The 57,671-nt window shown below is 47.6% G+C and carries 40 protein-coding genes and 1 tRNA gene (1 of these 41 running past the window's edge); 10 read left to right on the top strand and 31 right to left on the bottom strand.

Features of this window, described 5'->3' with window-relative positions:
- The 3 genes from R0I52_RS03895 to R0I52_RS03885 form a co-directional block, all read right to left on the bottom strand.
- A protein-coding gene (locus tag R0I52_RS03895) for a YecA family protein (protein ID WP_075100354.1) crosses the window boundary here: on the bottom strand, window positions 1-552 show its 5' portion. The gene continues 6 nt to the left of window position 1, outside the view; 552 of the gene's 558 nt are visible here — the first part of the coding sequence; it begins with the start codon at window positions 550-552; its stop codon lies off the left edge, out of view.
- Between the two features lie 268 nt (window positions 553-820).
- Complete coding sequence (locus tag R0I52_RS03890; RefSeq protein ID WP_075100353.1) at window positions 821-1,057, bottom strand: PA3496 family putative envelope integrity protein; 237 nt, start codon at window positions 1,055-1,057, stop codon at window positions 821-823.
- Window positions 1,058-1,261: 204 nt separating this feature from the next.
- Window positions 1,262-2,782, bottom strand: coding sequence for a hypothetical protein (locus tag R0I52_RS03885; protein WP_317053244.1), 1,521 nt, complete (start codon window positions 2,780-2,782; stop codon window positions 1,262-1,264).
- 349 nt (window positions 2,783-3,131) lie between these two features.
- Here R0I52_RS03885 and serB point away from each other — a divergent pair, with 349 nt between their 5' ends.
- The 6 genes from serB (at window position 3,132) to hemJ (ending at window position 8,793) form a co-directional block, all read left to right on the top strand.
- Entirely contained in the window at window positions 3,132-4,322 is a 1,191-nt protein-coding gene (serB, locus tag R0I52_RS03880) for a phosphoserine phosphatase SerB (RefSeq protein ID WP_317053243.1), read from the top strand.
- 308 nt (window positions 4,323-4,630) lie between these two features.
- The gene (locus R0I52_RS03875) at window positions 4,631-5,587 is read left to right on the top strand and encodes a DUF368 domain-containing protein (RefSeq protein WP_317053242.1); all 957 of its coding nucleotides are present in this window, start codon (window positions 4,631-4,633) and stop codon (window positions 5,585-5,587) included.
- A gap of 165 nt (window positions 5,588-5,752) precedes the next feature.
- Window positions 5,753-6,145: an AciT family ciprofloxacin tolerance protein gene (gene aciT, locus R0I52_RS03870; RefSeq protein WP_317053241.1), complete on the top strand. Its 393-nt coding sequence runs from the start codon at window positions 5,753-5,755 to the stop codon at window positions 6,143-6,145.
- 148 nt (window positions 6,146-6,293) lie between these two features.
- Window positions 6,294-6,803 (top strand): SCP2 sterol-binding domain-containing protein, encoded by a 510-nt coding sequence (locus R0I52_RS03865; protein ID WP_227697328.1) that lies wholly within the window; start codon window positions 6,294-6,296, stop codon window positions 6,801-6,803.
- Between the two features lie 254 nt (window positions 6,804-7,057).
- Complete coding sequence (gene bioB / locus R0I52_RS03860; protein WP_317053240.1) at window positions 7,058-8,206, top strand: biotin synthase BioB; 1,149 nt, start codon at window positions 7,058-7,060, stop codon at window positions 8,204-8,206.
- A gap of 152 nt (window positions 8,207-8,358) precedes the next feature.
- Complete coding sequence (gene hemJ / locus R0I52_RS03855; RefSeq protein ID WP_317053239.1) at window positions 8,359-8,793, top strand: protoporphyrinogen oxidase HemJ; 435 nt, start codon at window positions 8,359-8,361, stop codon at window positions 8,791-8,793.
- 168 nt (window positions 8,794-8,961) lie between these two features.
- Here hemJ and R0I52_RS03850 read toward each other — a convergent pair whose 3' ends face one another.
- From R0I52_RS03850 to R0I52_RS03830, 5 genes are all read right to left on the bottom strand, one after another.
- A complete protein-coding gene (locus tag R0I52_RS03850; RefSeq protein ID WP_317053238.1) occupies window positions 8,962-9,738 on the bottom strand; it encodes a hypothetical protein in 777 nt (258 codons plus the stop codon).
- Window positions 9,739-9,957: 219 nt separating this feature from the next.
- Window positions 9,958-10,461 carry a hypothetical protein gene (locus R0I52_RS03845; protein WP_317053237.1) on the bottom strand — a complete coding sequence of 168 codons (504 nt, stop codon included), beginning with the start codon at window positions 10,459-10,461 and terminating at the stop codon, window positions 9,958-9,960.
- 76 nt (window positions 10,462-10,537) lie between these two features.
- The gene (rph, locus tag R0I52_RS03840) at window positions 10,538-11,254 is read right to left on the bottom strand and encodes a ribonuclease PH (RefSeq protein ID WP_100750069.1); all 717 of its coding nucleotides are present in this window, start codon (window positions 11,252-11,254) and stop codon (window positions 10,538-10,540) included.
- 203 nt (window positions 11,255-11,457) lie between these two features.
- Window positions 11,458-13,248 (bottom strand): AMP-binding protein, encoded by a 1,791-nt coding sequence (locus R0I52_RS03835; protein WP_317053236.1) that lies wholly within the window; start codon window positions 13,246-13,248, stop codon window positions 11,458-11,460.
- A 590-nt stretch (window positions 13,249-13,838) separates the two neighbouring features.
- Window positions 13,839-15,566: an AMP-binding protein gene (locus R0I52_RS03830; RefSeq protein WP_317053235.1), complete on the bottom strand. Its 1,728-nt coding sequence runs from the start codon at window positions 15,564-15,566 to the stop codon at window positions 13,839-13,841.
- A 594-nt stretch (window positions 15,567-16,160) separates the two neighbouring features.
- Between R0I52_RS03830 and parC the strand changes: the two genes are divergently transcribed.
- On the top strand, window positions 16,161-18,467 hold the full coding sequence (parC, locus tag R0I52_RS03825; protein ID WP_317053234.1) for a DNA topoisomerase IV subunit A: 2,307 nt from the start codon (window positions 16,161-16,163) through the stop codon (window positions 18,465-18,467).
- A 165-nt stretch (window positions 18,468-18,632) separates the two neighbouring features.
- The gene (locus tag R0I52_RS03820) at window positions 18,633-19,463 is read left to right on the top strand and encodes an HAD family hydrolase (protein WP_317053233.1); all 831 of its coding nucleotides are present in this window, start codon (window positions 18,633-18,635) and stop codon (window positions 19,461-19,463) included.
- A 239-nt stretch (window positions 19,464-19,702) separates the two neighbouring features.
- On the opposite strand, the gene R0I52_RS03815 is transcribed toward R0I52_RS03820, so the two are convergent.
- Both R0I52_RS03815 and R0I52_RS03810 read right to left on the bottom strand, forming a co-directional pair.
- The gene (locus tag R0I52_RS03815; RefSeq protein WP_317053232.1) at window positions 19,703-21,322 is read right to left on the bottom strand and encodes an AbgT family transporter; all 1,620 of its coding nucleotides are present in this window, start codon (window positions 21,320-21,322) and stop codon (window positions 19,703-19,705) included.
- Between the two features lie 413 nt (window positions 21,323-21,735).
- Window positions 21,736-21,999, bottom strand: coding sequence for a hypothetical protein (locus R0I52_RS03810; protein ID WP_317053231.1), 264 nt, complete (start codon window positions 21,997-21,999; stop codon window positions 21,736-21,738).
- A gap of 266 nt (window positions 22,000-22,265) precedes the next feature.
- On the opposite strand from R0I52_RS03810, the gene R0I52_RS03805 reads away from it, so the two are divergent.
- The gene (locus R0I52_RS03805) at window positions 22,266-23,426 is read left to right on the top strand and encodes a PotD/PotF family extracellular solute-binding protein (protein WP_317053230.1); all 1,161 of its coding nucleotides are present in this window, start codon (window positions 22,266-22,268) and stop codon (window positions 23,424-23,426) included.
- 38 nt (window positions 23,427-23,464) lie between these two features.
- Here the strand turns inward: R0I52_RS03805 and R0I52_RS03800 are convergent, their stop codons facing one another.
- From R0I52_RS03800 to R0I52_RS03750, 11 genes are all read right to left on the bottom strand, one after another.
- Window positions 23,465-24,700: an FUSC family protein gene (locus tag R0I52_RS03800; RefSeq protein ID WP_317053229.1), complete on the bottom strand. Its 1,236-nt coding sequence runs from the start codon at window positions 24,698-24,700 to the stop codon at window positions 23,465-23,467.
- A gap of 216 nt (window positions 24,701-24,916) precedes the next feature.
- Window positions 24,917-26,338, bottom strand: coding sequence for an FAD-dependent oxidoreductase (locus R0I52_RS03795; RefSeq protein ID WP_317053228.1), 1,422 nt, complete (start codon window positions 26,336-26,338; stop codon window positions 24,917-24,919).
- 144 nt (window positions 26,339-26,482) lie between these two features.
- Window positions 26,483-30,946 carry a glutamate synthase large subunit gene (gene gltB, locus R0I52_RS03790; protein ID WP_317053227.1) on the bottom strand — a complete coding sequence of 1,488 codons (4,464 nt, stop codon included), beginning with the start codon at window positions 30,944-30,946 and terminating at the stop codon, window positions 26,483-26,485.
- A 906-nt stretch (window positions 30,947-31,852) separates the two neighbouring features.
- Complete coding sequence (locus R0I52_RS03785) at window positions 31,853-33,037, bottom strand: hypothetical protein (protein WP_317053226.1); 1,185 nt, start codon at window positions 33,035-33,037, stop codon at window positions 31,853-31,855.
- A gap of 131 nt (window positions 33,038-33,168) precedes the next feature.
- Window positions 33,169-34,275, bottom strand: a complete 1,107-nt coding sequence (gene aroB / locus R0I52_RS03780; protein ID WP_317053225.1) for a 3-dehydroquinate synthase — start codon at window positions 34,273-34,275, stop codon at window positions 33,169-33,171.
- 72 nt (window positions 34,276-34,347) lie between these two features.
- Window positions 34,348-34,905 carry a shikimate kinase AroK gene (gene aroK, locus R0I52_RS03775; RefSeq protein ID WP_317053224.1) on the bottom strand — a complete coding sequence of 186 codons (558 nt, stop codon included), beginning with the start codon at window positions 34,903-34,905 and terminating at the stop codon, window positions 34,348-34,350.
- Window positions 34,906-35,063: 158 nt separating this feature from the next.
- Window positions 35,064-37,448, bottom strand: coding sequence for a type IV pilus secretin PilQ (gene pilQ, locus R0I52_RS03770; protein ID WP_317053223.1), 2,385 nt, complete (start codon window positions 37,446-37,448; stop codon window positions 35,064-35,066).
- Between the two features lie 27 nt (window positions 37,449-37,475).
- Window positions 37,476-38,009: a pilus assembly protein PilP gene (locus R0I52_RS03765; RefSeq protein ID WP_317053222.1), complete on the bottom strand. Its 534-nt coding sequence runs from the start codon at window positions 38,007-38,009 to the stop codon at window positions 37,476-37,478.
- Entirely contained in the window at window positions 38,006-38,713 is a 708-nt protein-coding gene (locus R0I52_RS03760; RefSeq protein WP_317053221.1) for a type 4a pilus biogenesis protein PilO, read from the bottom strand. The genes R0I52_RS03765 and R0I52_RS03760 overlap by 4 nt, the downstream gene beginning before the upstream one ends.
- Window positions 38,710-39,360 carry a PilN domain-containing protein gene (locus R0I52_RS03755; RefSeq protein WP_317053220.1) on the bottom strand — a complete coding sequence of 217 codons (651 nt, stop codon included), beginning with the start codon at window positions 39,358-39,360 and terminating at the stop codon, window positions 38,710-38,712. The genes R0I52_RS03760 and R0I52_RS03755 overlap by 4 nt, the downstream gene beginning before the upstream one ends.
- On the bottom strand, window positions 39,360-40,415 hold the full coding sequence (locus tag R0I52_RS03750) for a pilus assembly protein PilM (protein WP_317053219.1): 1,056 nt from the start codon (window positions 40,413-40,415) through the stop codon (window positions 39,360-39,362). Before R0I52_RS03750 ends, R0I52_RS03755 begins: the two co-directional genes overlap by 1 nt.
- 194 nt (window positions 40,416-40,609) lie before the next feature.
- On the opposite strand from R0I52_RS03750, the gene R0I52_RS03745 reads away from it, so the two are divergent.
- A complete protein-coding gene (locus R0I52_RS03745; protein ID WP_317053218.1) occupies window positions 40,610-43,228 on the top strand; it encodes a PBP1A family penicillin-binding protein in 2,619 nt (872 codons plus the stop codon).
- Window positions 43,229-43,489: 261 nt separating this feature from the next.
- Here the strand turns inward: R0I52_RS03745 and R0I52_RS03740 are convergent, their stop codons facing one another.
- The 10 genes from R0I52_RS03740 to R0I52_RS03695 all read right to left on the bottom strand — a co-directional run bounded on the left by R0I52_RS03740 (window position 43,490) and on the right by R0I52_RS03695 (window position 57,206).
- The gene (locus tag R0I52_RS03740) at window positions 43,490-44,023 is read right to left on the bottom strand and encodes a DUF6586 family protein (RefSeq protein ID WP_317053217.1); all 534 of its coding nucleotides are present in this window, start codon (window positions 44,021-44,023) and stop codon (window positions 43,490-43,492) included.
- Between the two features lie 157 nt (window positions 44,024-44,180).
- Entirely contained in the window at window positions 44,181-48,398 is a 4,218-nt protein-coding gene (gene rpoC, locus R0I52_RS03735) for a DNA-directed RNA polymerase subunit beta' (RefSeq protein ID WP_317053216.1), read from the bottom strand.
- Window positions 48,399-48,564: 166 nt separating this feature from the next.
- Complete coding sequence (gene rpoB, locus R0I52_RS03730) at window positions 48,565-52,683, bottom strand: DNA-directed RNA polymerase subunit beta (RefSeq protein WP_317053215.1); 4,119 nt, start codon at window positions 52,681-52,683, stop codon at window positions 48,565-48,567.
- Window positions 52,684-53,311: 628 nt separating this feature from the next.
- Window positions 53,312-53,686, bottom strand: coding sequence for a 50S ribosomal protein L7/L12 (gene rplL, locus R0I52_RS03725; protein ID WP_105244189.1), 375 nt, complete (start codon window positions 53,684-53,686; stop codon window positions 53,312-53,314).
- Window positions 53,687-53,812: 126 nt separating this feature from the next.
- A complete protein-coding gene (gene rplJ, locus R0I52_RS03720) occupies window positions 53,813-54,340 on the bottom strand; it encodes a 50S ribosomal protein L10 (protein ID WP_075100325.1) in 528 nt (175 codons plus the stop codon).
- Window positions 54,341-54,768: 428 nt separating this feature from the next.
- Window positions 54,769-55,470, bottom strand: coding sequence for a 50S ribosomal protein L1 (rplA, locus tag R0I52_RS03715; RefSeq protein ID WP_317053214.1), 702 nt, complete (start codon window positions 55,468-55,470; stop codon window positions 54,769-54,771).
- Window positions 55,471-55,902 carry a 50S ribosomal protein L11 gene (gene rplK / locus R0I52_RS03710; protein WP_075100323.1) on the bottom strand — a complete coding sequence of 144 codons (432 nt, stop codon included), beginning with the start codon at window positions 55,900-55,902 and terminating at the stop codon, window positions 55,471-55,473.
- 88 nt (window positions 55,903-55,990) lie between these two features.
- Window positions 55,991-56,521 carry a transcription termination/antitermination protein NusG gene (gene nusG / locus R0I52_RS03705; RefSeq protein ID WP_075100322.1) on the bottom strand — a complete coding sequence of 177 codons (531 nt, stop codon included), beginning with the start codon at window positions 56,519-56,521 and terminating at the stop codon, window positions 55,991-55,993.
- 69 nt (window positions 56,522-56,590) lie between these two features.
- Window positions 56,591-57,079, bottom strand: coding sequence for a preprotein translocase subunit SecE (gene secE / locus R0I52_RS03700; protein ID WP_317053213.1), 489 nt, complete (start codon window positions 57,077-57,079; stop codon window positions 56,591-56,593).
- Window positions 57,080-57,130: 51 nt separating this feature from the next.
- A tRNA-Trp gene (locus tag R0I52_RS03695) sits at window positions 57,131-57,206 on the bottom strand.
- Window positions 57,207-57,671: the final 465 nt, after the last annotated feature.

Below are 57,671 nucleotides of genomic sequence, written 5' to 3'. Positions count from 1 at the left end.
GTTGGTATGAAACAACAAAAACAGCTCGGTCAGATTGCCTTCGATACTATTGGCCATCTGTGCCAGCTTGTCTTCATCACGGCGCATGGCGGCCAGCTCAGGATCTTCATCATCGATACCACTGAGCACAATCATCGGTAGCGTCAACACCGCCACATCCTCGCTGGTTTCTTCATCTTCAAACCAATCACTGGCTTCCTCGCCATACATCGCATCGACAAAACCGATCGACCAAGCGACGATGTCTGACTCGTCGGAGAAATCTACCGCCACTTCCTCATCACCAGCGTCTTCGTTGAAAGGCAACTCAATGGGTGTCTCGTTTTTTAGCTCAGCCATGATAGCGGCACGCCAGCGCTTGATACCATCGACGACGTTTTCTGGAATCTCGCTCACATGACCTTCAAAAAACGCATCCAACCAATTAGGCAGCGGGCGACCGATGACGGTAGCGGTCAAAAAACCATGGGCGGCGACACTATCGAGGACGTAGGGGTTTTCTTGGGTATCTAAGTAGTCTAGTAATTCGTCAAAGCTTAATGGGTCACTCATGAGTTAAAATCCTTAAATGAAGGGTGTCAATCGCAAAACGATCGAAGATAGGCATGATGATGGAGGGGACAAGAAAGCGACTATTAAAAGTCACGTATCCAAACCGTCATGATAAAAAATAAAAGCAGGCAACGCCAAATCTCAATAGAGGGATGAAGCGCTGCTGTAGAGCGGTCATTAAAAGGCTTTAGTTGACAAACATACGGCGCTAGAGCGACAGACGAATGCTGCTGACAGAAAAAAAATGCCGGCACTATGACGTAGCCGCTCAGATATCGTCGTCGTCCCAATCATCGTCGTCTTCATCGAAATCGTCGAGATCATCAAGATCATCTTTTAGCTCTCTTGCTAAACGCTTTTCTTCGAGCAAGTTATCGATCAATCGACGCTTTTCAAGGCTACTTAAGCGTGTGCGCACACTTGTTTCAGCCTCTTCTACCATCTTTGCGTCATCATCATCGACAAAGTCATCATCAAAATCGTCGTCAATATCAGCGTCACTCATGACAAACTCCTATCAGTTTTAGCAAAGGTATAAAAAATACATCAATATATATATGCCTTATAAAGTCTCTGTTGAGAGTTGTCAATCCTTTTTGTCAATATGGCATATTTCCCAATCGCGGCCAAACCTCTTTGCCAAGCAGTATTATAGGCAATTGTACAGACTACTTCGGTACAAAACAGCGCTCCTGATGAGCACTTATGCTTAAGAAGCCTCTTGATTGTCGACCATCAACACCGCATTACGCACATCCGCCAACCGCTGAATCATCGCATCATTGCCCCCATCAAATATCGCACACTCACGCTCATAGACTGTCGTTGGGCGCATGATGCTCTGTACCTGGACATGATTGCTGATTTGTTTAAGACCTGCATTGGGCAATAAGATCAGCATTTGCTCTTTTTTGCCGATACCGTGCAGCAGATGCGTCATGGCTTCACTTTGCGCATCATCACTGACACCTGCTTTGGCAGGCAGCGCAAAACGTGACAGCTCGATATGCTTATCATGGATGATTTTGTTGAGCATCAAATATAGCTTGCCTAGCATTACACCTGCCAGCGCTACTTTGGCGTGGCTGTTGTCAGCTTTGAGCAGCACGCTGGCTCCTTTATCATCAAAACTTGGCTCATTTATCCTGCTAACACCGAGCAGTAGCGGCTGTTTTAGTAGCTCGGTCGTCGCTTGGTTGAGCAGCTGTGTGCATAGCGCCAGATATGGTAGGCGCTGGGCGGGCGCTAGACGCTCAAGCATATTAAACTCATCATGAAAGACGATTTGTACCCTGACACTATCAAACGTACGCGTGGCTGATAGGCGCGCGCTGCCACGAGCCGCTTTGCCGATGCTTTGGTCATGGCCTGTTTCTGATGGCTTATCCTCTGTATGATGGACTGAGTCTGCTTTGGATGTCGCATCAACATCGTCCTTTATACCATTACTTATATCCAAGTCATGCTCGGTATCAATCCGAGTGTCAGCATCTGCAGACGTTGCGCCTTGCTGCCCTCTGATATAGCTATTGACCGCGCCATGGATATTTAGTGTACGTACCGCAGCACTGGTATCGGTATTGGTTGTATTGTCAGCTGTACTCTGTGTCGTCTCAATGTCTGCGGCGCGGCGGTCGCCCTCATAGTCGCTACGTTGATAATCACGCTCAGAGCCTCGTTGATCGAGCTGTCTAAACTGCTCGCGGTGTAGCTCTGAGATATCACGGCTGATGGCGTTGATTTGCTCTTTGGTCGGGCGCGCAAGATAACCATAAATCAGCCACAGTAAGAGATGCAGAAGCAGCATACCAATGACAAACGGCCACTGCATGGCGATAATCTCGCCCTTGCTGATATCTTTTAGCGTCAGCGCCACACTACCGATAACCGCATCGCCTTTGGTAGCGATTTGACGGATGGTATCGCCTTGCTGCATCGGTGCGTTGCCCACTGGTACCAAGATATCATCGTTGTTGTCTTTGATCAAAATACGCGTCACGTCCTGCTCACTGGTGTAGCGATTGGCGATGACACTGAGACTGACACGGTCTTTGTTTTCTAGCGATAGCCTCGCTTCATCTATCAGTTGTGCGACCATCTGTTCGCCTTTTAACGCACGACTTTTGCTCAACTGCTGATCAGTACTGATGACCAATAGCAGTGTCTGCAAACAAAAACTAACCAGAAGAATAATGGCAAACAACCCTTGCCGCGGCGCTAAATACGTCATGATATGGTAAACTTTTTTGGATAAATGAAATTAAAAAACGAGACTGTCGCTCATTTTTTGGCTAATTTTGAAAAATCGTCGGTCTTGTCTATTGTGCTTGCTATCATACTTACACACAGCTGTGCTTACATACCGCTATCGCTCTTATCACACAGACCAAGCGGGCGCGCTTATCATAGCTACTATAGCACCATAATAAACCTTATAGCGTTCGCAGTTTTAGAAATTTATGTGGGCAACGCAGCCGTTTTTTGCAGACCATAATACTTTGCGCGCTATCTATAGGCGCTGACCTGTAAAACTGTTATTATTCCTAATCTTATATGAGCATACAAGGGACAATTGAGTCATGCCAAAAAATACCTCTTATTCGTTACCAAAAGACAGCAAAGCATGGCAACAAGCCGTGGATTCTGTTGCATCGCTACTACCCAACAATACGAATTTGCAAGATTTTGACGCATTGCAGTCCCTTCCTGTTTTTGCCCTCATCGTCGTCCTGCCAACTCACGTATCAGCACTGGACATTCATCAGTATGTACAGTCTTGGGTCGATGAGCAGCCCAACTGGCACTTGGTCACCGTAGCAGAAGACGCCGATGCCAGCTTTGTCAATATCACGGTGTCTGATACCGAGCCTACAGCAGGTGATGCGCAGCGCTTGCCATTTACCCCCGTGCAGGTTTATCGCTATTTGTTGGTGCCTGTGACCGACACCTTGATGCACCCTGCCAAAAAGACGGCAGCCGCCCACATCATCGACGATCAACTTACCACCCGCTTACGTCACGACTTGACCAAAGCCTATAACAATACAAGCCATACAGGCAGTGGTGAGCAGCTAGATGTGGTCGATTGTCATATCCTCTCCATCGGTCATATGCTACGTACGCACAAGCTTGCCTGCTTTGATATGGACTCGACGTTGATCGAACAAGAAGTTATCGTCGAGCTGGCCAAAACCGCTGGTATCGGCGAAAAAGTCGAAGCCATCACCGAGGCGGCGATGCGCGGAGAGATCGATTTTGATGAGTCTTTTGCTCAGCGCGTGGCGCTACTCAAAGGCATCTCGACCGATGTCCTCGATGATATCTGCCGCCGTTTGACCTTATCGACAGGCGCGCGCACCACGATCAGTGCGCTCAAAGCACTGGGCTATCATACGGTACTGGTATCAGGGGGCTTTACCTATTTTGCCAACTATATCGCCGAACAGCTAGGTATCGATGAAGTACACGCCAACGCCTTAGATATTGACGAAGGTGAAGTGACCGGTCATGTGCAGCTACCTATCGTCAATGGTGCCAAAAAAGCCGCCATCGCCGAGCAGACCGCCGAGCGCTTAGGTATTGATATGTCACAAGTGGTCTGTGTCGGCGACGGTGCCAATGACTTACCGATGATGGCCGTTGCTGACTTGGGCGTCGCTTACCGCGCCAAACCCATCGTTCAAGCGCGTGCCGACTCTGCCATCAATGTCACAGGACTTGAGGGCGCGCTTTATGCCTTGGGTTATCCAGCGCTCGCCCCGACCAAGTAATGGTAAAAAACACTATAGCCAATCCCCCATAAAATTGGCCTGCAAGATACTTTGTGCTACTGGATGCCACGTGCTACTGGTATTTATTTTGTGCAGCATCTATCGGCGTAGGTACGGCACGCAAGGAGCATAAATACCAGTCGCGCCGTACCTGTTCTAAAGTGGAGTCACTATACGCTCACAAAAGCTAGGTTGATAGCTTGTCATCGACCTAGCTTTTATGTTTATCTCATTGCATTTTTTCTTTATTAGCTTTGTTTCGCTCGATGTTTTATCCCATCACGTATTTTTGTATAAAGGATGTACCCATGACGGCACCTCAATCACCGCGGCCAAGCGAGTCGTCAGCAGCAGATAACCAACCAAAATCGCTGGCAGCCACTTATATCAAGGGCATGGCGATGGGCGCCGCTGATATTGTCCCTGGTGTCTCTGGCGGCACTATTGCTTTGATTGCCGGCATCTATGAGCGCCTGATCAATGCGCTTGGCAGTATTGGCCCCAGCTTGTGGCAGGTGTTTCGCGCAGAGGGTGGTTTGCGAGGTTTGCTTGCGGTCTGGCGACAAGTCGATGCCACGTTTTTGTTGTTTTTGTTACTGGGTATTGCCAGTAGTTTTGCCACATTAGCAGGTATGATCAAGCACCTTTTAGACCATCAACCGCTCATGATTTGGTCGTTCTTTTTTGGTCTGGTCGTTGCCACGGTATTTTTATTACTGACAGAGATTAAACGCTGGAATATCGGCCGCATACTACTATTTTTGGCAGGGCTTATCAGCGCTGTGGTGATTAGCAGCCTACCAATCATGACCACCACGCCAAGCTTGCCTTATTTGTTTTTTGCAGGGGCAGTGGCTATTTGTGCGATGATATTGCCTGGGGTATCAGGGTCTTTTATTTTACTGTTATTGGGCGCTTATGACGCTGTGTTAGAAGCGGTCGATACCATGAACTTTAGTATCCTTTTGACCGTGATCGCTGGTATGGCAACGGGGCTGTTGTTATTCACGCGGGCGCTCAAATGGTTACTAGCGCACTATTACCAAGCCACGCTTGCCCTACTGACCGGCTTTATCGCCGGCTCCTTGGTCAAAGTCTGGCCGTGGAAGGTCGATGCGTTGGGGACGCTCGACAGCGACGCCATTTATAACGTCATGCCATGGCAGTATCCGGCAGGCGCGCAGTGGGCGACCACGATAGGGCTGATGCTACTTGGTGCTGTGTTGGTGTCCTTGCTCTCATGGTGGGGCAACCGCCACGCTTGAGGCCGCTTGTCGGCTTTGTGATTGGCGCGTGTCATTCTAAAAAACCAAACGTCAACGGTTGTCGCAAAGTCGCCTCTACCCTCTTTAGCTTTACTCAGCAAGCTTTCATAATAGTCGCATTGTTATAAGAAATTCACCTTATCAATAGCGAGATGAATGATGTTAATGACTGTTTTTTCCTTTATCGGTATAGATAGCTTGAGTGGTACGGCACTGTTTGCGTTTGGGCTACTAGCAGGCTTGGTGCTGGCGTTGGCGTTTTCATCACAGCGCTGGCTGCTATGGTATCTGTTTGGCGGTATGGCCTATTGGCTAGCAGTCGAGGCCGTCCAAAGCCTATTGATCAGTCGGCCGGCCCTGCTAGCGCTATCAGAATGGCATAGCTATGTCATCGCCATGGGTATCAGCTGGTTGCCGTTGGCAGGCTGGGTGCTGTATCGAGCCATGCGCTACGATGATGTCAGTCAGTCGGTGCAGCAGCAGCGCGAGTTGCAAGCAGCGCGCTATATCGAACATACGCCAGTGTATGACGACGACTATCAGCCGCGTTTTCATTGATGATGGATAATGTTACAAGATACTAAACGCTCTCTACTTAACTACTAAAGAATTGATGGTATTTGATGGTTTATACTCTAATTATATATTTGTCGCAAAAATTCATATAAAGTACGCTATATTTTTTGTCTTATTCTTTAGGAGTTTTATGATGTTTACGCTACCTGTATTAGATATCAAGTCTGACCCGTTAGATGTATTGCTAGCAGTGATTGGCTATCGCCTCTCTATGCTGGCCGATAGTGATAATGAAGACGTACAAAAGCTGCTTGCGGATCGTGATGTAACCATCGAGCTTGCCAGCACTGAGTCTGGTATTGCGCGTTATTATCGCTTTGATAATGGTCAGTTTAGTCAGCAAAGTGGCCATGCAACAGAAGCCGATTTGACCATTACTTTTAAAGACTCGATGACGGGCGTAAAGCTGCTAACCAAAGGCGATTTGCCAAGCTTTATGACGGCGGTACAAGAAGGCAACTTGAGCATCGAGGGTGACTACAGCTTGATGATGTGGTTCAATAAACTTGCCAAGCACATCGTGCCCGCCATCCCAGAAGAATACAAACCTTATATCCAAAAGGCAAAGCCTTACGCTTATAAAGCGCAGCAGTTTGCCAATCATTGGATCGGCGTTGCCAAGCACAAACTGGGTAAGTAATCACCTACTTACCAAAGTGTCCTTTATAATTCTATAGCTCTTTATAGCTCTTTATAGCTCTATAGTCCTTTATAATTCTATAAAGGCTAGACTTATAAAGTCGTTGTCATTGGTATGTTGATGGTATCGACTGTCGATACGCTTTGGCAGCATTCTGACTTTCTAAAAAGGTTGCGGTATACTATATCGCAGCCTTTTTTATCATATAAAATCACAACCTACCTTCTTTATCGTATTATAAAAGGATTTATCTTATGGCAGGATTGCTTAATATCTCAGAGCCCAGCAGCCAGCAAAACACAAAAGACAACGGCTTGGAGCCTGATTTTTTGACCGACATAAAGGCCGAAGCAGCGGCGCAGCCTACCTCTCATAGCAGCTATAGCCGTGATGATATCGCGCGGTTGTTTGACTTGCCATTGATGGACTTGCTGATGCAAGCACAGACTGTGCATCGTCAGCATTTTACAGCCAACGAAGTACAGATTAGCACCTTATTGTCTATCAAAACTGGCAACTGCCCTGAAGACTGTGGCTACTGCTCACAATCAGGCCACCACCGCGACACCACCAAACTGCAAGCAGAAAAGCGTATCGAAGTCGATAAGGTCATCGCCGCCGCCAAGCGTGCCAAAGCCACGGGTTCGTCGCGCTTTTGTATGGGTGCGGCTTGGAAACACCCCAGCGCCAAAGACATGCCTTATGTGGTCGAGCTAATCAAAGAAGTCAAAGCATTGGGGCTTGAGACCTGCATGACCCTAGGTATGCTAGATGACCAGCAGGCCGCGCAGCTGGCTGATGCAGGACTTGATTATTACAATCATAATCTAGATACCTCGCGGCGCTACTACGAGCAAGTGGTCAGCACCCGCAGTTATGACGAGCGCCTAGATACTCTCGCTCATGTTCGTAACTCTGGTATCAATGTCTGTAGCGGCAATATCGTGGGGATGGGCGAGAGTCGTGACGACCGTATCGACTGGGTACACGAGCTGCTAAAAATGCCCAAAGCGCCTGAGTCTATTCCGGTCAATCTATTGGTGCCCATTCAAGGCACACCGATCGGTGATAAAGTCTTAGCAGAAGGCCAGCTTTCTGTGCTGGAGTGGATACGTACCATTGCGGTGACGCGTATCTGTTGTCCGACCAGCTACGTGCGCTTGTCTGCTGGCCGCGAGAGCCTCTCTGATGCAGAGCAAGCTTTGGCCTTTATGGCAGGTGCCAACTCGTTTTTTTATGGTGACAAACTATTGACCACAGGTAACGCCAGTCAATCGAGTGATAATAGACTGATGCGTGAGCTCGGCCTCACTGCTCAGTTTGCCGCCCCTCGTGCGCCAAAGCAGGTGCCTGTGCTGGATGCGATGAGTGGCCATCAATCACAGGTCGTGTTGGCGCAGTAGCCCTTTGTATGCCATTGATTGATAGTCACGTTGGTAGTTGCGTTGACAGTCATATTGGTAGTCACACTGGTAGTTGCGCTACTAGTGGGCAATATGTGCTAAGCTTGCCGACATGATAGAGCCTACCCGACCAAACAGTAAGAGAGAGGATAATGGCAGAGTATTTTAATTGGATCAAAGCGGCGCATATTATTTCTATGGTTTGCTGGTTTGCTGCGATATTTTATTTACCGCGCTTGTTCGTCTATCATGCGATGAGTGAGGACAGCATCAGTCACGAGCGTTTTGCTATCATGGAGCGCAAGCTGTATCGCGGCATCATGACGCCATCGATGATAGCGACATGGGTATTTGGCTTATGGATGTTGGGACTGGGCTGGGAGGTTTACAAAACCCAAGGCTGGTTACATGCCAAGCTACTGCTGGTGATACTGCTCTCGGCCTACCACGGTGCTTGCGGTTTTTATCGCAAAAAGCTGATCGACAACCCACATTACAAAACCCATAAGTTTTGGCGCTGGTTTAATGAGATACCTGTTTTTGCCTTGATATTTATCGTGATTTTGGTGGTGGTCAAACCGTTTTAAAGACTGCGACACGAGCTAGACTGATCAAACCAAAACGCCCATCATCTCTTTAGATAATGGGCGTTTTTTGTAAAGCATGTAAGGTTGCTGTGCCTATGCCGCTTGCTGCTGCGCAAAACTCATCTTCGTCTCGCTGTAGTGTTTTTATCCTGAGCCTATTTATCACGCTTAAACACTTGGGCGCATGATTTGATAGACATTGCTCAAATCATAGACTCGGTAACGCGCAGGCTCTCGGCGGTTTTCGCCTGCATAGCTGAGAATCAGTGCTTGCTTGGCACGCTCATCGACCCAGCCGACAAACAAGCCGCTATGCTCGACGCCATTGTAGCCGTGATTGATATAGTACAGCCAGTCACCTGCTTCTATCTGACTGCTATGAGCATAAGGCCCTTGGCGGTATGTGCCTTTGTGTACTGTATCGCGCGTCACCCCTGCTCGCTTAAACACTGCATCTAAATAATCCCAGCAGCCGCCTTGAATGATTGTACGCTCATTGAGCGCCATTTTACGTGCTGTACTAATGACTTCACGCGCCGCCATACTGCTTTGGCGCTCTGCGCTACTCAGTATCGGTAAATATTCACTATCAATATTGTCATAGCTACCAGACAAAAACGCTGGCAGCACAGATGGCGCTTGATAGCCGCGCTCAGGATAGCGATATGCCGTGCTCTCCGCTGGCGCGGTAACTGCCGTGTCGGCGCGGTAACTATCGGCGCGCTGAATACGAGAGCGCGTACTGATCTTAGCAGAAGGGACGGCTGAGTATGAGGGGGTATAACGGGCGCTCAGATCTGACTGAGCTGATTTTTGCGCGATAAGCGCACTCATACTATCGGCATGAGAGGGTGTCATGCTACCTACAAGTAGCAATAACACGCCACACGACGCTGTAATCGGGGACGATACAGACAGTGACATAGACGATGACAAACGCGACATGACTGACTCCTTGTCAAAGGTACCATTGACAACAAAAAAGCAAAATACCAGTTTTCAGTCTTACTTATAAACCATTTGGGCGCAAATCTGCAAGCACTATAGTTCATTCACTATAAACACGATACCGGGTAACTGGTATGAGCGTATCGATTTTATTTCGAATTGGCTATAGTGTCGCTTAAAGAAATGAAATAAGGTTTAAAAAAGTAGATAGAAAGACTAAGAGGGAGGCAGGTTGTCATTCATCTTAATATTGACATGGCGTTTGCCAAATGTCTGGCCTTGTAAGATCGCTTGGGCGGCTTTGGCCTCTTGTACACTCTCAAAGCCACTGAGCTGGCACTTACAGCTACCATCGACATCCGTGATCTGTAGCTGCTCACCCATCAGTGTGACATTGTCACTATCGATAAGGGTGATATGCTGACGCTTACCTTGATGGTCATGCACCAGCTCACCACTACGCACCCACAGCACACCACTACTGATATTTTTGCTCAAAGCTTGTTTTTGCTGCTGGCGTTTTTTATTAAAAATAAAACTACCAACGATGAGCAAAGCCAGCGCGCCAATAGCAAGGCGCTCAGGCAACAAACTCATGGCCATCGCGACCGCCACGGCACCCACGAGCAAGGCGGTACCAAACCAAAACATACCATTGTCAGCCGCTGGCGCTTGATTTTGTAAGGTGATTTTGGCGCCGTCATCGGTCAGCTTGAGCATGTATCGTTACCTATTGCCGAGTATTTACTGCAAGAATGATGCGTCTTTAGAGGACGATAAGACCAAAAAACGTCGCTTACCAGCCCAGCGCCGTCTGCTGCATGGTAATCAGCTCCGCAATGCCTTTTTCGGCCAGCGCTAGCATATCGTCTGCTTGGGCGCGAGTAAATGGCTTTTCTTCGGCAGTGCCTTGTAGCTCAATGAACTCACCTTTTTGGGTCATGACGACGTTTAGATCGGTATCACAGCTGGCGTCTTCTTCGTAGTTGAGGTCCAAATACGCTTTGCCGTCTTTCATGCCCACAGAGACCGCCGCCACTAGGCCAATCAATGGATCGGCTTTGAGCTTTTTGGTTTTTTGTAGGCTCTCTAACGCATCGATCAGCGCGATGGCCGCTCCTGTGATACTGGCGGTGCGCGTACCACCATCAGCTTGGAGTACATCACAATCAAGATAAATGGTGTTTTCACCAAGCTTGCTCAAATCAATCATAGCACGCAGGCTACGACCGATGAGGCGCTGAATCTCTTGCGTACGACCTGACTGCTTACCGCGCGCCGCTTCGCGTTGGTTACGGGTGTTGGTCGCGCGTGGCAACATACCGTATTCGGCCGTGATCCACCCTTTACCCTTACCCTTTAGCCAGCGCGGTACACCAGACTCAACACTAGCGGTACACAGGACTTTGGTATCGCCAAAGCTGACTAACACTGAGCCTTCAGCATGCTTAGTATAATGGCGCTCAAAGCTGATCGAGCGAAGTTGGTCAAGCTCACGATTGTCAATACGCATAAAAATTCCTAGTACTTGTTTTAAAGCAGTGTTGTAAAATAAGTGTTGTCAATAAAAGGTAGCACGCGCAAAGCGCCATGAACCACAAACTCTCAGTCAGCCAATGTCTAAGCTGATGCCCGTATGACGATATCCTAACGTGGCAGCGGCGCAATAGCAAGATTCACTCCAGCCATTACGCCGCTACAAAAAAGACGCTGGTGTTATTCTAGACCTTCCATCTTACGCAATTCTTTACGCAAAATCTTACCGACGTTTGACTTTGGTAATTCATCAACAAACTGTATATGACGCGGACGCTTATAGCCTGTCAGTTGTTTTTTACCAAAATCAAGCAGCTCTTGCTCGGTGACCTCGCCTTTTTTGACCACAAACAGCTTAGGCTCTTCGCCGCGCTGCTCATTTGGCACACCAATAGCGCCGCACTCCACCACGGCTGGATGCTCGCTCATGGCTTCTTCGATTTCATTTGGATAGACATTAAACCCTGACACCAAAATCATGTCTTTTTTGCGATCAACGATTTTGATAAAGCCTTTTTCGTCCATGATACCGATGTCGCCTGTTTTTAGGTATCCATTGCTGGTAAAGGTCTCGGCGGTTTCTTTTGGACGGTTTTGATAGCCGATCATCACCTGTGGGCCTTTGACGCAAATCTCGCCGCGATCGCCTAATGCCACTTCGTTTTCGTCCTCATCGATGAGTATCACATCGGTGCTCGAAGCTGGAATACCAATCTTGCCAGTAAACTCAGAGATGGTCATTGGGTTAAAGGCCACCACAGGCGAGGTCTCAGACAGACCATAGCCTTCAACGATAGGCAACCCTGTGATTTTATGCCACTCTTTTGCCACGTTTGGCAACACCGACATCCCGCCGCCGATAGAGGCTTTTAGATTAGAAAAGTCCAAGTCGGCAAAGCTTTCTTTGTGTACCAAACCATTAAACAAGGTATTGACCGCTGGGATAAACGAGGGCTTGTATTTGCCCATCTCTTTAATCAAACCATCCAAATCGCGTGGGTTTGGAATCAGCAGCCCTGCATAGCCTTGATACATGCCGTACATACCACAGACCATAAAGGAGAAGACATGATACAGCGGTAGTGCTGTCAAGATAACATCATTGGCATCGACATCATCATCAAAGGCACTATTCATCAAGGCGCTGATCTGTAGCATATTGGCGACTAGGTTGCCGTGAGAGAGCATGGCACCCTTGGCCACGCCTGTGGTGCCGCCGGTATACTGGAGCAGCGCCACATCGCTGAGGTTCATATCTGGACGCTGGTACTTGCTGGCTGATACAGCGTTTAGCGCCTGTTTAAAGCTCACACTGTCTGGCAAGCTATAGGCTGGAATCATTTTTTTGACATGGCGAGCCACAAGATTGACCACCGCGCCTTTGAGCGTGCCCAGCATATCGCCGATTTTGCACAAGATCACATGCTCGACCTGACCTTTGTCTTCGGCATCTTGATAAGTCTTAGCAAAGTTTTCGACGATAAACAGCGCTTTGGCACCGCTATCATGCAGCTGATGCGACAGCTCGCGGCTGGTATAGAGGGGATTGACATTGACCAGCACCATCCCTGCGCGAATGATACCCAAGGCCACAACAGGATACTGCAAGATATTGGGCATCATCACCCCAACCTTATCACCCTTGACCAGTCCTAGTGACTGCAAGTAGCTGGCGATTTGGCGACTGTACAAATCCAATTGCTTAAAGCTAACCGAAGCGCCCATGCAGATATAGGCAGGCTTTTGCCCATAACGACTAAAATTACGCTCAAACACATCAAGTAAAGAGGTATTGTCCTCCGGCATATCGATAGTTGCTGCGATGCCATAACGCTCATAAGCACTCAACCACGGACTGTCGCTGTCTATCGTCGGCATATCGGGAAAGGCGTTGTCTTGATATGCCTGCCTAGCGGTATGGCCCGTGGCAGCTTGATCCTCTGTCGTCTCTTTATTGATACTGTCGGTCATAATTTTCCCTAAATGTTGCCGTTAAAAACATAAAATAATCAAAAGCACGTCATCATTTCTCGCCCTTTAGCGATGCCTTGATTAAAAGCAGTGCATCAATTAAAAGCAGTGCATCGATTCAATGAAAGACATGCCCCAATAAAGCACCCTTATCTATCGCAGCAAATCTGTGGCTACAAAAGCTTATGAATAAAAAAACAAGGCAACACCATTGGGTTTATCATTCATAAGCTTTGCAAGTCACAAAGCCATACCACGTCATCGATAAGTGATACCATGCCTTAGCCACACGCTAAGGTATACCTTACTGTCATTATGATGGTTTTGCCAAACCGCTCAAGCCAAACCAACAGATATATACAAAAATAGGTCGGTGGGCACTATAGCAGTTTTATGCAAAATTCTCTATCTATGGCCATGATGTTGTACAGACAAAAATAGCAGAAAAGACAAAAAATGATAAAGCAGCAGCCAGCGGCCTTATCATTTTTGTGTACGATGACATCTCGAGCAAAACCCACTCAGACTATAGAATCATAGCCCTAGTGAGTCGTGATTAGATAATCAGCTTAGCTCAAGCAAGCAGAAGATTAACAGTGGTTTTTTTCTTCAAGCTCTCGCAAGTCTTTGCGTAAGATTTTACCTACGTTTGACTTTGGTAGCTCGTCGATAAACTCCACATAACGCGGACGCTTATAACCCGTTAGATTCTCTTTGCCATAAGCGATGACTTCTTCTTCTGTCAAGCTGTCGTCACTACGTACCACATAAATCTTTGGCACCTCACCGCTTTTTTCATCATCGATACCGATGACACCGCACTCTAAGATCTTTGGATGACCTGACATGGCGTCTTCTACTTCGTTTGGATAAACGTTGAAGCCTGACACCAAGATCATGTCTTTTTTGCGATCGACAATCTTAAAGTAGCCTTCTTCATCCATCACACCGATGTCACCGGTGCGGAAATAACCATCCGCCGTCATCACCTCGCTCGTGGCATCATCGCGTTTCCAGTACCCTTTCATTACCTGCGGCCCGCGCACACTAATCTCGCCGCGCTCACCAATCTCAACCTCATTACCCGCCTCATCCAAGATGGCCATATCCGTGGCTGGCATTGGCAGACCGATGTTGCCTGAGAACTCGCCTGTCCCTTGTGGGTTTGCTGAGGCAACGGGCGAGGTCTCTGATAGACCATAGCCCTGTACAATGATATTGCCCGTGATTTGCTGCCATTTTGCCGCTGTATCCTTTAGCACAGCCATACCGCCGCCCATCGACATCTCAAGCTTGCTATGATCGAGCGCTTTGAACACCTCACTATTGGCAAGCGCATTAAATAAGGTATTTACCGCTGGGAAAAACGCAGGTGGATAATCTTTGTAGGCTTTGATTAAGCTTGCGCCATCGCGTGGGTTAGGTACCAAGAGCCCAATACAGCCGCGATAGAGGCCATACATACCACAAACGGTAAATGAGAAAATATGATACAGCGGTAGTGCCGTCATAATCACTGGCTGCTCATTCATTTTTTCAAACTTATCAAAAGCATCGCCTAAGTACGTGTCACACTGAATCAAGTTGGCAACCAAATTACCGTGCGTGAGCATCGCGCCTTTGGCCACGCCTGTGGTACCACCGGTATACTGTAGTACCGCGACATCATCCAAACCGATGTCATTGGGGCGCTGATAGCTGGCAGCCGAAAAGCGATTAAGCGCTTTTTTGAATTTGACGCTACCATTGATGTGATAGGCTGGCACCATTTTTTTGACATGGCGCACCACAGCATTGACGATGAAGCCTTTCAGCGGGCTCATCAAGTCGCCCATCGATGTCACTACCACATGATCGACCATCTCCTTGCCGATATCTTCATAGGTTTTAGCGAAGTTTTCTAATAAAATCAGCGCTTTGGCATCAGAATCTTCTAATTGATGGGCAAGCTCTTTGGTGGTATAAAGGGGGTTGACATTGACCAGCGTCAGACCTGCCCGCAGTACGCCCAAGACAGCAACGGGCAACTGCAGGATGTTTGGCATCATTACCGCGACTTTATCGCCTTTTTTTAGGCCGAGGGACTGTAGGTAGGCGGCGACCTGCTTACTATAACGGTCTAATTCTTCGTACGAGAGTTTGACATCCATACAGACAAACGCGGTTTTGCCAGCGTGTTTGATGAAGTTTTGCTCAAGTATCTCGATCAACGAGGTATCGGCGGGCGGCATATCGATATCGTACTGCATGCCCAGTTTTTCGTAAGTTTTGACCCATACTTTGTCGTTACGACGAATCAAGTTACCGTGATTTTCCATAATCTTTTCTCTCCTAGTAATAGTACGCTACCGTCCACTCATACAAATCACAGCGTGACAAACACACAAAGTCTCAAAGCGCTGGCAAACCATGATGATGGCCGTCAGGCACCGACCTTGCTGTATGGTGACAAGCAAACCCTATAGCGGTAAATAGCCCTTTGTTCATTAACATACACACTTTATAAAGACTACTCAATATAAAAGATTGCTACTTGCGTTCGCAAAGCCACTTGACGTTCATTAATATCATTATTATCAAACAGTTAAGTAATAAATGACTCGCCATTTCATAGATTTTCATTTTCTTATTTATTACTGGACAATATTTTATTTTTATATCAAACCATCCTCACTGATGCGGTTATTGCTAGAGTGTGACGAAAACGCTGGCTTTTATAGCACGTGAAGCGAGTTGCATTATTTTACCTTGCTTGCCTGAACAGGCACGTCACACCTTGTCGTCTATTCTGAGTTATCTCTTTTTAATTTTGCCGATATCCTTTACGATAGCACTATCTTATTTTGGCGCTGATGCGCATTATTCATACCCATTACCTATACCTATTAAAACTGATAAGTGAACCTTACTTTATGTCCGATGTTATTGACCATATCGCCCCTGCCGCTCCTTCTCATGAGCCGATGGACACCCGCTCGGTAGCGGAATTCACCGAGCAGGCTTATCTCAACTACGCCATGTACGTCATCATGGATCGGGCGCTGCCAAATATCGCCGATGGCCTAAAGCCCGTCCAGCGTCGTATCGTCTATGCCATGAGTGAGCTTGGCCTAAAATCCTCTGCTAAAGCCAAAAAGTCTGCTCGTACCGTCGGTGATGTACTGGGTAAATACCACCCGCATGGCGACAGTGCTTGTTATGAGGCCATGGTACTGATGGCGCAGCCGTTTAGCTATCGCTATCCGCTGATCACCGGTCAAGGCAACTGGGGCAGCCCTGATGATCCCAAATCCTTTGCCGCCATGCGCTATACCGAGGCCAAAATGTCTGCCTATGCCAACACCTTGCTGGCAGAGCTCGGCCAAGGCACGGTCGATTGGCAAGATAACTTTGATGGTACCTTACAAGAGCCTGTTACCTTGCCTGCGCGCCTGCCCAATATCTTGTTAAACGGCACGACAGGGATCGCCGTCGGTATGGCCACCGACATCCCGCCGCACAACCTAAATGAAGTGGTACGCGCCGCCATTCGCTTACTAAAAAATCCTGAGCTATCGGTAAAGCAGCTCACTCAGTCGATACCTGCGCCTGATTTGCCCACGCCAGCTGAGATCATCACCAGCAAAAAAGACTTGCAGGCGATGTACGAAAGCGGCCGCGGCAGCTATAAAATGCGTGCGACCTACCATATTGATCCCAAAGAAAAAAACCTCGTCATCATCGACGCGCTGCCCTATCAAGTCTCAGGCAATAAAGTGCAAGAGCAAATCGCCAAACTCATGCTGGACAAAAAACTGCCATGGGTGACCGACATCCATGACGAGTCTGATCACGAAAACGCCTGCCGTATCGTGCTTGAGCTGCGCTCTACCCGCGTCGATGTCGAGCGCGTGATGAGTCACCTGTTTGCCAGTACTGACCTTGAGAGTAATTATCGCGTCAATATGAATATGATTGGCCTAAACGGTAAACCGCAGGTCAAAAACCTCAAAGAAATCCTTGAAGAGTGGCTCATCTGTCGCCGCTCGGTGGTCACGCGGCGCTTGCAGTATCGCCTCGATAAAATCGATAAACGCTTACATATCTTGGCAGGGTTACTGATCGCTTATCTACATATCGATGAGGTCATTCGTATCATTCGCGAGGAAGACGAGCCAAAGTCAGCATTGATGGAGGGTTATGATCTGACCGACATCCAAGCCAATGCCATCTTAGACATACGCTTGCGTCAGCTGGCAAGGCTTGAAGAGATTGAGCTACGCCGCGAGCAAGATGCGCTAGACGCTGAGCGCGCCACCATTCAAGAGCACTTGGAAAATCCAGACAGCCTGACCAATCTGATGATTGAAGAGCTGAGCGCCGATATGAAAGAGCACGGCAACGAGCGCATGTCACCACTAGCAGAGCGCGAAGAAGCGCAGGCGCTAAAAGAGTCGGATCTGGTACCAAGCGAGCCTATCACCGCAATACTCTCAAAAGCAGGCTGGATTCGCGCTGCGAAAGGTCATGACGTCGATGCCGCTGGTATGAGCTATCGCTCAGGGGACAGTTATCAAGCGCACGCACGCGGTAAGTCCAACGAGAGAATCTACGTACTCGATAGCACAGGGCGTAGCTATAGTGTCGACGCGCATAGCCTAGCCTCGGCGCGTGGTCAAGGCGATCCGCTGACCAGCGTACTCAAGCCGCCAGCAGGTGCCAGCTTTGAGCAGCTATTAACTGGTCGCGACGATCAGCGCATCATCCTCGCCAGCTCTAACGGCTATGGCTTTATCAACTCCCTTGGCAACCTCGATAGTAATCAAAAAGCCGGTAAAAAAATCATCAATCTAGCGGCCGATAGTCGTCTGCTCCCTGTCGTGCGTATCGATGGGCCAGCGGAAGTGGCGGCCCATGCTGACGGTGCAAGCAGCAACGAAAATGTGGCACCTAACCATGTCGCTGTGGTGACCAATGCAGGGTATTTATTGGTATTTGCCCTTGATGACTTGCCCGAGCAAGCACGTGGTAAAGGTAATAAGCTGATTAAATTAAAAGACGATGAAGAAGTACTTGCTATCACGCCACTAAGCTTGCAAGACAGCCTAGTCATCACCGCCGGCAAACGTCATGTGACACTAAAGCCCAATGATCTGGCCAACTATACGGGCAGTCGTGGTAATCGCGGTGGACAGTTGCCAAGGGGTTTCCAGAATGTGAGCTCGGTTGCGGTTGGGTGATTGGGTTTTTGAAAATCATAACGCTAATCTAGAACCTTAGTTTAAAGTTACTATTATAGGTATTTATAAAAAAGGCATCTTAGGATGCCTTATAAGTACTTGCCCCACTCTGACCCATTAACTTAAAAGACTTACACGGTTGTTTTTTAAACATAAAGGATGCTCATGTTTATAGTAGATAAGGCTGCGACAGCCAGTATGCCCCGCAAGCTGCCTATGCCAAAAGTGATATTTTTTGATATCGACGATACGCTGAGTCGCAACGGTATTATCGCCGAACACAACAAGGCTACCCTTGAGGCGCTCGCTCAAACCGACATTAAGCTGGTGATCTCTACAGGGCGCTCTAAAGCGATATTGCCAGCTGATATTTTGGCCTTGCTCGAGGCTGATGTGCTTGATGCCATTATCTGTATGAACGGACAGTACAGCTTTGATAATCAGGGCTTAATCAGTCATTATCCGTTGTCTGCTGAGCAAGCAGACAAAATCGTGCAGTTATGCCAGACCAGTCAGCTGATTCATAAGTTTGACTCAGCGACTCATATCGCTTGGTCGGGGGAAAATGAGCGTCTGCGTGAATTCAATGTCAAAACCCCCAACTCCATCGTCGATCCCCTCTATTATCTATCGAACCCTGTTTATCAGTGCTCGGTGTTTTTTAATAATCAATTCGATAAAATGCAGGATATCGACTTTGCGCGGGACGATTTAAAGCTGGTGCATTGGCATCAAATTGGCGCGGACATTTTGCCTGCCAACGCCTCAAAAGCTCGCGGCATCCTAGACGTTTGTGACTATTATGGCGTAAATGCCAGTGAATGTATGGCGTTCGGCGATGGTATGAATGATTTGGAGATGTTTGATTTGGTCGGCTATGCGGTCGCGATGGGCGATGCCCAGCCTGCACTGATCGAGCGCGCAGATTTTGTCACAGGTACCATTGAAGAACATGGGATTCAAAAGGTGCTTGAGCAATTTAAGGTGGCGTCATAAATAGAATATAGTGAGTTCAGTATAAAAACGATACAGTGGGACTGGGATAAATTTTTCGCAGCCTCTGTCGGCGCAGGCACAGCACGCAAGGAAAATTTATACCAGTTCCACGTTGACATATAATGTATCTGTTTTATTTAGAATTGACTATAGTCTTAAGCAAAACCCTTGCCAATCGCTGACAAGGGTTTTTATTTTTTATATCAGCTAAATAGTATTAGCGATTATTCAAATAACAACTACTGAGCAGGATAATAGGTCTCTGCGCCAGGGCCGACTGGCAGACCCAGCACAAACACCCAGACAGAAAATAATATCGTCCAACCGATCAAAAAAGCCATGGAGTATGGCAGCATCATCGCCATCAAGGTTCCCACCCCAGTGTCTTTTTTGTAGCGCATTGCCACTGCCAAGATAAGACCAAAATAGCTCATCATCGGCGTGATGATATTGGTGGTCGAGTCGCCAATACGGTAGGCCGCCTGAATCATCTCTGGCGCATAACCTGTAAGCATGAGCATCGGCACAAAGATCGGCGCAGTCACCGCCCACTGAGCAGACGCCGAACCGAGCATCAGGTTGACCAGACCACAAATGATAATAAAGCCTACCAGCAGTAAAGGACCTGTCATACCAACATCACTTAAGAAGGTCGCGCCAGACACCGCCATCACCGAACCAAGGTTTGACCACTTAAAAAACGCGGTAAACTGTGCGGCAAAAAACACCAGCACAATATAAATACTCAAGGAGCTCATGGCGTTACTCATGGCATCGACCACGTCTTGATTGCTCTTGATGCTGCCGGTAATCTTGCCGTAGATATAGCCTGGTAGGGCAAAGAACACAAAGATAAAGACCACGATGCCTTTTAAGAATGGTGAGCCTGACACCAGACCGGTTTCTGCATTACGCAAGATGCCATCTGCAGGCACCACGGTCCACGCCAGCAATAAGCAAAATATGAGCATACTGATACCTGCCCATAACAGTCCCTTTTTCTCAACTGACGATACTTTTTCGATTTGCGTGTCTAGTACAGAGGCATCATCAGCATCGTTCGGATTGTATTTGCCCAAGCTTGGCTCAACGATTTTTTCGGTGACAAAATAACCCAAGCCACTGATCAAAAAGGTACTGGCGATCATAAAATACCAGTTGGCTTCTGCGCCAACGGTGTAGGTAGGATCGATGATACGCGCCGCTTCTTGGGTAATCCCCGAAAGCAGTGGATCTACGGTTCCTAATAATAGATTGGCACTATAACCACCTGACACCCCAGCAAACGCCGCAGCCAGACCGGCTAGCGGATGCCTACCAAGTGAGTGAAAGATAACTGCCGCCAGTGGTATCAATACCACATAACCAAGCTCGGCTGCGGTGTTTGACATGATACCAGCGAACACAATGGTAAAGGTCACCATTTTTTTGGGCGCATTCATGACCAGACCACGCAGGGCAGCTGATATCATGCCAGAGTGCTCAGCAATACCGACACCGAGCAATGCCACCAGCACCGTACCAAGCGGCACAAAGCCGGTAAAGTTGGTGACTAAATTTTCAACAATGCGCGCCAAGCCCTCGCCGTTCAATAGGTTAACGACTTCGATCATGCCATCGGCACTACGTCCGCTGGTGCCCTCAGGGCGCGGATCTATCACCGACACCCCAAAATAAGACATCACAGCTGAGAGTATCAACAGCAGCACGGACATCCAAACAAACAAAATGACCGGATGCGGCAGTAGATTACCGAGCCACTCAACCCCTTGTAAAAACCGCTGCATACGAGAGCTTTTCGCTGCGGTATCAAAGTTATTGTTTGGTGGACTGCCATTTGGCGAATTACTTCCTTGCATAGCCACTGCTCCATTTAGAACTTAAATAAATTAATAGGTTTCAAACATATGAAAACGTTGATAAAAGATAGCGATTGAAACATAGTTGGGAAGCAGAAACAAATACTTTTGGCTTATAAAACCAAATGTTTGCAATTTTAAACAATCTATAAATGATAAGGAGCCTATATAGTCCAGTTGAAAACAAAACTGTCATAAGTTCCACAGCGCTACTGGGATGAATTTTGCGCAGCCTCTGTCGGCGCAGGCACAGCACGCAAGGAAAACTTATACCAGCAGCGCTATAACATTTTTTAAATTGAATTTACTATATTCACCAGCACAATCATCAATACAAGTAAACCAAAAACAAAAAGCGAGAAATTAGAATATCTCTAATCTCTCGCTTTTGTAGCAGTACAGCGGTACTATCATTAACGCGTGCGCGCTAGCAGACCATAAATCCAGCCGCCTATTTTATAAAGCCCAATCACCAGTAAAATCAACACCAGCGCCGCCAGTACATAGGCCAGCCAATTCGGCACGCTGCTCAGCCAGCCAATGGTAAAGGCCATCCCCATGTAGGTTTCTACCGGCCAATTGATGATAGGCGTTGGTGAGCCTGAGTTAAACATCGCCATAAAAACGATGATACCAATGATGGCAGCAATCACGCCGGCACGGTTACGATTATTCATGTTTTCTCCTAATCTGACACATATATTTAGTTTTTTTAGTGACTTGCTCAGTAACATATCTCGAAACGACAGCATCATCTTAGTTATTTTGTTGTACTTTTTATGGTGATGGTAGGCGCGGCCAAAATCTCTTTACGCCGACCCTTTAAATCAGTAACACTAATGGTCATAATAGTATCGATCACCGTATGCAGCGTTTAGCACTTTGTATGCGCCCGTTTTTATGCCGTTTTATCGATTTGCCTTTATTATTTAGGAGAGATATTTTGACACACGTATCATCATCCCAAGCGCCTGCCCGCTCTGTGGCGGGCATCGGTCGCCTATTGCCTACGGCCATGACAAAGACTGCGCCAAAAGCCTTGCTTGCCATGGCAGTCGGTTTGGTACTTGCCAGCTGTAGTAACTCTGACAATGCAGCAGCGGATGGCAGTGCTGGCGCAAGCAATGAGACGCTAAACTTATATAACTGGTCAGAGTATATGCCTCAAGAGATTCTTGATGGTTTTGAAGAAGAGACCGGTATCGCCGTCAATTACACCACTTTTGACTCCAACGAAGCGATGTACGCCAAGCTCAAGCTACTCGATGACTCTAGCCAATACGATTTGGCGATTCCATCGACGTACTATGTCGAAAAAATGGCCAAAGAAGGGTTGTTACAAGAGCTCGATAAATCGAAATTAAGCAACTTTAACAACCTTGATACGTCATTTACTAATACCAAGGTCGATCCAGACAATAAGTACTCAATTCCTTATATGTGGGGCAGTACAGGTCTTGCCATCAATGGTGACAGCGTCGACCCTGCGACCGTCAATAGTTGGAATGACCTGTGGGACCCGAAATACAGAGGTCAAGTGATGCTGACCAATGACGTGCGCGAAGTCTTTGGTATGGCACTACTAACCCTCGGCTACTCAGGTAACAGCAGCAACCCTGAGGAAATAGAAGCCGCTTATGACAAGCTCACCACATTGATGCCAAATGTCAAAACCTTTAACTCAGATGCCACGCGCATGCCCTATATCGAAGGGGAGACGACGCTTGGTATGACGTGGAACGGCGAAGCGGTCATGGCCAATGATGAAGGCTTGACCAGCTTGGTTTATAAATACCCATCTGAGGGCGCGATATTGTGGATGGACAACTTTGTCATTCCAAAAAATGCCAAGCAAGTGGATGCCGCACACAAGTTTATCGACTACCTGCTTCGCCCCGAAAACGCCAAAATCGTCAGTGAAGAGATTGGCTATGCGTCGCCAAACTTAGCCGCACGCGAGATGATGGACGAATCAGTGCGCAATAATCCGGCGATTTATCCTTCTAAAGAAGTACTGGCAAAAGCAGAGTTCCAAGAGGATGTGGGTGATGAAGCCTTGCAAATATATCAGCAGTATTGGGATAAGCTAAAAACAGGTCGTTAATCTTTGGTTATTGGTCTTTGAAAAACGATAGAGATGGATTATAAATGCAAATCCGTCTCGCCGCCTTTGTCCTCGATGCGGCGTTGCTCGCGGCGCTGATAGCGTAGGCCTGAGGCTGCAAACCACTGCGGCTTGGTCTTTTGTAATAAGTCGCTGAGGCGCTGAAGCTGCACTTGTAGCGTCTGAGTCAACCAAAAATAGCCCTGCCATTCAAAGCCTAGGTTTTCTACACTGGGGTATTCAGAGACCGCAATACGGGTGATCGGCCGAAACACCTCATCGCTCGGACTGCGTAGCACCGCCGCCATATGCAGCATGGCTTGGGTCAGCTCATGCTGGTAGTGTATCAGCAAAATGTGGTTTTCGTCGTCGATCTCGATATTGGCCAAGCGCGGCGCTGCACTGAGCAGCAAATCAATCGTCCCAATGATGTTACGGTGGGTGCGCTGGATGGTTTCTAGGGTTTCTTTGTCGATGCCTGACTCGCTGGCGGTCGCTGCAATATGTGGACGCACAGCCAGCAGGCGTTTATTGATTTTTTGTAGCGCTTTGACCAGCGACTTGTTGACTGGCGTATCAGGGACAGAGCTGCTTTTGGGATAAACGATACTCGCTGAGCTGGTGGCTTTGGTATGCTTAAACGGCTTTGGTACTAAGACCTCAGCATCGATATGATTGCCAACGCCTGCGTATAGGTTGCTACAAGTCTCCAGATTATTGGCCAATAAAAACCGCCACATCAAGGTTGATTTTAATGGCAAAATCATCGTCGCGCCGACCGCCACCCCAGCGCCAATCAAGATATTAAATGCACGGTACAGACCATCTTGACCGACATTGCTGTGATCAGGGCTCGAGACAATCATCAGCATAGTGATGCCGGTGAGCAACCCGATATAGCCCAATTGTTTGACCGCCACATAACCGATGATGCCGCTAATCAACCCAATCAGCGCATAATATAGCCACATCCAGCCGCCGATGTCTTGACTCACCCACAAAAACCCCAATCCCACCGCCACACCAAGTATCGTGCCAAGTATCCGCTCTTTGGCTTTGGTATAAATCGCGCCTTGATACTGCAGCAGTCCCAAAATGACAAACACGGTAATGGTCGTCCACTCCCCGTTTGGAAAGTGTGTAAACTCATTTAATAATAAAGCGGCGAGCACCGCCACCCCCAAACGGATGGCGTGCAGGACATCCGCATGCTGGTAGCGCGCATAAGGCTCAATGAACGGTGCGCTAAATCGCTGCCAAAGTTTTGGTTTCACGCAAGGTCACTCTTATTAGATGAATAAAAAAACAGTCGCTTGGCGCACGTTTTAGTAGGCTCAAACCCTCATGCGCCACTGTCTATCAAGTAGCTTAAACACTTCACCGACATTTATCAAAAAAATAACGCCTTCTATCTATCGACAGATAAAAGGCGTCTATCAGGCAGCGCCCTGACAAGCTGGCGCAAGCCTTGACGGTCATTAGGGCAAGCCTTACACCTCTAAGAAGTCCAAGATGCCTTCTGCGGCTTCACGGCCTTCCCAGATGGCGGTCACGACCAAATCAGAGCCGCGCACCATATCGCCGCCTGCAAAGATTTTAGGATTGCTGGTTTGAAATTTAAATGTCTGCTGCTCGAGAGCCAATACGCGGCCCGAGCTATCCATACTCACTTGCTGACTCTCAAACCAGTCGGCAGGACTGGGACGAAAACCAAAAGCCATAATCACCGCATCACACTCTATGATTTCTTCTGAATCTGGAATCGGCTCAGGACGACGGCGGCCACGATTGTCTGGCGCGCCCAGTTGTGTGGTGACGACCTTGACGCCATTGACCTTACCATTTAGACCAATGATTCCGGTCGGCTGACGGTTGAATAAAAACTCCACCCCTTCCTCGCGCGCATTGACCACCTCGCGGCGTGAGCCTGGCATATTTTCTTCATCACGGCGATAGGCACAGACGACTTGCTCAGCGCCTTGGCGAATGCTGGTACGGTTGCAGTCCATCGCCGTATCGCCGCCGCCCAGCACCACCACGCGCTTGCCTTTTAGGTCGATGTACTCTTCGGCATCTTTTTCCCAGTCATTGCAGCGATTGACGTTGGCAATCAGATAATCTAGAGCGTCATAGACGCCGTCAAGCTCTTCGCCTACAAAGCCGCCGCGCATATAGGTATAAGTACCCATTCCCATAAACACCGCGTCGTACTCGCTCAACAGCTCATCGATAGTGACGTCTGTACCGATTTCGGTCTCGAGGCGAAACTCAATACCCATGCCTTCAAAGATCACGCGGCGATTGCGCATGACGTCTTTTTCCATCTTAAACTCTGGGATACCAAAGGTCAGTAGGCCGCCAATCTCAGGACGCTTGTCAAAGACCACAGGCTTGACGCCATTTCTTACCAAGATATCAGCGCAGCCAAGACCTGCCGGCCCAGCGCCAATGATGGCAACTTTTTTGTCTGTCCAAACCACATCCGACATATCAGGTCGCCAGCCTAAGGCAAAAGCGGTATCGTTGATATATTTTTCGACATTACCGATGGTCACCGCGCCAAAACCATCATTTAGCGTACAAGCGCCTTCGCACAAGCGGTCTTGAGGGCAAACGCGGCCACATACTTCAGGCAAAGTATTGGTACGGTGGCACAGCTCTGCTGCCTGAAATATTTGGCCTTCGGTGGCCAGCTTGAGCCAATTAGGGATGTAATTGTGAACTGGACATTTCCACTCACAATAAGGGTTGCCGCACTCAAGACAACGATGGGCTTGCTGCGCCACCGCCTCGCTCTCAAACGGCTTATAAATCTCAACAAACTCTGTCGAGCGGGTGGCAATGTCTTTTTTGGCAGGATCAAACCGTGGTACATCTAAAAACTGAAAACTATTTTCTAAGCGTTTTGCCATGATAACTGTCTCTTCTCTAGGTGGCTTTTATCGTGGGTGGGGAGCCGCTGCGACACACTGTCAGTCCATCTGATATATGTCACTGCGGGCACCGACCTGCGAAAAAACCAATGTATTAAAACGTCTCTTATACCCTATACCCGACTACTGTGGATCAGCCATGGTGGTTTTTAGGAGACTGGCAATATTCGCCGCTTTGGGCTTGACCAAGTAAAATTTGCGCACATAGTGCTCAAAGTCAGCCAATATCGTCTGGCCCCAAGCGCTGCCTGTTGTATCTACGTGGTTTTCTATCACTTGCTGCAAATAAATGCGGTGCTCTTCGGTTTGCTCGCTGGAGATACGGTTTAAATCAATCAGCTCGTGATTGCAGCGATCAAAAAAGTCGCCATCCATGTCGAGCACGTAAGCAAAGCCACCGGTCATCCCTGCGCCAAAGTTCAGCCCTGTCCGCCCAAGGATGGTCACCACGCCGCCGGTCATATATTCACAGCAGTGATCGCCTGTGCCCTCTATCACCGCGTGCGCGCCTGAGTTACGTACGCCAAAGCGCTCGCCTGCGGTGCCTGCCGCATACAATTTGCCGCCTGTCGCACCATAAAGGCAAGTATTACCGATAATGGCGGTCTCTTGGGTACTAAAACTGGCACCCTTTGGCGGATAGATAACGATCTCGCCACCAGCCATACCTTTACCGACATAGTCATTGGCATCGCCTTCTAGCTCGATATTTAGGCCGCCTGCATTCCACACACCCAAGCTCTGCCCTGCTGTGCCCGTTAGATGCAGCTTGATTGGCATATCACTCATACCAAGATTGCCCCAGACTTGAGCGATCTCACCGGAGATACGCGCGCCGATTGAGCGATCGCAGTTGCCGATTGCATAGCTATAATCGCCGCCTGTACCTTGACGAATATTAAGGAGCATATCACTGACCATCTGCTCAGCGAGCAAGCCCTTATCAAATGGCTCATTACGCTCTACCTGACACGTTTGCGCGTTGCCAACGCTGGCTGGATGACTAAACAAGAGTGGCGTTAAGTCGAGGTGACGCTGCTTTGCAGTATTGCCTTCTAACACCTCGAGCAAGTCAGTACGTCCGACCAGCTCTTCCATACTACGTACGCCAAGGGCAGCAAGCCACTCACGTGTCTCCGTCGCCACAAACTTAAAGAAGTTGATGAGCATCTCCGCTTCACCGATGAAGTGCTCGTCACGCAACTTGGATTTTTGGGTAGCAACGCCTGTCGGGCAGTTGTTTAGATGGCAGATACGCAAGTATTTACAGCCCACCGCAATCATCGGCGTGGTACCAAAACCAAAGCTTTCTGCACCAAGGATAGCGGCTTTTACCACATCAAGGCCTGTCTTGAGTCCGCCGTCCGTTTGTACCCGCACTTTATCGCGCAGGCCATTGACGCGTAGCGACTGATGCGTCTCTGCCAAGCCCAGCTCCCACGGCGAGCCTGCATGATGGATAGAAGACAGTGGTGACGCTGCCGTACCGCCATCATAGCCTGAGATGGTGATTAAGTCGGCATAGGCCTTGGCCACGCCTGTCGCGATGGTGCCAACGCCTGGACGTGAGACCAGCTTCACCGAGACCAAAGCATCGGGATTGACTTGTTTTAAGTCAAAAATCAGCTGAGCAAGATCTTCGATAGAATAAATATCATGATGCGGCGGCGGTGAGATGAGTGTCACCCCTGGTACAGAGTAACGCAGGCGCGCGATCAGCGCATTGACCTTACCACCTGGCAGCTGTCCACCCTCCCCTGGTTTTGCACCCTGAGCGACCTTGATCTGCATGACTTCAGCTGAGCGCAAGTACGCAGGCGTGACACCAAAACGACCAGAAGCCACTTGTTTGATTTTTGAATTGCGCAGCGTGCCATAGCGTACCGGATCTTCGCCGCCCTCTCCTGAGTTTGAGCGTCCACCGATGGTATTCATCGCCATGGCGATCGCTTCATGTGCTTCTGGTGATAGAGCGCCAAGCGACATGCCCGCCGAATCAAAGCGTGTCAAGATAGCCGAAATGTCTTCGACCTCATTTACGTCAATCGAGTTATCTGTCTTTAATTGCAACAAATCCCGCAAGGTTGCTACAGGGCGACTGTTCACCAAGTCGGCATACTGACGATAATTGTCATAATCGCCTGTCCGTACAGCGGTGTGCAGGCTGTTAATCACATCAGGATTAAAGGCGTGATACTCTTTGTTAAAGACAAACTTGAGCAAACCACCTTGATCAAGGGGTGCACGGCGCTTAAAGGCGTTGGCCGCGAGTATGGCCTGATCTGCTGCCAGATCGGCAAAGGTGGCGCCTTTGATACGGCTTTGCACACCTTTAAAGCATAGGTTTACCACTTCTTCTGAGAGACCAACCGCTTCAAACAGCTGGGCACCGCGATAAGAGACGATGGTTGAAATACCCATTTTTGATAAGATTTTTAGCAAACCTTTATCCAAGCCTTTACGGAAATTGACCCGCGCCTGAATCGGATCGCCAAGCAGCTCACCACTGGCCACCAAGTCATCAATGACATCATAAGCCAAATATGGATAGACGCAGGTAGCGCCAAAGCCAATTAATACCGCCACCTGATGCGAATCACGCGCCAGCCCCGTCTCGATGATAAGATTGGCATCAGTGCGGATACCTTGGGCGATCAGATAATGATGCACTGCCCCTGTCACCATGATGGCATTGGCAGGGACTTTGTCGGCGACGATGTTTTTGTCAGACAACACAATCAGCGTATGGCCTGCGCGAATACTGCTTGCCACTTGCTCACAGATAGCAGTGATGGCTTCTGACAGCTCAAGGGTGCGATCATAATTTAAATCAATACGCGCCATCTGAAACGCTGGGTCATCTAAGCGCTCAAGCTGCTGCATTTTGCTGGCTGACAATACCGGTGAGGATAAGATAATACGGTGTGCATCGCGCGCGGATGGTGCAAACACATTGGTTTCAGCGCCGAGGCACGTCTGTAGTGACATCACGATTGACTCACGTAATGGGTCAATCGGTGGGTTGGTCACCTGCGCGAACTGCTGACGAAAAAAATCGCCGACATGACGAATTTGCTGCGACAGCACTGCCATTGGTGTGTCATCGCCCATCGAGCCCACTGGCTCTTGACCATTTTCGGCATTAGGACGGATGATTTCGGTGCGCTCTTCATTGGTGATGTGATACATCTTTTGTAGGGCCTTGAGTGGCTCGCCGCGGCAGGCCTGCGCCGCCAGCTGCTCTTCTAGACGCTCATCATCACGGACACGAGTCGCTTCTTCGCGCAGCCATTTGCGATACGGGTGCGCTTTTTTTAGTAAGGTCGCTATGGCTTTGGTGTCTAAAATCTGGCCAGTCATGGTATCGATGACCAGCATTTGACCGGGACCAACGCGGCCTTTTGCCAGTACATCTTTTGGTGCGTAATCCCAAACACCTACCTCAGAGGCGACCGTAATGTAGCCATTCTTCGTCGTCACCCAGCGCGATGGGCGCAAGCCGTTGCGATCAAGCATACACACCGCATAGCGCCCGTCTTGAATCACCAGACCCGCTGGCCCATCCCATGCCTCCATATGCTGCGAATAAAACTCATAAAACGCGCGCAAATCCATGTCCATGCCATCGACATTTTGCCAAGCAGGTGGCACAAGTATCGACATGGCATGAAACAGACTCATGCCGCCAGACATCAGCACCTCAAGCATATTATCCAAACTCGAGGAATCCGATCCTGTACGATTGACCAGTGGCGTCAGCTCATTTAGGTTGGGCAGTTTGTCCGATTTGAGTTTTGGGGTGCGTGCCTCCGACCAGTTACGGTTGCCCGTGATGGTATTTAGCTCACCATTGTGCGCCAGATAGCGAAATGGCTGTGCAAGCGGCCAGCGCGGTAAGGTATTGGTAGAAAAACGCTGGTGGAATACCACGATATGTGAGGCCAAGCGCTCATCTTGCAGATCCAAAAAGAACGCAGGCAAGTCAGACGGCATCACCAACCCTTTATAGATAATCGTCTGGGCGCTCAACGAGCACACATAAAACAGCTCATCGTCTGCCAAACGTTGCTCGGCTTTTTTGCGCGCGACAAACAGCTTACGATTGAAATCATCTGCTGATAAATCATCAGGCGCATTGACAAACACTTGCTTAAAATCAGGCAATGTCTCACGGCCTATGTCACCGACAATCGTCAAATCAAGTGGCACATTACGCCAGCCCGCCACATCCAAGCCTTGTGCAGTAATCTCTTCAGAGAGTATTTGCTGGCTGTGGTTTGCTTTAGCAGCGTCGAGATTGACAAAGACCATGCCCACCGCAAAATTATCAGTGATATCAAATTGCAGCTCGGCGGCAATTTTTTGAAAAAACTTGGTCGGCGTTGCCAACAATAGACCACAGCCGTCACCCGTCTTGCCATCAGCAGCAACGCCGCCACGGTGCGTCATACAGCTTAAGCTATGAATGGCTGTTTTTACCAAATCATGGCTGGCCTCACCCTCAATGTGAGCGATCAAACCAAAACCACAGTTATCAGAGAAATCATCTGGCGTGGCCAAATGCGTATGGGAGGAAATCATTGACATGGCTAGTCCTTTTAAGTGAACGGGTCGCTTATCATCCAATGCGGAGCATAAACGGCTATCCGTAGGCAGAACGGGCTAATAAATAATATTCGCATATCCGAATTAATAATTGATGTGACGTTCTTATTCATCATACTCTGAGAATCAGGTTAGCACCTTGACCCTCCTAGTCATTAATGATGTCTGAACAGATAATTAATGTATGAATAGACAGTAAGTAATAGATCTTGGCAATCAGATAAAAATCGTTTTATCTGCCAATTACTCAGTTCTCAATCACATGCTATTGTTAACTGGAGTATCGTTTGTCACCGTGTATTACCGAACGCTATGATTATATTGGCTAGGTAGTGTAACGGTGCGATGATTTATATTGAATATTTGACGCTCTGTATTTAAGCGCTTTATTCACTCTAAAAAGAGCGACCGTAAGGGAGGCTGCGCCATTTATTAGCGTATAAATGCAAATAAAAATGGCGGCGCTTGGGACAACAAACAGTAGCAAAGCGTCTTATAAATTTGATGCAATCACTCACCGAATGTTCAATAAATAGTTATTTACGATAACTATACAGAACGTCGCCCACCGTTATATTAGTTAATGATTGACAAAAAATCTAGTCTTTTCTATCGATTCATCACCCATATTTTGTAAGAGAACGTATTACTAATGGTTATATAATAATGAAAAACAGCAGATAAAAATGCATGTAAAGGCAGGTTTTAGCTCTCATTTAAGCCATGGTTTATGCAACTATAATCAATTTGAAATAAAATCGATACGCTCATATGAACGTACAACTGCTATACAAAAATACTTGCCAAAAAAAGCCCACCAGCATCTTTGCTAATGGGCTTTATGACTATCGCTACGGCTACGGCTCTGATCAAATCATCAGATGCAACTTAATTGCTTTTTTCTTCAATCAGCTCTTTAATACTGTCGCCGTTATTTTTGGTCGCATTGTCACTTTTTGTAGAGTCGTCATTTTTGGCAGCGTTATTGTTTTTAGCTACGCCTTGGTTGGTGCTTTTATTGTCCGTGCCGGTATTGCTATTTTTATTGGGGTTACTGTTTTTATTGCTGGCGTTATTGACACCGCTATTTGCCGCGCTGTTTGCGCCTGCATTTGCCCCACTGCTACTACTTGGCGGCTTCGGCGTTGGCACGACTGGTGGCTTCTTATTGCTACTACCACCGCCTGCCGCTACCGGTTTTTGATTGTCCGCAGGTTTGTTGCTCGACTCTTCGTTGCCTGCGGTCACAGGCGACTGCTCTTCACCGCCTACGATACGCTCCTCAGTGACAGATAAGGTCTCAGAGGTGTCGATAGACTGGCGAATACTGGTCTCACTGCTGCTCGGTGCGCGCCGTGTTTCATCGACGTCGTTGTTATCGGTTTCGGCAGGTTGACGCACTGGCACTTCGCGCTTGGTCGGGCGCAAATCAACCGCGCGCACTCGCCTATTGCTCAGATCTTTTATGGGATCGGGGCGCTCATAATTATCGATAATACTGATATAACGATTGATTTCTTCTGGCAGCACGCGGACATCGGCCGGTAGTTTAAAGTCCACCAGTTTTGAGGCGCCAACCGCTTCTTGCGGACTGCTCATCAGCCCATAAGTCAGCATATAACGCACTTGGTTTTCGTCATCTAAATAGCGAAAATACGCAAACTTTTTGCGATCATCACGGCTTTCTAGATAGCTGACGATGACGTCGTTTTCGGCGACATTCATCACCTGCACTGTCCATTTGCCCTTGTTTGCTAGCAAATAGCGCTTGTCTTTGAACTCATCAGGATAGCTGCGCAAATCGCGAATGGTCGCATCAAAGCTGAGCGGCTGCACATCCGTATCCAGCTCATGCAAGGATTCTATGGTGAGCGGCTGCTCAAGCTCAGCACTAAGCGGCTGGGGCGCGGTTATCGGTGCGTTTTCGATTTTGGCACCCATCGCTGGGGTCTGACTAAACATCCAAACCAAAGCGGTAACCACGCCAAGTAGCAACGTCGCTACCAGCCACATCAATGCTTGGCGGCGATATGCTTGGCTTGCGCTACGCGTCGTCGATCTTGGTGCTGCCATGGGAGTATCCTTGGTGAAAATAGAGTTAAAAACGCAACATAAAGACTCGTTGAAAGTAAATGCCAGCGGTCACGTTAGGCGCCAAACGCACGTTGTCTTTACCAAACGCTTATAACTGTAAAACCAACATCTTACGTACTGTGTGCGGCCAGCACGTCGGTTAATAGCGTGGCATCAAAGTCATTGGTCAATACCGCCTCACCCAGTGATTTTAACAAAACCAGGCGGATTTGTCCGTGTTTCACTTTTTTATCATGGCCCATCAGATCAAGCGCAGTGTCCACTGCGATCGCAGGCGGATGGATGGGCAGATTTGCTAAGGTCAACACATGCTTGACACGCGCCACCTCCTCATTACTTAGCCAGCCCATTTTTTGTGAAAGCTCGGCGGCCTGTACCATACCAGCTGCCACAGCCTCGCCGTGTAGCCAGTTGCCGTAGCCTTGATGCGTCTCGATCACATGACCAAAAGTATGGCCAAAATTAAGCAAGGCACGCACACCTGACTCGCGCTCGTCTTGGGCCACGATATCGGCTTTATATTGACAGCAGCGCTTTACTGCCTCACCAAGCACAGCCAAATCCAGCGCCATCATGGCAGGCAGATTTCTCTCCAGCCACTGCAAAAAACCGACATCCATGATAAGGGCATACTTGATGACCTCTGCCAGCCCTGCTGAGAGCTCACGAGCGGGCAAGGTTTTGAGTGTACTCATATCAGCCAGTACCATTTGCGGTTGCCAAAAAGCACCAATCATGTTTTTGCCTTGTGCATGATTGATGCCTGTTTTGCCGCCGACACTAGAGTCTACTTGTGACAGCAGTGTCGTTGGTATCTGGATAAAATTTACGCCGCGCATAAAACTTGCTGCCGCAAAGCCTGTCATATCGCCAATGACGCCGCCACCTAGGGCGATGAGCGTCACGTCACGGTTAAAGTGGGCATCCATCAGTGCATCATAAATCTGATTGATACTGTCTTGGTTTTTATACTGCTCACCATCTGGCAGCACGCAGACTCTCACAGTAAAGTGCGCGGCCAGCGCTTGTTCAAATGCGGAGAGGTATAAAGGCGCAACCGTGTCATTGGTGACGATTAAAACCTGACGGCCCGTGATATAAGGCGCCACTTGCTGTGCCATACTGCCATTTTTGGCCGCATCTTCAGTGATAATAATGGGATAATCATGGCTTTGTGTCTGAACGGTTAAACCCTCAAAAAACAATGGCGTGGCCATGAAATACTCCTTAAATAGTGGTCATAAGCGATAAGCAGCTGACTGTCCGTCATCCGTATAGTATCTATACAGTTAGCTTTGATTATTAGGGGCGGTAATAGCAGACATGTCAAACGACGCCAGCTGCTGCAAGAGTTGATTGACCATATGACGCGGATAAGTATGGCCGGTTGGCATGATGATATGCGCCACTTGCCGGTATAGCGGATCACGGGTGCTGTAGAGATCCTGCAATATCTGCTTGGGGTTGGGCTGCTGTAGCAATGGTCGCGACTTGTCTTTTGCCGTACGCGCCATTTGTACATCAACGGGGGCATTGAGATATACGACGATGCCACGCTGGTGCAAAAACGCACGATTTGCGGCAGACATGACCGCACCGCCACCAGTCGCCAATACGATTTGCGGTTTTTGGGTCAACTCATCGATAGCGCGTGTCTCACGCTCGCGAAAGCCCGCTTCACCTTCTTTGGCAAATATCCACGCAATATCGGCACCTGTTTGCGACTCGATGTACCAGTCACTATCCAAAAACTCACGTCCTAGCTGCTTAGCCAGCAGTTTACCGATTGTCGTTTTCCCTGCTCCCATCGGCCCCACTAAAAACACCGACGGCAATTCCTCCACCATAGTACTTACTCAGCTAAATTAGCTATGATACAACGTCATTGATATTCTGGCTAGTAACGAGCCGCGATAATTGTCCGCAAAATCTCATTCATCTTTTGACTGACTCATAAAAAAAGCAAGCACTCAGGCTCGCTTTTTTAAAGTAGGTCATCCTATGATTAATTCAAGCGGCTGGTACCATCATTGATGAGTTTTGGTGTGACAAAGATCAATAGCTCTTCTTTGGCATTACTACGCACATCTTTGCGGAAGGCGCGGCCAATATACGGCAAATCCCCTAAGAAAGGCACTTTATCCACGCCGTTACTGGTACGGTTTTTGAACACGCCACCTAAGACCACAGTCTGGCCATCTTCGATAATGACGTTGGTTGAGATTGAGTCTTCAGCGATGGCGACCTGATTGTTGATGATGGTCGGTGTGCCATTGGTGATGAGGAGTTGTAAGCCAATCTTACCATCGGGGGTAATGTTTGGCGTGGCCTCCAAGCTCAGCGCCGCTTCTTTAAAGCTGGTAGTGGTCGCGCCACTGGCTGAGGCTTCTTGATACGGAATCTGAGTCCCAGATGACACCTTTGCAGTTTGTTTATCCGCGGTCAAAATTTTTGGCGTCGAGATGACTTCACCGCGGTTGTCCGCTTGCAGCGCTGATAGCTCAAGGTCCAGCATCACATCTGACATACTGAGCAAACCAAAGGCAATACTACCCGCTGGGTTGGCCACACCCAAATCGACGTTTAGGTTATCAGGGCGCGTGATGTCATAAGAGGGATACGAGACCGTCTGGCCGTTGACGGTGGTGGTCTCTACATCAAAGTCTTTTAAATCCCACAATGTCTGGTTACTGCCGCCTACCAATAAGTTACGGTTATTGGCCGCACCATTTGACAAGATACCCCAACGAACACCGATCTCTTTACTAAAGCTGTCGGTCGCACTGACAATACGCGCCTCGATCATCACCTGACGCACCGGAATATCGATTTTGCTGATCAGTTTATGAATGTTTTCAATACTGTCTGCCACATCTTTGACAATCAAGGTATTGGTACGCTCATCTACAGTGACGGTACCGCGATTTGACAACAAAGAGTTATTGTCGTCGGCACGGTTTGAGCGACCACCAGAAGAGCCGCTGCCTTGAGAGATCAATGTCAGCACATCTTGTGCTTTAGCATAGCTTAAGCGGATGTACTCTGTACGTAACGGTGCAAAAGATTCAACCGCTTGCTGCGCTTCAAGCTCACGTGCTTCTTGCTCTGCAAGCTCTGTCGCTGGCGCGACCAAAATCACATTGCCGTTTTCACGTTTGCCCAGATTTTTACTCTTTAAAATAATATCAAGCGCTTGATCCCAAGGCACGTTGATCAGGCGCAACGTGATGTTACCTGCGACCGAATCACTTGCCACGATATTCATCTCGGTAAACTGCGCCAAAATATCTAAGACGCTGCGGATTTCGACATCTTGGAATTCCATAGACAGTGGCTCACCGCTATAGACTCTTTCTTCGAGCGTCGGCTCACGCAGTAGCTCAGGCTTACTGATGCTGATATTTAGCTGATTGCCTGACTGGTAGGCTTGATACTCATAGTCGTCGTTCATATTGATGGTGACGACACCATTTTGACCTTGGTTTTTGGTATCAATACTACTGACCAGACCGCTATTGATATTTAGACGGCGCAGCAAGTTTCTAGGCACCGTACTGCCTGTCAAACGGACGACCAGCTTATTGCCTTGACGTTGTACATCTACTGGAATGGCTTCATTGGCCAAAGCGATACTGATATTACCACCACCATCGTTACCTGCAGTAAAATTGACGGCAGTTAGACCATCATAACTATACTGTTTACTCACTTGTGAGGCGGCAAGCTGTGGATCCAATAGCGGATTGACCCGAACCACCATCGTATCGGCTGGCACTTGGTTGTTAACCGCCGGAGTATCGGTGCTATTGACCGCCGCAACAGGAACGCTATTGGTTTCTACAATGGGGGTGACAACAGCTGTGGTTGTCATGCCACTACTGTTATTCAGCACGTCTTGCACAGGATCATTGGTGACTATTTGATTAACGACCGGTTGATTAACAGGTTGATTAACTACGGGGCGGCTAGGGTCAGTGATGGTCAGCAGCAAATCATTACCATCGACCGCTGTGGTATAGTTACCAGCTTGCTTGAGACCCACAATGAGACGCGTGGTGCTGTCACTGCTTAGTGTCGTGACATCATTGACCATACCGATGTTGTATTCGTTAAATCGGCTAGCCAGCCCATTTTGCACTTGTTCAAAATCTAGTACCAAACGGCTTGGATCATCTAGCTGATAGGCGGCAGGCAATACTGGCGCACCGGCAAAGCTCAAGCGCATTTGCGTCACGGCTGGCGCAGTTTGTACCACAGAGACGTTATTGATACGCTGGCCAGCTTGGGCATGGGTGCTCACTGCTACCATGCTGACTGCCAATGCTGAAACGGCAAAAGCAGAAGATACGCGGTTACTCATCGTCATTACCTTGTTGTTGCGTACTGTCATTATTTATTCCTCAAAAAATCTGCCGACTTAGCTTATAGGAGAGACCAGCGACTGGGGTTTTTCGATAAACCCTGCGCGGCTGTCTGGCACAATTTCAATCAAGTTAATCTGGGTCGGCGTGATTTCAACAATACGGCCGTCATTCAATCCAAGATAATCACCTACTTTCACACTCGCAACGGAGCCATCAGGACGTTGTACCAATGCATATCGCTGACCTTCAGGCGAAATAACGACACCGCGAAAGACCAGCTGTGATAGCTCGTACTGCTCAAGAGGCCCTTTGACTCTGGTAATATCGGGGCGTACACCATCGATAGGCGTCGTCGGCCCTTGTACATTGACTAAGCTTGGAGGCAAAAACGGGCTGCGCTGTGTGCTTGCGCTGTATACAAAATCCTCTACCAGCTCCGCTTTAGGTGGGGGCTCAATCGGCTGCGCTGGCTGGTTACGTATATCATTCATCGACTGCTGTGCCATCCCTATGCGATCGCTACAGCCTGTCATCGACAACACAGCTATACTTAACGCCAGTAGCGTGGGCAGTTTATTTATCATCATTGACTGTCTCCTGCAGCAGCGGCATCACCTTCAGGATTTGCTTCTTTTGAACGATAGGTTTTGGTCTGTAGTACCAGATTCAGCTCTGGCAATACATCCAAACTAGGCTGCGGGTTACTCACCTCAAAATCATGCATCGTGATGATACGAGGTAGGGCAGCCAGTCCACTGATAAAGCTGCCAAACTGATGATACTCACCCAATGCGGCAATACGTATCGGCTGCTCAATAAAAAACTCGTTTTCAATTTCAGGCTCGACCGAGATATCCTGAAAACGAATATTGCTGCCCACACCAGTCATGTTGATGCCCTCGACCAGCTCTGACACCCGTGTATCTTTTGGTAGTTGATCCAGTAACGATTTAAACTCAGCTTCCATCTGCACCACTTGCGCTTTATACGCTTCTAAGTGACGGGCGCGTGATTCTTTTTCACGATAGCTATCGAGCAAGGTTTGCTGCTGGCTTTCGGCGGCATTGATTTCATCGATTTTACTACTGATCGGCAGTGCCCATGACAATGCGGCGATAAAAACAATAATGAGCCCTATCACCGTTACTTTGACGGACAATGGCCAGCTACCATAGTTTTCGGAATCTAATGATTCAAAACTGCGACGAAACTCTTGTAAGTCAAACTGCTTTTTTGGCTTTAGGTCTGTTTTTTTGATTTTGATTAGGCTTTTTTTGCGGCTCAGTTTCATAACGCACCTCCAAGCCCAGTACCCTCTTCAGGTGTGGCCGTCTCTGACTGCACCTTTGTGGTTACCACAAACTGTACATAACTGTCTTCTGGATAAACAGGGCGCGTCTGCTCACCTGTATTTATGGTATTATTTAGCGTAGGCGCTGCCTGATAAGCACTGATGTTTTGTTGAATATTGCTGACAGCAGAGTTACCCATCCATTTACTACTATCAAGATTACGAATCAGATTAGACACCACATTTGGGTTGTCTGCCAGGCCGGTCAAGGTAATGACATCCCCTTCACGCTTGAGGTTATTGAGATAAAGCGCCGGCGGCATTGCTTTAGCCAAATCGTCCCATAGACGTACAGGAACAGGGCGGCGACCTTGCAAGTCTTGAATCACTTGCATACGTGAGATAATATCTTCACGGCGCTGCTCTAAGCTATCAATTTCGCTCAACACGGTGTCTAAGCGCGCGTTTTCTTGTTCAATCAAGGCATTGGCATCGAGCTGTTCTTCAAGCTCATTATTAAAATAGCTCCACGTAGCAAACGCGGCCAACAACGTCAGTAGTGTCACAGCTACCACAAGCGTGATAAACTCTTTATTGCGGCGTTCGCGCTCTTCGGCGCGCCAGGGTAAGAGGTTAATACGAGCCATTAGTCAAAGCTCCTTAACGCAAGACCACATGCGGCCATGAGGCTTGGGGCATCGATCGCCAGTTGCTCATTATCGATATGTGGCGCGATGGTCATATTGGTAAATGGATTGGCGATACTGACAGTCACGCCCAGTTTTTGTTGCGCCATGCCAGCCAGACCGGGAATCGAGCTACTACCCCCCGCGAGGACCACGTGATCGATATTGCTGTATTGGCTCGAAGAAAAATAGAACTGCAAAGAGCGAGTGATTTGCTGAATGGTGTTTTCGATAAACGGCGTCAATATCTCAGGATAGTAATCGTCAGGCAAAGTGCGCTCACGCTTACTCAGCGCCGCTTCCTCAGACGATAAACCATAGCGATTTTGTATTGCCTCTGTAAGCTGAGCACCGCCAAATAGCTGTTCGCGGCTATAGATAAATTCGCCATTTTTGGCGACATATAAGGTGGTTTGATTGTGACCAATATCTACCAAAGCGACTAATTCTGGTAGCCCTGGTAAATTATCTACCATCAAACCAAAAGCACGCTCAATGGCGTGCGACTCAATATCCATGACCTTGGTTTGCATGCCGCCAAAGGTTAAGGCATCGACGCGTTGGTCGACATTCTCCGAGCGGGAGGCGGCAAGTAACACCTGCACCATCTCGTCACTGACCAAAGAAGGGCCTAAGACCTCAAAGTCCAGGTTGACGTCTTCAAGAGGATAAGGCACGTATTGATCGGCATCGAGACGTATCTGCGCTTCGCGCTCGACATCGCTGAGTGCCATGTCCATATCGATGATCTTGGTAATCACCGCTGACCCTGATACGGCTGTCGCTGCATGGGCACCAGCCACTTGACAGCGTCTGGCCAAACTGGCAATCGTATCGCCAACGGCTTCAGTATCCACGATGAGTTTATCGACGACTACGCCTTCCGGTAGTCTTTCAATGCCATAAGATTTTAAGTGGAACATGCCTTGTTGGCGCTGTATGTCAACCAACTTTACTGAGGTGGCACAGATATCCACTCCAATCAAATGTCGACTTTTGGAAGTAAATAGCCTCACAAACTCTATACCTTATATTAAGTGTACAATCTGATAGTTATTTGTAATAATTGAATACAATACTTTACTTAATAGATAGATTCAAGCATTTAAATTATATATTAAGGCTAACTTACACATTTATTATGACCTCCCTATTTCGTTCAAGGTATAATGCACTACCTGTTGCAAATCATTAATTAATAAGTCTTATTATGGCCAAAAAAAATGCTACTGCTCACATTATTCACTTTTTGGTAGGGCTATTTATCGCTTGTTTAGCCTTGGCGGTCATCTTGGCAATGGCAGTTCCTATTGGCTTTTATGGCATGGCCATGTATTTATCGCCTACCCTGCCAAGTACGCAAGAGATAAAAACCGCGACGCTAGAAATGCCATTGCAGATATATAGTAGTGATGACAAACTCATCGGTCAATACGGCAATCGTTTATCATTACCGATCACTTTTGAGGAAATCCCTGAAGATTTGACTCATGCTTTTTTGGCCGCAGAAGATGCGTCTTTTTTCCAGCACAGTGGTATCAGCATTAAAGGTCTAGGTCGCGCGGTCACCGAAGTGGTGACCGATGATGATAGTCAAACAGGTGGCTCAACCATCACCATGCAGGTGGCCAAAAACTACTTTTTAAGCCCAGAGCGTACCTTAAACCGTAAACTAACTGAGCTGTTTTTAGCCCGTAAAATAGAAGACGAGCTCAGTAAAAACGACATTTTGACCCTTTATGTCAATAAGATTTATTTGGGTGAAGGCGCTTACGGCATCCGTGCGGCCGCCAAAAAATACTATAGTAAGTCACTAGACAACCTCACCATTGCAGAGATGGCAATGCTGGCAGGTCTGCCAAAAGCCCCTTCTAAGTACAATCCTGTTGCCAATCCTGAGCGCGCCCTGACCCGCCGCAACTGGATCATTGGTCGTATGCATGAGCTGGGTTATATCAGTCAAGCGCAGCATGATGAGGCAGTCAACTCTCCCATCGGTATCAAGCTCTATCAAGAAAAACTCGATGTTAATATGCCTTATTTGGCAGAGATGGCACGCTCTACCTTAGTAAATCGCTACGGCGAGCAGGTCATGCATGGTGGCTGGCGCGTACGTCTGACCGTCGATAGCAAAGCACAAACCGATGCAGAGGCCGCCGTACTCAAAGGTCTCATTGCTTATGAGCACCGCCATGGTTGGCGCGGCGCTGAAGCACATGATGAGCCATTAGAGAACTTTCGCCGGTATAGCAACCTATCACCTGCCAAAGTGACTAAAGTAAATGCTCGTAGTTTTGAGGCCACTATCCCCTCAGGTGAAACAGTAACGGTTAACTGGTCTGGTATGAGCTGGGCGCGCAAATACATTTCTGCCGATCGTGTCGGTTATTACCCCAGTAATGCCAGCCAAGTCGTCAGTAAAAACGATATTGTGCGCCTGATTCCGACAGCAAGCAATAATTGGCAGCTGGCACAAATTCCTGATATACAAGGCAGTCTGGTTTCGTTAAACCCAGAAACAGGTGCGCTTAACGCCTTAGTCGGTGGTTTTGATTTTAATCACAGTAAGTTTAACCGTGCGCTGCAAGGCTGGCGGCAACCTGGCTCTACTATCAAACCTCTAGTCTATACCGCAGCACTAGAAAAAGGCTACCGCCCTGATAGTATCGTCTCAGACCGCCCCATCCAAGTTGGTGACTGGAAACCCAAAAACTCTGACGGGCGTTTTTTAGGAGACATCACCTTACGTCGCGGTTTATATCTATCGCGCAACCTTGTCTCCATTCGTCTGTTACAGGCTATCGGTATCTCTGACACTCGTACATTATTAGATGAATTTGGTCTCGATAAAGAAAAGCTGCCAACTACCCTATCGTTAGCATTAGGCACAGGGCAAGCAACACCGCTACAGATGGCTACCGCTTATGCAACCTTTGCCAATGGTGGTCATCGTATACAGCCTTATTTTATTGAGCAAATTTATAACTACAATAACAAGCTGCTTTTTCAGGCCAACCCACAGCAAGCCTGCGCGTCATGTTTTAACGAGCAACTAGAGCGCGTCAACAAAAAACTGCTAGAAGATTATGATAGCGCGATCGAACAAGCGGCAACTGCAGATGCAGCAGCAGACTCAAAAGCAAGCGATGTCGAAGCAAAGAAAAAAACCGATAACAGCGATATCTACGACGCCAGTCCACAGTCGGATCGCCTAAAAGCACCTGCGGTACAGTACGTGATGGCCAAACAAGCACCACGTATCTTAAAGCCTGGAGTGGCTTTTGAGACGGCAGATATATTACGTGACGTCGTACGGCATGGTACAGCACGAAGAGCAAGAGCGCTCGGACGTGATGATATCGGCGGTAAAACCGGTACCACCAATGAAGCAAAAGATGCTTGGTTTGCAGGGTTTCATCCCAGTAACGCAACCGTCGTCTGGATGGGCTTTGATCAACCATCAACCATGGGCCGCCGCGAATACGGCGGGGTGGCAGCGCTACCAGTATGGATTGACTTTATGAAAGCCCAGCTCAAAGACACGCCTCATCAATGGGTCTCTATCAATAATCGCTCAAAATCCAAAAAACAAAAACAAAAAATCATAGAAATGACGGATGATGGTATCGTTACCAGCGATGAAGACGATAATACGCCTACCGACACTGCATCAGAACAACCTGTCAAAACCAGCACCCAGCAGCGCAAGCCGCCAGCACCTGAGCCAGTCGAAGACGAGCGTTCAGCATCAACGACACGTCATGATAGCGTACCGCAAAATCCGCTATCGGTCACCCCGGTGGAGCGTATGCCAGCCATGCCTGAGTAGCCCTACTAGTATGGTTAGTCCACTTTAAAGCCGATACAGTGCAGCTGGTATGAGCTTTGCGCAGCATCTGTCAGCGTAGACACAGCAAGTAAGAAAAACTTATACCAGTTGCACGTTAATTTGAGCCTATCGGCTTTATTTTGAACTGACTATACGTTATATAAAAAGCGTGTTTGGCCATGGTCAAACACGCTTTTTTCTTGATGCTGTCATGTAAGGTAGGGCCAAAAAGCCGTTAAACAACAGTATGGATCAGGGTGGTTAAAACTCAACCATACCCGCGCGCAGCTGCTCTATCAGCTCTAAGAGCTGCTGACGCCACTCGCGGATGGTGGCTTCATCTGGCAGCCACTGGTTCGATAACGTCACAACGCTGACAATAAGATCAGCCGCTTTCGCCTTATCCCCGCTTGCACCTAGCATCTCATCAATCACTGTATCTGGCGGTACCGCATACAAGCTACGCTGATACGCGCGCTCTATGTTGGCCACAAAGCCCTGCTGCTGCAGTTGTTGTAAACGCTGGACTTCAGGCGATACCTGCGTACGCGCACTTAGTGCTTGCTTGATATCGCATAATGTCGGCGCTGTCATGTTTAAACCATAAAAATGTCCAAGCTCCTGAGTAAAAGCCAACAATGCACCATATAAATGAAAAATAGCGGTTTCACAGTGAGCCTGATATAGCTGCTTATCATTGCTACTGTCCGCCGCTTGACAAGCAAGACGACAAAAATACAGCTTTTGATTGGTGCGGTCTGCTTGATACTTGGCAACACGGGTTTTACCAGCCATTGGCGATTCATCCTTCTATAAGATATAAGTGAGGGCTTATTTTTCAGTGTACTATTTTTTTGGATAACAGTACCACGTCTTTCTGATTTTTGTACGCGCACAAAAAAGCCAGCAACATAGGCTGGCTTTTTTGAGAGTGATAAGACATCAAAGACAATTAATTGTCTTGATTTAGCTCTTGCGCAAAGGCTTCATCAAAGCTTGCAAAGTCTTTACTATCGGTGCTAGCCGTCATATCAAAAGCTGCGTTTAGATCTGACTCTTGCAGTTTTTGCTCTGCTTTTTCTTTACGGGCTTTGTGATAAGCAAGCCCTGTACCAGCAGGAATCAGGCGACCAACGACCACGTTTTCTTTTAGACCACGTAGCTCATCAACTTTACCTGTTACCGCAGCAGCAGTTAGGACACGAGTAGTCTCCTGGAACGACGCCGCTGAGATAAAGCTTTCTGTTGCCAGACTTGCTTTGGTGATACCAAGCAATTGACGCTCGTACTGTACTGGGAACTTACCTTCGGCTTCAAGCTTGCTATTTAACGCTTTGATATCCGCGTACTCGACCTGATCGCCTTTAAAGTGGTTTGAGTCACCGCCATCAGTCACTTCAACTTTGCGCAGCATCTGACGAATAATAACTTCGATGTGCTTATCGTTGATTTTTACACCTTGCAGACGATAGACATCCTGCACTTCGTTAACGATATAATCAGCAAGGGCGGTTTGACCTTTTAGACGTAGGATATCGTGCGGGTTTTGCGGACCATCAGCGATGATCTCACCGCGAGCAACTGTCTCGTTTTCGAAGACGTTGATCTGACGCCATTTCGGGATTAGCTCTTCATGCACCTCACCATCTTCATTGGTGATGATAAAGCGGTTTTTCCCTTTGGTTTCTTTACCAAAGCTGACCACACCGGTCATCTCTGCCATGATCGCATGATCTTTTGGACGACGTGCTTCAAACAAATCAGCCACACGTGGTAGACCACCGGTAATATCCTTGGTACCTGATGACGCTTGTGGTACACGGCCTAATACCGAACCTGCGGCTACTTTTTCACCGTCGCTGACACGGATGATGGTTTCCGCTGGCAAGAAATAAACCACTTCTTTGCCTTCATCCGTATTCAAGATGATAGCAGGACGCAAATCTTTAGCCGAGCTTGAACGGTCACGAGTCGCTAAAATCTCAAACGAGCTCATACCCGTTGCATCATCGACTTTCACCGTCGCTGTCGAACCATCAATGATATCACTAAAGCGTGCCGTACCGGCGAACTCTGTGATAATTGGATGCGTATGCGGATCCCATTTAGCGATGGTTTGGCCGCCTTCGACTTGCTCTTCGTTTTTCACCAGAACACTTGAGCCATAAGGCACTTTATAGCGCTCACGCTCACGACCAAGCTCATCGGTCAACGCAAGTTCCGCTGAACGCGAGACGATAACCAAGTGACCATCAGTGTGTTCAACCGTTTTCATGTTTTCAAAATGCACTTGACCTGCATTACGTGCTGAGATGCTGTTGTCCACAGATGCAGAGCTTGCCGCACCGCCCACGTGGAAGGTACGCATGGTCAACTGAGTACCAGGCTCACCGATTGACTGCGCTGCCATGACACCAACTGACTCACCAATATTGACCTTATGACCACGAGCCAGATCACGACCATAACACTGTGAACACACGCCATGCTCTACTTCACAAGTAATCACTGAGCGTACCCAGATGTCATCAATGGCGTTATTGTCTAGCACATTTACCCAATGCTCATCGATCAACGTACCCGCTGGAATCAAGACTTTTGACGGATCGTCATTATACGTCACATCACGCGCGGTCACACGGCCCAGGACAAGCTCACCGAGTTTTTCGATGATCTCACCACCTTGGATGTGCGGCTTCATGAGCAAGCCTTCTTCGGTACCACAGTCTTCGCTGGTCACAACCAAATCTTGCGCCACATCGACCAAGCGACGCGTTAGGTAACCTGAGTTAGCCGTTTTTAGGGCAGTATCAGCCAGACCTTTACGCGCACCGTGCGTCGAGATAAAGTACTGTAGTACGGTCAAACCTTCGCGGAAGTTGGCTTTAATCGGTGTCTCAATGATTGAGCCATCTGGTTTTGCCATCAAACCACGCATACCAGCAAGCTGACGAATCTGCGCGGCACTACCACGAGCACCAGAGTCTGACATGATAAAGATAGAGTTAAATGATTTTTGCTCGTCTTCTTCACCTTGGGCATTGATGACTTTATCGGTCGCTAAGTTGTCCATCATCGCTTTAGCGACTTTATCGTTGGTACGCGACCAGATATCGACGACTTTGTTATAACGCTCACCTGCGGTCACAAAACCTTGCTCAAACTGATCTTCGATTTCGCGAACTTCTGCTTCGGCGGTTTCGATGATTTGTTTTTTCAGCGGCGGAATCACCATATCATCGATACCGATTGATACGCCTGATAATGTCGCTTGAGCAAAACCAAGATACATCAATTGGTCAGCAAACATGACACTTTCTTTGACGCCAACTTTACGGTAGCAAGAGTTGATCAAACGCGAGATGTTCTTTTTGGTCATCTCTTGGTTGCACTCATCAAACGACATGCCTTTTGGCATGATGTTCCAGATAAGCAAACGACCAGCCACTGTATCTTTTAGAGTGACTTCTTTGCTTTCGTTGCCCTCTGCATCGACATGCGTTTCTGTCACACGCACTTTGATTTTTGCGTTGACATGCAAGTCGTTTGAACCGATGGCACGCAAAGCTTCGTTGACGGTCGAAAATATCATGCCTTCGCCTTTGGCATTGATCGACGAGCGGCTAATGTAGTACAGACCAAGTACAACATCCTGTGAGGGTACGATGATTGGATCACCGTTGGCAGGCGATAGGATGTTGTTGGTCGACATCATCAATGCACGCGATTCGAGCTGAGCTTCTAGCGTCAATGGCACGTGTACGGCCATTTGATCACCATCAAAGTCAGCGTTAAACGCGGTACAAACCAGCGGATGCAATTGGATCGCTTTACCTTCAATAAGTACCGGCTCAAACGCCTGTAAACCCAAACGGTGAAGCGTTGGCGCACGGTTTAGTAGGACTGGATGCTCACGGATAACCATGGCCAGCATATCCCATACTTGCGGCTCTTCACGCTCTACCATCTTTTTGGCGGCTTTAATCGTTGTGGCTAGGCCATGCGATAGTAGCTTGTTGTAAGTAAATGGCTTAAACAACTCAAGTGCCATTTTCTTTGGCAGACCACACTGATGCAGACGCAGGGTCGGACCAACAACGATGACCGAACGGCCAGAGTAATCAACACGTTTACCAAGTAAGTTTTGACGGAAACGACCTTGCTTACCTTTGATCATGTCTGCCAAAGATTTCAATGGACGCTTGTTACTACCAGTAATTGCACGACCACGGCGACCGTTATCAAGCAAGGCATCCACTGATTCTTGTAGCATGCGTTTTTCGTTACGTACGATGATATCAGGTGCGCTTAGCTCGAGCAGACGCTTTAGACGGTTGTTACGGTTGATGACACGGCGATAAAGATCGTTTAGATCTGATGTCGCAAAACGGCCACCTTCTAGTGGTACCAATGGGCGCAAGTCTGGTGGCAATACTGGTAAGATATTCATTACCATCCACTCAGGCTTGTTGTTCGAGTCACGGAACGCTTCTAATAGTTTTAGGCGCTTAGACATCTTTTTGAGCTTGGTTTCAGAGCCTGTTTGCGGAATCGCTTCGCGCAGCTCATCAATCTCGAGATCAATATCGATGTCTTTGAGCAGGTCTTGTACCGCTTCTGCACCCATTTTGGCGGTGAATTCGTCACCGAACTCTTCTAGGGCTTTGTAGTAGTCTTCATCATCGAGCAGCTGGTACTTCTCTAAAGAAGTCAGGCCAGGCTCAGTGACGATATAGCTCTCAAAGTATAGAACGCGTTCGATATCGCGTAGGGTCATGTCGAGCAGTAGACCGATACGGCTTGGCAGAGACTTTAAGAACCAAATATGCGCAACAGGGCTTGCAAGGTCAATGTGACCCATACGATCACGGCGAACTTTGGCAGTGGTGACTTCTACGCCACACTTCTCACAGATAACGCCTTGGAACTTACGGCGTTTATACTTGCCGCACAAACATTCAAAGTCTTTGACTGGGCCAAAAATTTTGGCACAAAACAGACCATCACGCTCAGGCTTAAATGTACGGTAGTTGATTGTTTCTGGTTTTTTAACTTCACCATGTGACCACGACTTAACCACATCAGGGGCGGCTAAGGTAATTTGAATACTATCAAACTCTTGATTACCGCTAGCGGTAGGGCTTTGCATGATATCGAGTAAATCTTTCAAGTTGCTTCTCCGTTATCTTTATAATCATCTAGCAGCATATTGTCGACGCCAAGTTAGATGAATGAAGGCAATGAATCGGGTTGAGACAAATTACCAAAAGCAGTCGCCATAAGCGTACTACTTTTGGTTGACAACTAAGTTAAACAGCAATCTTTCTGCTTTGGGTTTAGTTGCTTTGTTTTAACTCAATATTAATACCCAGTGATTTGATTTCTTTGGTCAGTACGTTGAATGACTCAGGCATACCCGGATCCATGTACTGCTCACCATCGACGATGTTTTTGTACATACGGGTACGGCCTTCGACGTCATCTGATTTCACTGTCAGCATCTCTTGCAACGTGTAGGTCGCGCCGTACGCTTCTAGTGCCCATACTTCCATCTCACCGAATCTCTGACCACCGAACTGTGCTTTACCACCTAGTGGCTGCTGGGTGACCAGTGAGTAAGAACCCGTTGAACGCGCGTGCATCTTGTCATCGACCAAGTGGTTAAGCTTGAGCATATACATGTAACCCACGGTCACTTTACGGTCAAACTTCTGACCGGTACGGCCATCATACAAGGTTTGCTGACCATCACGATCCATACCAGCAAGCTCTAGCAAGTCTTTGACTTGATACTCGTGAGCACCATCAAACACTGCTGTACCCATCGGCACGCCATCACGTAGATTGTCTGCTAATGCCAAGATATCATCATCAGACAAGCTGTCTAGATCGACTGACTCACCACCGACTTGGTTGTAAATCTTGTCTAAAAACTCACGTAACTCTTTGACTGCCGCCTGTGCTTTTAGCATACCGTCAATCTTTTCACCCAAGCCTTTGGCCGCCATACCCAAATGCGTCTCAAGCACCTGACCGATGTTCATACGCGATGGTACACCTAGCGGGTTCAATACGATATCGACAGTATTGCCATGCTCATCATACGGCATGTCTTCGACCGGCATGATGCGTGATACCACACCTTTGTTACCATGACGACCGGCCATTTTATCCCCTGGCTGGATACGACGTTTCACCGCCAGATAGACCTTGACGATTTTTTGGACGCCATGCTGCAAGTCATCACCAGCCGTTAATTTGCGTTTTTTCTCTGCAAATTTCACATCGATGTCTTTTTGCTTATCGACCAAGTAATCAGCGATCTGGGTGAGACGCTCAGAGATCTCTTCTTCGACTGGCTGGATATCAAGCAGCGTCTCAAGGCTCATCTCTTTCATGTCAGCCAACGCCATGACTGTACCGGCTTTTAGACCAGCACCGCCACTGACTTTTTGACCATCAAGCAAGGTACCAATACGGCCGCGAGCCGCTTCTTCAAAGATACGTAGCTCTTCTTTTAAATCTTTACGATAGCTATCAAGCTGCGACTTCTCGATTGCTTTGGCACGCGCATCTTTTTCGACACCATCACGGGTGAAGACTTGTACGTCGATGACCGTACCTTTGCTTGAGGTTGGCACCCGCAGTGAGGTATCTTTTACATCAGCGGCTTTTTCACCAAAGATAGCCCGTAGCAATTTCTCTTCTGGCGTGAGCTGCGTCTCACCTTTTGGTGTGACTTTACCAACCAAGATGTCGCCTGCGTCTACTTCAGCACCGATATAAACGATACCTGCCTCATCAAGGTTTGAGAGCGCCGCTTCACCAACGTTTGGAATATCAGCAGTGATTTCCTCTGTTCCAAGCTTGGTATCACGCGCCACACAAGTCAATTCTTGAATATGAATGGTGGTAAAGCGATCTTCTTTCACCACTTTTTCAGAAAGCAAAATCGAGTCTTCGAAGTTATAACCATTCCACGGCATAAAGGCGATACGAATGTTTTGACCAAGCGCCAACTCACCCAAATCGGTTGATGGGCCATCAGCTAAAATATCCCCTGAAGCGATTTCGTCGCCTTGGTTGACAATGATGCGCTGGTTGATACAAGTATTTTGGTTTGAGCGTGTGTATTTGATCAAGTTATAGATATCGATACCCGCTTCGCCCGCGACCATCTCCTCTTCGTTGACACGCACGACGATACGTGAGGCATCGACGTCTTCGATCACACCGCCGCGCTTAGCGATCACACAAACGCCAGAGTCACGCGCGACGTGACGCTCCATACCCGTACCCACTAACGGCTTATCCGCACGTAGCGTCGGAACCGCCTGACGCTGCATGTTTGAACCCATCAATGCACGGTTGGCATCATCATGCTCTAGGAATGGGATCAAACCTGCGGCGACCGACACTACCTGACTTGGCGACACATCCATATGCGTCACTTTTTCTGGTGGCATACGGACAAATTCACCATAGCTACGCACACTGACCATCTCATCGCTCAGCTCACCGTTTTCATTCACTGGCGAATCTGCCTGAGCAATGACCGTACCAACTTCTTCGATGGCAGATAAGTATTCGATCTGGTCAGTTACTTTGCCATCAACCACACGGCGATAAGGCGTTTCTAAGAAACCAAAGCTGTTGGTTTTGGCAAAGGTCGCTAGTGAGTTGATCAGACCAATGTTTGGACCTTCAGGCGTCTCAATCGGACAGACACGGCCATAATGGGTGTCATGAACGTCACGTACTTCAAAGCCTGCACGCTCACGGGTCAGACCACCTGGGCCAAGCGCGGATACACGGCGCTTATGGGTGACTTCAGACAATGGGTTGTTTTGGTCCATAAACTGTGACAACTGACTTGAGCCAAAGAACTCTTTAACTGCCGCTGCTACTGGTTTTGAGTTGATCAAATCTTGTGGCGATAAGTTATCAGATTCAGCTGACGACAGACGCTCTTTGACCGCACGCTCTACGCGCACAAGGCCGACGCGGAACTGGTTCTCTGCCATCTCGCCCACTGAACGAATACGGCGGTTACCTAAGTGATCGATATCGTCGACTTCACCGCGACCATTACGAATCTCAATCAGCTCTTTTAACACATTGATGATGTCATCATTGGTTAACACACTACGCGCACGCTGGATATCAGCGTCGTCAGTGTCCTCAAACTCAAGACCTAGGCGACGGTTAAACTTCATACGACCGACGTTTGACAAGTCATAACGATCGGCGTTAAAGAACATGCTCTCAAACAGCTTTTCAGCGGTCTCAACCGTTGGTGGCTCACCTGGGCGCATGACTTTGTAGATCTCAATCAATGCTTCTTCACGGCTAGAAGTGGTATCAGCACGTAGCGTATCGGCGATATAACTGCCTTGATCGATATCGTTGGTGAACAAAATGCTAAACTCTTTGAGCGCATCACTGGCTTCAAACGCACTGAGCTTGACCAGTAATTCATGATCGATGAGCGTATTGGCATGAGCAATCACTTCACCGTTGACCACGATATCTTCAGCCAAGATGCGCTCGTATAGATATTCATCAGGCACAGCAATTTTGGTCATACCTGCTTGCTCTAGCTGACGGATACGGCGAGCATTGATACGTTTGCCCTGCTCGACGATGACATCACCGTCAGGTGAGACGATATCGAACTGAGCCATCTCGCCGCGCAGACGATCAGCGACCAGATCAATCTCAAACTGCTCTTCACCTTTATAGACTTTTACCTTATCAAAGAACAAGTCTAAGATTTCAGAGGTCGTCAAACCAAGCGCACGTAAGATAATAGACGCAAGTAACTTACGACGACGGTCAATACGAGCAAAAACTAAGTCTTTGGCATCAAATTCAAAGTCAAGCCATGAGCCGCGGTAAGGAATGATACGAGCGTTATAAAGCACCTTACCACTTGAGTGCGACTTACCTTTATCATGATCAAAGAACACACCAGGCGAGCGGTGCAATTGTGATACGATGACACGCTCAGTACCATTAATAATAAAGGTACCGTTATCAGTCATCAGTGGTATCTCGCCCATATAGACGCTTTGCTCACGGATGTCTTTAATCGCCGCTTTGCTGTCTTTGTCTTTGCTGTCTTTGTCCTTGATAATCAAACGGATCTTGACACGCATCGGTGCTGCAAACGTTGAGCCACGCAAGATACACTCACGCTCATCAAACTCAGGCTCGCCTAAGTAATATTCAACGAATTGTAGCTCTGCATTACCAGAATGACTCTCAATCGGAAAAATAGATGAAAAGGCAGCTTGCAGACCAGTATTCTCACGAGCTTTCGGCTTTTTGTGCTCTTGCAAAAATTGCTCATAAGAATCTACTTGAATAGACAGTAAATAGGGAATGTCCATTACAGTGGGCAATTCAGCAAAACTTTTGCGAATACGCTTTTTTTCAGTATAAGAATATGCCATCGAGAGTCCTTACAGTAAACGTGGAAACAAATTAAAAGCGTGACATGTGTGCATAAATACTATGCAAACATAGCAACGTAAACGTTAATATAAAACAGGTGTTCGTGTTCAGTTTATATCTTTTGTTAATGACTACTTTACTACCAGTGCCGGCTTAGCACCTCTATCAAGTTTTGTCATCAGTATCTAGGTCTTTTACCTAAATCACCCAGCCAAAACCCCATCAGCTGTCACTCATCAAAACCAATATCGTCGCTGATATCTACCGTCTACGAGCCTACATACTGACAGTACAACCATGCAAAATAAATAACCTAAGATCAACAGCTTATTAGAACTAATAATATTGGGGATAACTATAACTTTTAGAATCAGTGTAAACTATAGCGTTAATGGAAAAGCATGCAGACACAAAAAAACGCCAAACATCTCAAGACGTTTAGCTCATATCACTGATTTTAAAAACTGGCATGTGTGCTTGCATGTATATCGTCTGTCCTTTTGATGGGTATCCACCGTGATGTTGCATACGTATGTTGGCAGACACAAAAGGTCAAGCTACGAATTATAGTAAAAAAAAGCTGGCAATGCAAGGCATTACCAGCTTTTTTTTCGTACAGCGTTAAACTTATTTTAGTTCAACAGTTGCACCAGCTTCTTCAAGTTTCTTTTTCAACTCTTCAGCTTCGTCTTTAGATGCGCCTTCTTTGATTGGTGCTGGAGCACTTTCAACCAAATCTTTCGCTTCTTTTAGGCCAAGACCAGTTGCTTCACGTACAGCTTTGATAACGCCAACTTTCTTGTCGCCGAAGCTAGCAAGAACAACGTCAAACTCGTCTTTTTCTTCAGCAGCAGCAGCGCCACCAGCGGCAGCAGCAGGTGCAGCAGCAGCAACAGCAGCAGTTACGCCGAATTTTTCTTCCATATCGCTGATTAGCTCAACGATGTCCATTACTGACATTTCAGCGATTGCGTTTAACACATCTTCTTTAGATAGTGCCATGGGAACTCTCCGTTATCTGATAAAAATTAATTGATTTTAATATCGCTTTGGTCGTTTGCCAAATATGCAAATAGAGTTGGCAATACAGTACAACCAGCGATGTCAAAGTTACGTTAAAACAAGCAATTAAGCAGCTTCTTTTGCGTCTTTGATTGCCGCTACAGTGCGAACGAACTTGCCAGGAACAGCGTTCATAGTCTGGACAAGCTTGGTCACTGGTGCGTTCATAGTTGCCATCAAGATAGAGATTGCTTCGTCGCGAGTTGGTAGCTTCGATACGCGCTCTAGCTCTTCTGGACCATAAACTTCACCACCGACTGATACTATTTTGGTCTCTAACGCTTTGTTTTCTTTGCTAAAGTCGAAAACGACTCTGGCAGCAGAACCCAAGTCTTCCATAGAGAAAGCCAAAAGTAGTGGACCAGTCATACGGTCTGACATGCTCTCAAAATTAGTGCCTTCAAACGCACGTTTTGCTAGGGTGTTTTTCACCACTTTTAAAACGACGCCTTTTTCACGAGCTTGTTCGCGCAGCTTAGTAAGCTGTGCAACACCAATACCGTGATATTCGGCAGCTACTGCTGAGTAAGCATTAGCAGCAACTTCAGACACTTCAGCCACAACTTGTTGTTTTTGTTCTAGCGTTAATGCCATAAGTTGACTCCTTTAATCTTATCAATCCGCTCATCTTTTAGTTAAAAACGATCAGCTAAGATTGACTTGATACGACACGTTATTCATAACTTCTAAAAATAAAGTTTATTCATAACGACTGATTACGGCACCGTTATCAGACTGACATCGAGTGATAGCTTGGTATAAATACCGGTTTATCGGCTCTTATCAACAACTGGGTGGGTCACCGTCTGCGTAGGACAACTAAGATTTTCATCTGTCGTCGATTAACAAAAGCAGCTTATCGTCATCACTAGCTGTCAAAAGACCACTTAATAATAACGTGAAACCGCTTTCTACCTACGGTCTTAGACAGCATAGCGTTTGCTACGCTGACCTAATTCTTTAAAACAATATATGCTCTTTATTCAAAATCGTCGAATATCGAGTAATTTTTATGCAAAAAACTATTTAGCCACGCGATAAGGAACAGGATCGATAGTGATGCCTGGGCCCATGGTGCTAGACAATGTGATTTTCTTAATGAATGTACCTTTAGACGTAGCAGGCTTGGCGCGCTTTAGATCTGAGATCAATGCTTGAACGTTTTGGGCAACTTGTTCAGTTGTAAAACCAACTTGACCGATAGTGGTGTGGATGATACCCGCTTTGTCAACACGGTACTGTGCTTGACCAGCTTTGGCATTGGTCACAGCTTCCGCAACGTTTGGCGTTACTGTACCAACTTTCGGGTTAGGCATTAGGCCACGTGGACCTAGGATTGTACCTAGTTGACCCACCACACGCATCGCATCTGGAGCTGCGATAACGACGTCAAAGTCCATGTTACCGGCTTTAATGTCTTCTGCTAGGTCTTCAAACCCTACAACGTCTGCACCAGCTTCTTTGGCGGCTTCAGCAGCAGCGCCTTGAGCGAATACGGCAACGCGTTTGGTTTTACCAGTACCGGCAGGTAGATTGGTAGCACCACGAACGACTTGGTCAGATTTACGTGGATCAACGCCCAAGTTTACTGCGATGTCGATAGACTCTTTGAACTTCAAAGGTGGCAAATCGTTTAGGATTTGAACCGCTTCTTCAAGAGTGTATAGCTTTTCGTTTTCAACGCGATCAGCGATTAGCTTTTGACGCTTAGTAAGTTTACTCATTTACACACCCTCCACGGTAATACCCATTGAACGAGCGGTACCAGCGATGGTACGAACAGCAGCGTCAAGATCAGCAGCAGTCAAATCTGCGTCTTTAGTCTTCACGATTTCTTCTAGTTGTGCACGGTCAACTTTACCGACTTTTGCGGTGTTTGGCGTACCAGAACCTTTCGTGATACCAGCGGCTTTACGTAGTAAAAACGCAGCTGGTGGTGACTTCATGATAAAAGTAAAAGACTTATCGCTATAGACAGTGATCTCAGTTGGGATCGGCAGACCCGGCTCTTGAGATGAAGTCGCAGCGTTAAATTCTTTACAGAACGCCATGATGTTCACGCCTTTTTGACCCAAAGCTGGACCAATCGGTGGTGAAGGGTTTGCTTTACCTGCAGGCACTTGCAGTTTGATGTAACCATCAATCTTCTTAGCCATGATACTCTCCTAAATGGGTGATAACGCCAAATCAACGCGATATAAACCTCGTCGAAAAACAGCTCCCCGGTTAATAAACTTTATAGGTTTAGTCTAGTTTTTCAACTTTACTAAACTCAAGCTCGACCTGAGTCGGCCTATTAAATACGTTTACCGTCAGATGTAGTTTAGACTTTTCATAGTCCACTTTTTCTACCAACCCTTTAAAGTCAGTAAATGGACCATCGATGACCAATAATTCTTCGCCTGGCTCAAAGAGCGTCTTAGGACGTGGGTCAGCTTCAGTCTGATTTAGACGGTTCAAAATACGATCCGCTTCTGCTTGCGTGATGGGCGCTGGCATCTCTGGCGTACCGCCAATAAAGCCCATAATACGTGGACAGTCTTTGACGATGTGCCACGTATTGTCATTCATTTCCATCTGGATCAATACATATCCTGGAAAGAACTTACGCTCACTTTTACGCTTTTTGCCGTCTTTCATTTCGACGACTTCTTCTGTCGGCACCAACACATCACCGAACGAATCAGCAAACTCACTGCGGTTGATACGATCAGTTAATGAACGCTGTACTTGCTTTTCATATCCTGAAAATGCTTGGACAATATACCAACGCATATCACGCTCCTGATCATTATAAATAAGTCGTTATCTATCCATTTTGGTTTTGCCCACTAATACGTGTGACTAGCCAATAAAGATACCAACGAACCAATTAAAAAAGTTATCCAACAGCCAAATAAAAAACCCAACAATCGCAATCACGACAAGCACTTGCCATGTGTACTGAAAGGTTTCGTCTTTACTCGGCCAGGTCACTCGGCGTAGCTCAACCGCGGCGTCTTTTAATAATATTTTGAAAGCACGACCCTGATGGGTTAAGACCAGACACACAAAAGCAACCACAACCAAAGCAACAATGATACCAATACGCACCCAGATATCATTGGCAGGCTGCCAATAACCGGGTAAATACTGATTGACCAATGTTGCCGCAATTAATACTACTGCGGCTATAAGCCACAAAATCAAATCTTTGATTGAGCCTGTCTTAGCAACCTCGACCGCAGTGGTCTTATTGCCTGCTGAGACGTGCTTACCTTTAGTCAGCATCGAGCTCGCCGTCGCCTTGGCATCAGATAACTTATTCTCGAGGTTATCTTGATTATTGCTCATAAAGAACTCGCTTCGGAGATGGTGAGGTACAACAAAGATGTGATAAGAAGATGGCAGGCGATGTAGGACTCGAACCTACAACCCTCGGTTTTGGAGACCGATGCTCTACCAATTGAGCCAATCGCCTATGGGTGTAAAGGACAGCATTATACAATATTTAGCATAGAATGCAAGCCCTTAGCGGTAAAATCATCATTTTTACCGAGCTTTGCTCTTAGTCATTTTTCGGCTATATCAGTCTTAACTAGATAAAAACTGATGGTCCAACTGACTTTTTAGAAGTAGCGTTAATATAGCAAGCTCTCATAAAAAATACAATAGACTAAAAACAAAAATAACGGTATTTTTCCCTACTGCAGTTATTGATAGTTATAGCTTTAAAAAACATGGTTTTATGAAGCATCCTTCCCTCCCCTTTCTCTCATAACTCCCATAAACCCTTATAAGCACCCAAAAAAAAGCCACCCTATAAAGGATGGCTTTTCACTACTCAATACTCGGTGTCAGCTTGTGCTGAGATCAGTATCGCTTAGTTTTTAACGTTAGCTACCACACCAGCACCTACAGTACGGCCACCTTCACGGATAGCGAA

Origin of the sequence: Psychrobacter sp. CAM01 (assembly GCF_032842965.1) — a bacterium.
Taxonomy (GTDB): Bacteria; Pseudomonadota; Gammaproteobacteria; order Pseudomonadales; family Moraxellaceae; genus Psychrobacter; species Psychrobacter celer.
The sequence above is the reverse complement of the archived record's forward strand: the minus strand, read 5'-3'. Positions and strand labels throughout refer to the sequence as shown.

What these genes read in the sequence shown, in the direction of transcription:
- R0I52_RS03890 (WP_075100353.1), bottom strand. Translation starts at nt 1,057, where the DNA reads ATGAGTGACGCTGATATTGACGACGATTTTGATGATGACTTTGTCGAT.
- R0I52_RS03885 (WP_317053244.1), bottom strand. Translation starts at nt 2,782, where the DNA reads ATGACGTATTTAGCGCCGCGGCAAGGGTTGTTTGCCATTATTCTTCTG.
- serB (WP_317053243.1), top strand. Translation starts at nt 3,132, where the DNA reads ATGCCAAAAAATACCTCTTATTCGTTACCAAAAGACAGCAAAGCATGG.
- R0I52_RS03875 (WP_317053242.1), top strand. Translation starts at nt 4,631, where the DNA reads ATGACGGCACCTCAATCACCGCGGCCAAGCGAGTCGTCAGCAGCAGAT.
- aciT (WP_317053241.1), top strand. Translation starts at nt 5,753, where the DNA reads ATGACTGTTTTTTCCTTTATCGGTATAGATAGCTTGAGTGGTACGGCA.
- R0I52_RS03865 (WP_227697328.1), top strand. Translation starts at nt 6,294, where the DNA reads ATGATGTTTACGCTACCTGTATTAGATATCAAGTCTGACCCGTTAGAT.
- bioB (WP_317053240.1), top strand. Translation starts at nt 7,058, where the DNA reads ATGGCAGGATTGCTTAATATCTCAGAGCCCAGCAGCCAGCAAAACACA.
- hemJ (WP_317053239.1), top strand. Translation starts at nt 8,359, where the DNA reads ATGGCAGAGTATTTTAATTGGATCAAAGCGGCGCATATTATTTCTATG.
- R0I52_RS03850 (WP_317053238.1), bottom strand. Translation starts at nt 9,738, where the DNA reads ATGTCGCGTTTGTCATCGTCTATGTCACTGTCTGTATCGTCCCCGATT.
- R0I52_RS03845 (WP_317053237.1), bottom strand. Translation starts at nt 10,461, where the DNA reads ATGCTCAAGCTGACCGATGACGGCGCCAAAATCACCTTACAAAATCAA.
- rph (WP_100750069.1), bottom strand. Translation starts at nt 11,254, where the DNA reads ATGCGTATTGACAATCGTGAGCTTGACCAACTTCGCTCGATCAGCTTT.
- R0I52_RS03835 (WP_317053236.1), bottom strand. Translation starts at nt 13,248, where the DNA reads ATGACCGACAGTATCAATAAAGAGACGACAGAGGATCAAGCTGCCACG.
- R0I52_RS03830 (WP_317053235.1), bottom strand. Translation starts at nt 15,566, where the DNA reads ATGGAAAATCACGGTAACTTGATTCGTCGTAACGACAAAGTATGGGTC.
- parC (WP_317053234.1), top strand. Translation starts at nt 16,161, where the DNA reads ATGTCCGATGTTATTGACCATATCGCCCCTGCCGCTCCTTCTCATGAG.
- R0I52_RS03820 (WP_317053233.1), top strand. Translation starts at nt 18,633, where the DNA reads ATGTTTATAGTAGATAAGGCTGCGACAGCCAGTATGCCCCGCAAGCTG.
- R0I52_RS03815 (WP_317053232.1), bottom strand. Translation starts at nt 21,322, where the DNA reads ATGCAAGGAAGTAATTCGCCAAATGGCAGTCCACCAAACAATAACTTT.
- R0I52_RS03810 (WP_317053231.1), bottom strand. Translation starts at nt 21,999, where the DNA reads ATGAATAATCGTAACCGTGCCGGCGTGATTGCTGCCATCATTGGTATC.
- R0I52_RS03795 (WP_317053228.1), bottom strand. Translation starts at nt 26,338, where the DNA reads ATGGCAAAACGCTTAGAAAATAGTTTTCAGTTTTTAGATGTACCACGG.
- gltB (WP_317053227.1), bottom strand. Translation starts at nt 30,946, where the DNA reads ATGTCAATGATTTCCTCCCATACGCATTTGGCCACGCCAGATGATTTC.
- R0I52_RS03785 (WP_317053226.1), bottom strand. Translation starts at nt 33,037, where the DNA reads ATGGCAGCACCAAGATCGACGACGCGTAGCGCAAGCCAAGCATATCGC.
- aroB (WP_317053225.1), bottom strand. Translation starts at nt 34,275, where the DNA reads ATGGCCACGCCATTGTTTTTTGAGGGTTTAACCGTTCAGACACAAAGC.
- aroK (WP_317053224.1), bottom strand. Translation starts at nt 34,905, where the DNA reads ATGGTGGAGGAATTGCCGTCGGTGTTTTTAGTGGGGCCGATGGGAGCA.
- pilQ (WP_317053223.1), bottom strand. Translation starts at nt 37,448, where the DNA reads ATGACAGTACGCAACAACAAGGTAATGACGATGAGTAACCGCGTATCT.
- R0I52_RS03765 (WP_317053222.1), bottom strand. Translation starts at nt 38,009, where the DNA reads ATGATGATAAATAAACTGCCCACGCTACTGGCGTTAAGTATAGCTGTG.
- R0I52_RS03760 (WP_317053221.1), bottom strand. Translation starts at nt 38,713, where the DNA reads ATGAAACTGAGCCGCAAAAAAAGCCTAATCAAAATCAAAAAAACAGAC.
- R0I52_RS03755 (WP_317053220.1), bottom strand. Translation starts at nt 39,360, where the DNA reads ATGGCTCGTATTAACCTCTTACCCTGGCGCGCCGAAGAGCGCGAACGC.
- R0I52_RS03745 (WP_317053218.1), top strand. Translation starts at nt 40,610, where the DNA reads ATGGCCAAAAAAAATGCTACTGCTCACATTATTCACTTTTTGGTAGGG.
- R0I52_RS03740 (WP_317053217.1), bottom strand. Translation starts at nt 44,023, where the DNA reads ATGGCTGGTAAAACCCGTGTTGCCAAGTATCAAGCAGACCGCACCAAT.
- rpoB (WP_317053215.1), bottom strand. Translation starts at nt 52,683, where the DNA reads ATGGCATATTCTTATACTGAAAAAAAGCGTATTCGCAAAAGTTTTGCT.
- rplL (WP_105244189.1), bottom strand. Translation starts at nt 53,686, where the DNA reads ATGGCACTATCTAAAGAAGATGTGTTAAACGCAATCGCTGAAATGTCA.
- rplJ (WP_075100325.1), bottom strand. Translation starts at nt 54,340, where the DNA reads ATGGCATTAACGCTAGAACAAAAACAACAAGTTGTGGCTGAAGTGTCT.
- rplA (WP_317053214.1), bottom strand. Translation starts at nt 55,470, where the DNA reads ATGAGTAAACTTACTAAGCGTCAAAAGCTAATCGCTGATCGCGTTGAA.
- rplK (WP_075100323.1), bottom strand. Translation starts at nt 55,902, where the DNA reads ATGGCTAAGAAGATTGATGGTTACATCAAACTGCAAGTGCCTGCAGGT.
- nusG (WP_075100322.1), bottom strand. Translation starts at nt 56,521, where the DNA reads ATGCGTTGGTATATTGTCCAAGCATTTTCAGGATATGAAAAGCAAGTA.
- secE (WP_317053213.1), bottom strand. Translation starts at nt 57,079, where the DNA reads ATGAGCAATAATCAAGATAACCTCGAGAATAAGTTATCTGATGCCAAG.